This window comes from Pseudomonas atagonensis (assembly GCF_011369485.1).
Classification (GTDB): domain Bacteria; phylum Pseudomonadota; class Gammaproteobacteria; order Pseudomonadales; family Pseudomonadaceae; genus Aquipseudomonas; species Aquipseudomonas atagonensis.
The window spans coordinates 1-57,671 of sequence record NZ_VXCA01000040.1; the positions used below are offsets into that span (position 1 = coordinate 1).

The window sequence follows — 57,671 nt, forward strand, 5'->3', positions numbered from 1 at the left end:
TGTTTTGCCCGCAGGAAAGTGCCTAACGCTTCATAAGATCCCCTACCGTCGCCAGAACCGCCGTTGGGGAAATTCGTTCTGAAGTGACCGGGCAGTTTTTGGTATGGTGCAGCTCGCTTTTTAACGGACTGATGTCATGCCCACGGATCGGCACTCATTTATGTCAAAGAGTTGCTGTAGAAATGCCTGAACCAATCCCTATCAAGGATCACGAAAAAGAGACGCGTCTGGTCAACAAACGGTTGATCGCCTGCGCCTTGTTCGTCTTCGCAGTCAGCTGTGCCCTGGTGGTGCGTCTGTACATCCTGCAAGTGGTGGAGTTTGACTACCACTCGACCATCTCCGAAAACAATCGTGTCCACGTATTACCGATCCCGCCCACTCGCGGCCTGATCTACGATCGCAATGGCGTGCTGCTCGCCGATAACCGTCCCAGCTACAACTTGACGATCACCCGCGAACGCGCCACTGACGTCAATCAAGAGCTGGACGAAGTCATCAGCCTCCTGCGCCTGCCTGCCGAAGACCGCACGGTGTTCGACAAGGCCATGAAACAGTCCCGTCACCCATTCACACCGGTGACATTGTTTTACGAGCTGACGGAAGAACAAATTGCGGTGCTGGCCGTTAACGAGTTCCGCTTGCCGGGGCTTGATGTCGAGCCGCAGTTCGTCCGTCATTACCCGCTCGGTGTGCATTTCGCTCATTCAATCGGCTATGTCGGCCGGATCAACGAAAAAGAATCGAAAACCCTCGATTCGGTCGAATACCGCGGCACCCAATCCATCGGTAAAACCGGCATCGAACGTTTCTACGAAGCGCAACTGCATGGCCACGTCGGTTACGAGGAAGTCGAGACCAACGCCCAGGGCCGTGTCCTGCGAGTGCTTAAACACACCGATCCGGTGCCGGGCAAAAACATCGTTCTGAGCCTCGATGTCAAACTGCAGGAGGCGGCCGAAGCTGCATTGGGCGATCGTCGGGGGTCCGTTGTCGCGCTTGATCCGTCCACCGGCGAAGTGCTGGCAATGGTCAGTAATCCAAGTTTCGACCCGAACCTGTTCGTCACCGGCATCAGCTCCAAGGAATACTCGGCGTTGCGTGATTCCATCGACCGGCCGTTGTTCAACCGCGTGCTGCGCGGCCTGTACGCGCCGGGTTCGACCATCAAGCCAGAAGTGGCAATTGCCGGCCTCGACGCCGGCGTTGTGACGCCGCAGACCCGGGTTTTCGACCCTGGTTACTACCAGCTTCCGGATTTCGATCACAAGTACCGCAACTGGAACCACAGCGGCGACGGCTGGGTAGATATGGACGCTGCGATCATGCGTTCCAACGACACCTACTTCTATGACCTGGCGCACAAGCTTGGCATTGATCGCCTGCACGACTACATGGCGATGTTTGGTCTTGGCGAGAAAGTCTCACTGGACATGTTCGAAGAATCCCCCGGCCTGATGCCGTCACAAGCCTGGAAGCGTGCGACGCGACGTCAGGCCTGGTTCCCCGGTGAAACCGTGATTCTCGGCATTGGTCAGGGCTACATGCAGGTCACACCACTGCAACTGGCCCAAGCCACCGCGCTGATCGCCAACAAAGGTGTGTGGAACCGTCCGCATCTGGCCAAGACCGTCGATGGCGTAGCGCCGGTCGATGAGCACCCGATGCCGAATATTCTGCTCAAGGATCCGCGCGACTGGGAGCAGGTCAACCACGGTATGCAAATGGTGATGCACGATGCGCGAGGCATTGCCCGTGCAGCGGCGGCGGGTGCGCAATACCGCATAGCCGGCAAGAGCGGTACGGCGCAAGTTGTCGCGATCAAGCAGGGGGAGCGCTACAACCGCGAGAAGACGCTTGAGCGCCACCGCGACAACGCCTTGTTCGTCGGCTTCGCTCCGGCCGAACATCCGAAGATCGCTATTTCGGTGATGATCGAGAACGGCGAAGCCGGCGGTCGTGTTGCCGGTCCCGTGGTGCGGCAGATCATGGACGCCTGGCTACTCGATCAGGATGGCCATCTCAAGCCGCAATACGCGGCACCGAGCAAAGCGCCGGGTGATCCGCACGTTTGACCGACAACGGCTTCACAGCACAGGCTCACGCAAGCTGAGCATGTGCTGGAAGCTGTCGAGAAACACAGTTTCAGCCTGAGTCATTTTCTGCTCGCGATTCCACAACAACTGAATATCGAAATCCACCACACCATCCTCAGGCGGCAGGCGCCAGAGCAAGCCTTGCTCGACGTCTCGCCGCACCAGATGCGTGGGCAAACAGCCAATGCCGAAACCCGCACAGATCAGCCGGTAAATCTCTTCGAAACTGGTGGACGAGGCGACAATCTTGCCGGTAAACCCCTGCTGATCGCGGAACAGCGTCAACGGCGAAAGATTGCCGCCCAGTTGATCACTGGTGAAGCTGACAAAGTTTTCCGCCGCCAACTCCTGAAGCGTCAGATTCTGCTGCCCGAAAAGTCGATGCCGTTGCCCGCAAAAGTACGCATAAGTCTCGCGAAACAGTACCCGTTGCTCCAGTCGTGGTTGCGGTAAACGGCACAATCCAACGCCCACCGTGGCGGTTTTTTGCAGCAAGGAACTGATGATGTTCGAGCTGCCCATGACCTCGACTTCCAGTTCGATTTTCGGATGAGTCTCGTGAAAGTCGGCGAGAAACTCGTCGTAATGCCGCGCCTGTACGCCGCTGACGGTGAGGATGCGGATCTTGCCGACCACGTCATCGTGACGGTTTTCGACCACCGTGCCCAAGCGCGAAATATCGCCGTAAATGTCTGCGGCAATGCGCAGGACTTCCTCGCCGGTTTCGGTCAGATCAAAGCGCCGGCCGCTGCGCGCAATCAGCACACAATCCAATTGTTCTTCGAGGCGCTTGAGCGCCTGGCTCACTGCTGACTGCGTAATGTGCAGGCGCGCAGCAGCGCGGCTCATGCTGCCTTCCTGACCGATCACCAGATAGGTGCGCAGCAGGTTCCAGTCCAATCGATCATTGAGAAAGCGCCGACCGACCCACAAGCTGTTAGAGGAAGTCACGTCAGATCCATGTAGTAGTTTGGCTAATACTAGCGTTAAGTTTTTGAAAATTGACTAATCCTGTCACGGAAGCGATAAAGCCCACAAGCGCCACAGAGCGCGACTGTCAGCCGCCTTCACACCTGCCCAAAACTATAAATACACAGGGTTCTTGCATGCACACCACCGCTCAGCCGCGACGCGCGGCGGCCGCTGCCTTTATTGGCACGACCATCGAGTTTTACGATTTCTACATCTACGCCACCGCCGCTGCGCTGGTGCTCGGGCAAGTGTTTTTCCCCAGCAGCGATCCTGTGACCAGCACGCTGGCAGCGTTCGGTAGCTTCGCCGTCGGCTTCATCGCGCGGCCAATGGCGGGCATGGTGTTCGGCCATTTGGGCGACCGCCTCGGGCGCAAGAAAATGCTCCTGGTGACCATGGCCCTGATGGGTTTGGCGACTGCCGGTATCGGTCTGCTGCCGAGTTACGCCAGTGTCGGGATCTGGGCGCCGATCGGACTGATTGTGCTGCGTTTGATCCAGGGTATTTCTGTCGGCGGCGAGTGGGGCGGGGCGGTGCTGATGGCCAGTGAACATGCACCGGCCAGGCGCAAAACGTTTTACGCTTCGTTCGCTCAACTGGGCAGCCCGGCAGGATTGCTGCTGGCATTGATTGCTTTCCGACTGGTGACGTCGCTTGAACCAGAAGAGTTTCTCGCCTGGGGCTGGCGCCTGCCGTTTCTCGCCAGCGGCGTGCTGATGATGGTTGGTCTGATGATCCGTTCCGGCGTGCACGAGTCACCGGAGTTCGCCAAAGCCAAAGACAACAACGAAACCTCGAAATACCCGGTGAAGGACGTCATCCGTCAGTGCTGGCGGCAGATCCTGTTTGCCGCTGCGGCTGTCACCATCGGCTCGGCCGGATTCTTTTTCACCAACACGTTCATGATCACTTACGTCACCCAATATCAGGGCATTGCTCGCTCAACGATTCTCGACTGCCTGTTTCTGGTCACGGTGATTCAACTGCTCTCGCAGCCGCTCTCGGCACTGCTCGCCGAGCGTATAGGCGAAGGTCGATTCCTGATACTGGTGGCGCTGTTGTGCATGGTCACACCGTATCCGATGTTCCTGCTGGTCGGCACCCAGAACATTGTGCTGATGACCCTCGGTATCGCCGTCGCCGTGGTGATCCTTTCGGCGCTGTATGCGGTGATCGCGGGGTACATGACCCAAGCCTTCCCGGTACATCTGCGCTACTCGGGCATCTCCATCGCTTATCAACTGAGCTGCGCGCTGGCCGGTGGTACCACGCCGTTGATCGGCACGCTTTTGGCCAGCAAGTTTTCCGGGCAGTGGTTGCCACTGGCGGTGTTCTTTACCTTGCTTTCGGCCCTTTCCCTGATCGGTGTCTGTGGCCTCGCTCGCCTGCGCGCCAACCCGGTCGTCCTGCGTTCCAATAAAGAGGTGTATTCGTGAGTAAACCTGCCCACATCGACCCGATTGAATGGCAAGCCCGCTGCGAGCTCGCGGCGCTGTACCGTTTGATCGCGCACTTTCGCATGACCGACCTTATCGACACCCACATCACCTTACGCATTCCAGGGCCGGAGCATCACTTTCTGATCAACCGCTACGGGGTGATTTTCGACCGTATGCGCGCTTCCGATCTGGTGCGCATCGATCAGGACGGCAATATCGTCGATCCCGAATACGCCGGGCATCGGGTCAACGCGGCCGGGTTTGTGATTCACTCGGCGATCCACATGGCCCGCCCGGATCTGAACTGCGTGATCCACACGCACACCGCCGCCGGCATGGCGGTTGCGGCACAGAAACACGGCTTGTTGCCGATCAGTCAGCACGCGCTGAAGTTTTACGGAAAACTGGCGTATCACACCTATGAAGGCATCGCGTTGTCGCTGGACGAGCGCGAGCGTTTGATCGCCGATCTCGGCCCGCACCGCGCGATGATTTTGCGCAACCACGGCTTGCTGGTCGGCGGTTCCGGCGTGGCGCAAGCGTTCCAGGAAATCCACTTTCTTGAACGTGCCTGTCAGGCGCAGGTGCAGGCGCTGGCCGGTGGGTCGGAGCTGCATTACCCGTCCCATGAAGTCTGTGCACACACCGCCGAACAGTTCGACCGCGATGAACAGGACAACATCATCGACCTGGCCTGGCACGCCGCTTTAACCCTGATCGAATCTCAGCGTGAGTCTTATCTTTCATGAATACCGTTGCACTTCTGTCCCGCGATACATTGCTGCTCAAGCAATTACAGGAGGCGTTTGCCCGCAGCGCGCCGCAACTCACGGCGGTGCTGGCCGACGACCCGCGAGCGTTCGATGCGCAGATCGCGGCGTGCTGGTTTCCGCTGCCGGACAGCCTTGCCTCGTTGCCGAACCTGCAAGTGATTCACTCCGTGGCGGCCGGTATCGATCATCTCGAGCACGACCCGGCGTGCCCGGATCTGCCGGTATGTCGAGTAGTCGATCCCGGCCATCGTCAGGGCATGACCGAGTACGTGCGCTGGGCGGTGATTCATTATCACCGTGGCTTCGATCAGGTTCTGGCGCAGCAGAACAACCGGCATTGGGAACGACCACTGCAACGCCCGGCGAGCCAGTTCAGGATCGGTGTGATGGGCCTCGGTTCGCTCGGCAGCGCCATCGCCGAAGATCTCTGTGCGGCTGGCTACGACGTCCGTGGCTGGGCGCGCAGTGCGAAGATGTTGCGCGGTGTGCAGACGTTCGCCGGCGCCGAAGGTTTTGAAGCATTTCTCGACAATGTGGAGTTGTTGATCAACCTTTTGCCGCTGACCCACGAGACGCGAGGCATCCTCAATCAGCACACCTTCGAGCGGCTGGCCATTGGTGCAGCGCTGATCAACGTCGGACGCGGCGCACACCTGAACCTCGAAGATCTGCAACAGGCCCTCGATCGAGGAAAACTGCGCGGCGCGATGCTCGACGTGTTCGAACAGGAACCGTTGCCGGCCAGTCATCCGCTGTGGACAACGCCCGGTGTGACGATTACGCCGCACATGGCTTCGGCGGCGTCACACGACTGCATTGCCGAACAGATCGCCGAGAACTTTCGCCGACTCAATGCCGGTGAGCCGCTACTCAACAGCGCGGATCGGCTGCTTGGTTACTGATCCGCCAGACAGGCTTGTAGCCGTTCGATGAACAGGGTTTCGGCGCGGCTCATGCGTTGTTCGCGGTTCCACAGTAAATGGATGTCGACATCGGCAATGCCCTCGTGAGGCGGCAGGCGCCAGAGCAGTCCGGCCTCGACGTCCGCCGCCACCACGTGCTCAGGCAAGCAACCGATACCGAACCCGGCGATCACCAGTCGCCGCACTTCCTCCAGGCTCGGCGATGACGCAACGATGCGTCCGCTGAAGCCTTGCTGATCGCGGAAAATCGTCAGTGGCGAGAGCATGCCGCCGATCTGGTCGCTGGTGAAACTGACGAAATTCTCGCGCTGCAGATCGCCTTCGACGACGTCCTTGCGGCCGAACAACGGATGGTGTTTGCCACAGAAAAACGCATAGCGTTGACGCAGAAACAAGCGCTGTTCCAGGCGCGGCTGCGGGCGGCGATTGAGGCTCAGACCGAGGGTCGCGGTTTTTTCCTGCAAGGCACTGACGATGTCCGAACTGCGCATCACATCGACCTCCAGATCGACTCGCGGAAATTGCCTGTGGAAGTCCGCGAGGAAGTCATCGAAGCGCTCGGAAAAGATCCGGCTGATGATCAGCAAGCGTACCTTGCCGATCACTTCTTCGGCCGGTTGCTCCAGCAGGCTGCTGACTTGCGACATCTGCCCGTAGATTTCTCCGGCCAGTTCGAAGATTTGTTCGCCCACCTCCGTGAGCGCGAAACGCGGGCCGCGCCGGGCGATCAACTGGCGGCCCAGTTGTTCCTCCAGACGCTTGAGCGCCTGGCTCACCGCCGGTTGCGTCAGGTGCAGGCGCGCGGCGGCGCGGCTGATGCTCAGCTCCTGACCAATCACCCGGAAGGTGCGCAGCAGGTTCCAGTCCAGACGATCATTGAGCAGGCGTTGCACGTCGCGTTCAGCCATGGCAGTTCTCGATTATTAGTTGGCGTAATAATCGGAATAATAAATAGAAAATTGACTAATCATAGCCCCGCGACGATAAATCACCCTCAGACAGGCGCCGCCAGAGCGCCTCGGATGTACCGTTTCCCTCCTGCCAGAAAAACAATCAAAGGAGCCCGACCATGAAGCCTCCCGCTTCGAACCAGCCGCGCCGTGCGGCCGCCGCCGCCTTCATTGGCACCATGATCGAGTGGTACGACTTTTACATCTACGCCACCGCCGCCGCGCTGGTATTCGGTGCGCTGTTTTTTCCCTCCGACGATCCGCTGTTCAGCACCATGGCCGCGTTCGGCACCTTCGCCGTGGGCTTCTTCGCGCGGCCGTTGGGCGGGATCATTTTCGGTCATATCGGCGACCGTATCGGGCGCAAGAAATCGCTGATCATCACGCTGTTGATGATGGGCGTAGTCACCGTGTGCATCGGCTTGTTGCCGACCTACGCGCAGATCGGTGTCACCGCCCCGGTGCTGCTGATTCTGCTGCGTATCGTCCAGGGCATCGCCGTCGGCGGCGAGTGGGGCGGGGCGGTGTTGATGGCCGGCGAGCATGCGCCGAAAGGCCGGCGCAATTTCTTCGCGTCGTTCGCGCAACTGGGCAGCCCGGCGGGTTTGATCCTGTCGCTGCTGGCCTTCAGCGCAGTGACCCGTTTGCCGGAAGAAGACCTGATGAGCTGGGGCTGGCGTCTGCCATTCCTCGCCAGTGCGTTGTTGCTGCTGGTGGGCCTGGCGATTCGCCTCGGCGTGAACGAGTCGCCGGAATTCCTCGCCAGCCGTGAACAGGCGAGCAAACAGATCAAGAAAGAGCAGGCGCCGGTGATGGAAGTCCTGCGCACCGCGTGGCGGCCACTGCTGTTGTGCATTGGTGCCAACACACTGGGCATCGCCGGGGTGTATTTCACCAACACCTTCATGATCGCCTACACCACTCAGCAATTGGCGCTGCCGCGTTCGCTGATCCTTGAATGCCTGTTCTTCGTGGCGCTCATCCAGTTCTGCATTCAGCCGCTGGCGGCATGGCTGGCGGAGAAGATCGGTGCCACCCGTTTCCTCTGTCTGGTGTCGCTGCTGGCGATGGCCTCTCCGTATCCGATGTTCGTACTGGTCAGCTCGGCGCAGGCGCCGCTGATCATCCTCGGCATCGCGTTGGCGGTGGTGTGCATGGCCTCGTTCTACGCGGTGATCGCCGGGTATGTCAGCGGCATGTTCGAGACCCGCGTGCGTTACACCGCGATCTCCCTGGCCTATCAGGTATGCGGCGCGCTGGCCGGCGGTTTGACGCCGCTGATCGGCACCATGCTCGCGCACAAATTCACCGGCCAGTGGTGGCCGATGGCGGTGTTCTACAGCCTGATCGCCGCCATCTCGCTGATCTGCGTGCTGTCGCTTGCCCGCCGTCACGCCAGCGCTCATCGCGCCGAAATGGCCGCCGTTTAATCACCGATTCCAGGAGTACAGCATGTTGAAAATCAATGGCGACCGCCTGTGGGCGAGCCTGATGGCCATGGCCGAAATCGGCGCCACTGCGCGCGGCGGTAGCTGTCGTCTGGCGTTGAGCGATGAAGACAAGGCGGGTCGCGAACTGTTCGCCCACTGGTGCCGCGAAGCCGGCATGACTCTGAGCGTGGACGCGATCGGCAACCTGTTTGCCCGCCGTCCCGGCACCGATCCCGAAGCAGCGCCGGTGATGATGGGCAGTCACCTCGACACCCAGCCGGAGGGCGGGCGTTTCGATGGCGTTTACGGAGTGTTGGCCGGCCTCGAAGTGGTGCGCTGTCTCAACGACCAGAACATCCAGACCCGCAAGCCGCTGGAGGTGGCGGTCTGGACTAACGAGGAAGGCGCACGCTTTACCCCGGCGATGTTCGGCTCGGCGGTGTTCACCGGGATCATGAAGCTGGACGCCGCGCTGGCGGTGCGTGACGCCAACGGCATCAGCGTTGCAGAGGAATTGCAGCGGCTCAGTTACTCCGCTGATCGCCCGTTGGGCGGGGCGGTGGATGCTTATTTCGAGGCACACATCGAGCAAGGCCCGATCCTCGAAGACAACGCCAAAAGCATCGGCGTGGTCAGCGGCGGCCAAGCGATTCGCTGGCTCGACGTTCAGGTCGAAGGCATGGCCGCTCACGCTGGCACCACGCCGATGCCCCTGCGCAAGGACGCCCTGTACGGCGTGGCGCGGATGATTCAGGCGATTGAAGGGCTGGCGGCGGACTTTGCCCCTGAGGGACTGACCACCGTCGGCGAGTTGAGCATCAACAAATCGTCGCGCAACACCATTCCCGGACGCGTGAATTTCACCGTCGATTTGCGCCACCACCGTGACGACGCCATCACCGCAATGGAAGAGCAGGTCCGCGCTCGCTTGCAAGCCATCGCCGATGGCCGAGATCTGCAACTGACGATCACCCCGCACTGGATCAGCCCGGCGACGCCATTTGATGCCGAGTGTGTGGCCGCGGTGCAATCGGCGGTGGATGCGCTGGGCTACGCTCAGCAGTCGATTGTCAGTGGCGCCGGGCATGACGCGATTCTGCTGGCACGGTATTGCCCGACGGCGATGGTGTTCATCCCGTGTGTCGGTGGTTTGAGCCATAACGAAGCCGAAGATGTGTTGCCCGAGGACGTGAAGCAGGGCACCGATGTATTGCTCAACGCCGTGCTGGCCCGCGCCGGTCGAATCGAACAGGAAACCTGAACCATGCGCAGTTTTTTCCACCCCGAACAATTGCTCCACCACCCACGCAGTTACTACTCCCGTGGCCAGATGCGCACGCCGCAGGAAGTACCCGAACGTGCGCAGCGTCTGGTTCAGGCCGCGTATGACTTGGGCTTCAGCGTCGAGCAACCGGGAGATGCAGGCCTCGCACCGTTGCTGGCGGTGCATGGCGCGCCGTATCTGACATTCCTTCAGGAAGCCCACGCCCGCTGGAAGGAAATTCCCGAAGATTGGGGCGATGAAGTGATGTCGAACATTTTCGTCCGTGAGCCCAACGCCCTGCGCGGGATCCTCGCGCAAGCCGCGCGTTATCTGGCGGACGGCAGTTGCCCGGTTGGCGAGCAGACCTGGCGTTCGGCGTACTGGTCGGCGCAAAGCGCGGTAGCTGGCGCGCAGGCGTTGATTGATGGCGAGCCAGCGGCTTACGCACTGTGCCGTCCGCCGGGGCACCATGCCCGGGCCGAAGCGGCCGGCGGTTTCTGTTACGTGAACAATGCGGCGGTGGCGGCGCAGGTACTGCGTGCGCGCTTCGCCAAAGTCGCCGTGCTCGACACCGACATGCACCACGGTCAGGGCATTCAGGAAATTTTCTACGACCGCGATGATGTGCTCTACGTTTCGGTGCATGGCGATCCGACCAATTTCTATCCCGGCGTTGCCGGGTTTGCCGAGGAGCGCGGTGCCGGGGCGGGGGAGGGTTTCAACCTCAATCTACCGATGGCCCATGGTTCCAGTGAGGCGGACTTCCTCGGGCAACTGGACACCGCGTTGGCGGCGGTGCGCGAGTTCGGCGCTGAGGTGCTTGTGCTGTCGCTGGGTTTCGATATCTACGAGCTGGACCCGCAAAGCAAGGTCGCCGTCACCCGTGAAGGTTTTGCAGCATTGGGTGAGCGAATCCGCAGCCTCGGCCTGCCATGCCTGATCGTGCAGGAGGGCGGTTATCACCTGAAAAGTCTCGAAGACAACGCCCGGGCGTTTTTCGTGAATACCGAGGTTTGGCAGCGCTGAGACGATCCACCTGACGAAGCGCCCTGCGGTGCTTGCCATCGCCCTGACGTTAACGTAAACATTGGCGTCAGGGCGCTGAATTAAAAAAAGCGCAAAGCGGACCGCTCCGGAGCGCTTGATGACTCTAATAAAAACCACCGATCCCAAGTCTCACCACGAAGCCCGGCTCGCACGGGAAAAGCTTCATCTTGAAGGCCAGGTGCCCGACGGCGTGCTGCGTGCCGAGATCGATGCGTCGTGGCGGCGCAGCCTCGGTCACGGCGTGCACTTCAACGGCAAGCATGAACTGACGCTGGAATCGAGCGCCAGCCTTGATGTGCTGCTGGCCAGCAACCGCTTGCTGCTCGACGCGGCAATGCCGGCCATCGATTACCTCGCCGAGCGTCAGGGCAAGGAAGGCCTGATCATCCTCGCCAATTCCGATGCAACCATTCTTGCCGTCGAAGGGCGCGCCGACCGCCTCAAGGGCAGCGGCTTGCAGGACATCACCCTTGGCGCCTGCTGGAGCGAAGCGGCGCGTGGCACCAATGCCCTCGGTACCGCACTGGTCGAAGCACGGCCCACGCTGATCGATTGCGGTGAACATTATCTGGATCGGCTCAGCGATTTTTCTTGCACTTCAGTGCCGATTCATTGCCCTCAAGGCGAGATTCTCGGCGTACTCGACCTGACCCGCGAAGGCCCGCTCGGCCGCGTTCACGACAGCACCGCGCTGCTGAGCATGGCGGTCAGTCAGATCGAAAGCCGCGTGTTCAACAACAGTTTCCCGGATCAGATTGTTCTGGCATTTCACAGCCGCCGGCAGTACCTGGAATCGCCGTGGCAAGGCTTGCTCGCGGTCAGCCTCGGCGGGCAGATTCTGGCGGTCAGCGCCCAGGCCTGTCAGTTGCTGCGAGCCGAGCGTTCGGCGCTGGTCGGGCGCCGTTGCGAGGAGTTTCTTGGCGTCGATGGCGTGCAATTGCTTACGCGCCTGCAGCAGGGCGGCGTCGGCAGCCTGCAAACCGCCAAGGGTGAATTCTTCTACAAAACCCTGCGCGCGCCGGCGCGCTCGGTGAACCTGGGCGGGCCACCGCGCAGCGTGGCGAAAACCGTCAAGGCGCCGCCGGATCTGGACGCTTTGGCAGGCAGCAATAGCCGTTATGCCCGCGCCTTGCGCATGGCCCGTCAAGGTCTGGCCAACGAATTGCCGGTGTTGCTGCTGGGCGAAACCGGTACAGGGAAAGAAGTCATCGCCCGGGCCTTGCACATGGCCGGCAGTCGTTGCGACAAACCCTTTGTCGCGGTGAACTGCGCGGCGATTCCCGAAGGCCTGATCGAGTCCGAACTGTTCGGCTACCGTGACGGCGCGTTCACCGGATCGCGGCGCGGCGGCATGATCGGACGCCTGCAACAGGCTCACGGCGGCACGCTGTTTCTCGACGAAATCGGCGACATGCCGCTGGCCTTGCAGGCGCGTTTGCTGCGGGTGTTGCAGGATCGCAAGGTCGCGCCACTGGGCGCAGGTGAAGAACAAGACATCGACGTCGCACTGATCTGCGCGACCCACCGTGATCTGAAAATATTGGTCGCCGACAAACAGTTTCGCGAAGACCTGTTCTACCGCGTCAACGGCATCAGCGTCATGCTTCCGGCCCTGCGCGAGCGCGATGATTTTGCCGCGCTGGTCACCCGCCTGCTGGGCAAACTCGACGCGCCCGATGCACGCCTGCACGACGATCTTCAGCGCTTGCTCAGCGCCTATCACTGGCCGGGCAACATCCGTCAATTGGAGATGGTGTTGCGCACCGCGCTGGCGATGCGCGAGCCGGGCGAAACAGTGCTGACCCTCGATCACTTGCCTGACAGCATGCTCGACGAACTCAGCGCCAGCGAAAAACCTCAGCCCGGCAGCATTCGCGAGAATGAGCTGGAAATGATCCGCCAGTCCCTCGACAGCCATCAGGGCAACGTCTCGGCCGCTGCCGATGCGCTGGGTATCAGCCGCGCGACGCTGTATCGCAAACTCAAGCAGTTGCGCTCGTGATGCAGCGCCTGATAACCCGGCTGATCGACAGCCGCGACCCTGCCGCCACGCAAGCGGCGCTGCGTTGGCTGTATGGGTTCGTGCGTCCGCAGCGTCTGGCGATTGCCGGTTTGCTCGGGCTGTCGGTGTGCGCTTCGCTGCTGGTGCTGGTGCAGCCGTGGCTGGTGAAATTGCTGATCGATGATGGTCTGCTGGCGCGCAACTTCTCGATGCTGGTAATGATTGCAGTGCTGATGATCGGCGCCGGACTGCTCGGGACGGCGCTGTCGGGGATCAACCGTTATCTGCACACGCGGCTGTCCGGGCGGATTCTGTTTGCCTTGCGCGATGACCTTTATCGGCATCTGCAAACCCTGTCGCCGAGCTTCTACGGGCAGCGGCGGATTGGTGATCTGATGTCGCGCCTCGACGGCGACGTCGCGGAGATTCAGCGCTTCGCGGTCGACTCGTTGTTCTCGGCGGTGTCCAGCGTGATCGGTCTGGTAGTTGCCATCGCGATGCTGTTCACCCTGTCGTGGAAGTTGTCATTGCTGGCGCTGGTGCTGATCCCGCTCGACGTCCTCTGGCTGCGCTGGATGCGGCGCAAGGTCGAGCGCGATGTGCGGCAATTGCGCGAGCGTTCGGCGGACATGTCGTCGTTCATGGTCGAGACCTTGCCGGTGATGAAGTTTATTCAGTCGGCGGGGCAGCAGCAGCGTGAAGCGCGACGACTGGAGAGCCTGGGCCAAGGCTACATGAATCAATTGCTGCGCCTGCAAGTGACCGAGTTTTTCACCCAGGCGGTGCCGGGCACGCTGACCTCGCTGTCCCGCGCCTGCGCCTTTTTGATCGGCGGTTACTGGGTGGTGCAGGGCACCTGGCAACTGGGCGCGCTGATCGCCTTTTCCACGTATCTGGGCATGGCGGTCGGGCCGGTGCAGAGCTTGCTCGGCTTGTACGTGGCGATCCAGCGGATGACCGTCAGCCTCGGCCGGGTCATGGAGTTGCGCGGTGAAGAAGCGAGCGTGCGCTCGCCGGTGTCGCCGCAACCACTGCCGGCCTCGGGTGAATTGCGTTTTGACAACGTGCACTTCAGTCACCCCGGCCGAACGAGCACCTTGAGCGGCATCGAGGCGACGATTCCCTACGGTTTGAAAGTGGCGTTGAGCGGCGGCTCCGGCGTCGGCAAATCGACCCTGATCGATCTGCTGCAACGGCATCACGATCCGCAATCCGGACGGGTGTTGCTCGGCGAAGTCGATCTGCGTGAACTGGACTTGTTCGAATTGCGCCGACGCATCGCCGTGGTCAGTCAGGACATCGTGCTGTTTCGCGGCAGCCTCGCCGACAACCTGGCTTACGCGATGCCGGATGCCAGTCGCGACGCCATCGCCGAGGTTGCACGACTGGCGCAGCTCGACAGCCTGATCGCTTCGCTGCCCGAAGGCCTCGACAGTCCGTTGGGCGAGCGCGGTCAGCAGTTGTCCGGCGGGCAGAAACAACGCATCGCGATTGCCCGGGCGCTGTTGCAGGATCCATTGATTCTGGTGCTCGACGAAGCGACTTCGGCGGTCGATGAGGCTACCGAGCGGGAAGTGATCGAGGCCATTGACCGCTTGTTTGCCGGGCGTACGCGCATTCTCATCAGCCACCGTCCGTCGACACTGGCCGATGCCGATCTGCGCTTTGAATTGCTCGACGGTGTGCTGACTTCAAAAACGGTGCTGCATGAAGCCTGAGTTGCGCATCGGCGTGGTCGACAGTGGGCACTCGGCAGCGCAGCGCGTGCAGGTGATAGCCGGGCGACGCTTTTTCTTGCTCGAGGATGGCCTGGCGCAGAGCGATCTGCGAGACGACCCGTTGGGCCACGGCAGCGCGGTGATCGAAGCGATCAGTCGGCGCGCCCCGGCCGCGCAGATTTGCGTGGCGCAGGTGTTCGATCAACGCGGCGTGACCAGCGCCTTGCAGATCGCCACGGCGATTGACTGGCTGGTGACGCAGGACGTGCGGCTGATCAATCTGAGCCTCGGTCTGCGCCAGGATCGCAGCCTATTGCGCGAGGCGTGCGCGGCGGCGGTGGCCCATGGAGTGTTGCTGTGTGCATCGAGCCCGGCGCAGGGCGCGGCGGTGTTTCCGGCGAGTTATCCGCAGGTGTTGCGGGTCACCGGGGATGCGCGCTGCACCGATGAACATTGGTCGTGGCTCGACAGCGCGCAGGCGGATTTTGCCGCTTGCGTGCACGGCACGTATCCGGGGCAATCCGGGGCCAGTCTGGGGTGTGCGGCGTTGAGCGGGCATATCGCTGGCTATCTGCTGGAGCATCCGCAGGCGAGCAACACCGAAGTGATCGACTGGCTGAAACAGCACGCTCGTTATCGCGGCCCTGAACGGCGTTTCGGCCCATGACTGCGATCCTGATTCTGGGTGCCGGGCCGGCCGGCGCGGCTGTTGCTTTGGGACTCCGGCGACTGGGTTACCCCGTGACGCTGGTCAGCGAATGGCGCCGGTTTGCGGCGCTCGAAGGTGTGTCGCAACGGGTGCTGGAAGCCTTGCGCGGCACCGGGTTGCATCAAGCGCTGGCAGACGCGACGTTGCCGTCCCAGAGACAAGTGAACTGGAACGCGCAGGCGCATGCGCAGAACATTGAGTTCCTTTTGGATCGGCCGACTTTCGATAGCGGCTTGCGCGAGAGTCTGCGCGTGGCCGGCGTGGATGTGATTGAGCGTCGGGTGTTGAGCGTGCATTCCTCCGTGGACGGTCATCGGATCGCACTCGATGGCGGCCAAATACTGACCGCGGATTTCCTGGTCGAGGCTCGGGGGCGACAGGCGCCGGCATCCGGCAAAGGTCTGCGCGGGCCGGAGACGATCAGCCTGCTCAATCGCTGGCAAGGCGAGCCGGGCGTCACCGCCAGTGCCGTGGAAAGCCTTGAAGACGGCTGGGCCTGGATGGCCCGCCGTGACGACGGTCAGTGTTATTGGCAATGGACGGTGGATGTGGCCAGCGCCGGGTTGCCGGGCAAGGCGCAGTTGCTCGACCACTGTCGCGCGCGGCGTCATGCCTCGGATTTTGCTCAAGCGTTCTTTGCCGGCGGGCAGGAATCGGAGTTGCAACTGCACGCCCGCAGCAGCACGGCGATTCTGGCGCCTCAGGTGTGCGGCGAAAACTGGATTCGTGTGGGCGATGCCGCGATGGCCGTGGACCCGCTGTCGGGTAACGGGATTTTCCAATCGCTGTCCTCGGCATTACAGGCGCCGGTGGTGATCAACACCTTGTTGCGCAAACCCGAACGCGCGGCGTTGGCGCAACGATTTCATCAGCAGCGGGTGGAACAGTTGTTTTTGCGTTTCGCACGGATAGGTCGGGACTTTTACGCCGATGAGCAACGCTGGTGCGAGCAGCCTTTCTGGCAGGCGCGACGGCAGTGGCCGGATGCGCAGATGGCGCATGCCGAGGCGGACTTCGCGGCGTTACGGATTGCGCGGATGCCGGTGTTGCGTGACGGTTTTGTCGATGAGGCCGAGGTGGTGGTGACGGCGGATCAGCCGCTGGGCATCTGGCATGTGCAAGGGGTGGAGGTGGCGCCGGTGGTGCGGCGGTTGCGCGATGAGCCGGCGGATCAAGTGTTGGCGGGATTGAGTGAAGAGCAGGGACGGGTGATCAGGGGATGGTTGTTGAGTCAGGGATATCGGCCCTCACCCTAACCCTCTCCCGTTGGGAGAGGGGACTGATTGGGGGATATTGAAGAGTTACGCCGACGTGAACGTGCGGCATTGAATCCATAGTCGACTCGATTTTCCAGGTCGATGCATTAGGCAAGACACCTCGGTCTGCTCCCTCTCCCTCCGGGAGAGGGCTGGGGTGAGGGTCGGCTTTTGATTTTGATCTTGATCTCCTACAACTTGATCAACACCGACTTCAGCTCGGTGTAATGCTCGATCGCCGCATAACCCATTTCCCGCCCAACCCCCGACATCTTATAGCCGCCAAATGGCAATGCCGGGTCGAGTGCGCTGTGGCAATTGACCCACACCGAGCCCGACTTGATGCGCGGAATCATCCGGTGCACCGCTGCCAGATCATTCGACCAAATGCTCGCGCCCAACCCGTAAGGACTGTCATTAGCCATGCGCAATGCATCGGCTTCGTCATCGAACGGAATCGCCACCAGCACCGGGCCGAAAATCTCTTCCTGCACCAGCGAGTGCTGTTGATCGACATCGACAATCACCGTCGGTTTGACGAAGAACCCCGGCCCGAACCGTTCGCCGCCGCAGGCAATGGTCGCGCCGCTTTCGCGGCCCATCTCGATGTAGTTGTAGACGCGCTCCTGCTGGCGCGCGGAAATCAACGGGCCCATTTCCACGCTCGGGTCGAGGCCGTTGCCCATCTTCATGGCGTTGGCGATATCACTGATGTCCGCCACCACATTGTCGAAATGCTTGCGCTGCACATACAGCCTTGAACCTGCGCAGCAGACCTGGCCCTGATTGAAGAAAATCGCACTGGCCGCCCCTGCTGCGGCGGTTTTCAAGTCGGCGTCGGCCATGACGATGGTCGGCGATTTGCCGCCCAGTTCAAGGGTCACGCGGGTCATTGAGTCCATGGCGATCTTGCCGATCTGTTTGCCGACCGCGGTGGAACCGGTGAAGGTCAGTTTGTCGACCAGCGGGTTGTGCGTCAGTGCCGAGCCGGCGGTGATCCCGGTGCCGGTGACCACGTTGAACACGCCTTCCGGGTAACCGGCCTCCAGTACCAATTCCGCCAGTTTCAGCGCGGTCAGCGGGGTTTCGTCGGCAGGCTTGAGCACCACGGTGCAACCGGTGGCCAGCGCCGGGCCGAGTTTCCAGCACGCCAGCAGCAACGGGAAGTTCCAGGCGACGATGGCGCCCACCACACCGACCGCCTCGCGGCGGATGAAACTGTGGAACTGATCGCCGGGCATCAATGGCAGCGACACCTCGACGCTGGAACCTTCAATCTTGGTCGCCCAGCCGGCCATGTAGCGCAGAAAGTCGATAGCCAGTTGCACGTCCATCACCTGCGCCACCGCCGCGCTTTTGCCGTTGTTCAGGCATTCCAGTTGCGCCAGCAATTCAGCATCGCGCTGCATCAGATCCGCAAGTTTCCACAGCAGGTTCTGCCGTTCACGCGGGCGGGTGCGGCTCCACGCCGAATCATCGAAAGCCTGACGTGCCGCGAGCACCGCACGGTCGACGTCGTCCGGCGTGGCACGGGGCACCACGCAGAGCACTTCGCCGGTCGCCGGGTTGTGCAGCGGCATGGTCTGGCCGTCGGCGGCCTCGACCCAGTCGCCGCCAATGAGCATGCGCGGCGCGCGTTGAATGAATGCCGATGTGGCGGGAAGCAGGTAGGGCAGGGACATGGCGAAGCCTCTTGTTGTTCGTGAAAACAAGGCTTTCGCAATGGCTGTGCCAATTGTCCGGGAAGGCTTTAAAGCGCCGAATTGGCGGGCGCTGCATAAGTCCGGCGTCTGCCTTTGGCGCAGGGATTGTCGCAAATCGCGACGGCGACTGAGACGGCTGAATCAGCCCTGACCACCATGGAGGTCAGGGCGTGAGCGGGATCCGGTCTGGCGGTTGTCAGACCTTCTCACTGATTCTTTTGGCATCGCGTGCGGCGACGATGGCGGCATCCGACGCCGGTGTCCCCAGTTCACCTTTACGCCATAACTGGTGGGAAAACAGGCCGTCGATCGCTTCTGCGCTGGGCACGTTGCCCTTGGGTACAAACAAGGCAGCCAGATCAATGGTGTTGGCGAAGTTTTCTTTGGTCAGGTTGTACTTGCCCAGCAGGTTGCCGCCCCACCCGGCATCGGCGGCGACCAGCTCGATGGAGGTGTCGCGGTAACTGCTTGCCGCTGTTTTCAATGAGCTTGAGGCATTGAGCAGCGAGTTCAGTTGATCCATCTCTGAGGCGCTCAGCTCGTTGGCCGGGTCCAGTGCTTTGAGGTTGCCATCGGCTTCCACGGTAAAGCCGAATTTTTTGTTGGCGAGATCCGGAAAAGTGTCACTCAAGGCCGACTTGAAATCTTCGAACGCCAGTTTCAGCGACTCGTGGGCGTCCTTGTGTCGGGCCGCTACTTGCGGGAAGTCAGCAGCCTGAGGGCGGCCGATGAAGGTCTCGATGACTTCCATGTCCGGGCTGACGGTCGGGGCGTCATCGCTGGGATGGTAAACCGCTGCCGGATTGAGATTGACCGAGGTCTTCTGCAGGTCTTCGCTGAGCAACTTCGGTGTCAGCGGTTGGGCGGTTTTGTTCAGCTCGGCGACTGACGGCTGGATAAAAGCAGTATTCAAAGAGATTGCCATGTCGTCATTCCTTGATCGTTGGTTGTAAGTCTTTATCGGCGAACCAGGGTCTGGCTTAAGCCCTTGCGGGGGACTGGAAGTTACTGAATGTGTCAGAGGAGGGCGGCGGCGGGGGCAACTATGCTTGTCTCACACTGCAACAGTTGTCGCGAAATTGGACGCCGGTCGACCTCCGCGGCACCCCTGCAACGCAGTGATCTTCACGTAAATGCTTGATTGAAAAGCTTATCGGCAAGCTGGCACGCTCCGTGTATTGCTCTGCTCAGACGTTTCGCTTGCCTCCGTCGGCGCTGACCCGCTGGCGGCAGAAACCATAAAAACGATAAGCCACAACAATAAGAAAGCACCGTGCGAGGTTCGACGTTGATGAAGAGAAGACTCCGATCAGGCATGAGCGCCAGCCTGCTGGCCGTGGCCGCTTGCGTAGCCCTGCATGCGCCGCACAGCCTGGCAGCCCGCGATGCCCAGAGCATCCTGAAAGAGACCTGTCAGGGCTGTCACACCCCCGAGGCCGACAACGCCCTGAGCCGCATCAGCCACCAGCGCAAGACCCCGGAAGGCTGGCTTATGAGCATCGCCCGCATGCAAACCATGCACGGTTTGCAGATCAGCGATGACGACCGCCGCACCCTGGTCAAATACCTGGCCGACAGCCAAGGCCTGGCGCCGAGCGAAACCGATGGCGTGCGTTACGCGCTGGAACGGCGGTTGAACACGGTCGAGCAGTTCGATGAAAAAACCAGCCAGATGTGCGGCCGCTGCCACTCCGGTGCGCGGGTTGCACTGCAACGGCGTCCGGCGCAGGAGTGGGAACGCCTGGTGAACTTCCACCTCGGCCAATGGCCGTCACTGGAGTACCAGGCACTGGCACGGGATCGCGACTGGTTCGATATCGCTCGCAAGGACATGGTGCCGCTGCTCGCCAAGCGCTATCCGCTGGACAACCCGGCCTGGCAGAAGTGGCTGAAAAGCGCACCGAAAGCCGAGGCACTGGTCGGCGACTGGAGCTTCAGCGGCCACCTGCCGGGCAAGGGTGAACTGGCCGGGATCATGAGCGTGACCGCCGATGGCAATGACACCTTCAAGGTCAGCGTCAAAGGCCAATACGCCGATGGCAGCCCGTTCAATGGCGACGGCAGCGCGATCCTCTATAGCGGTTACGAATGGCGCGGCAACGTGACGGTCGATGGCGTGACCATGCGTCAGGTGTTCGCCGCGCAAGGCTCGGCAATGCAAGGGCGGATGTTCGAAGCCGAGCACGACGAGCGCGGTCTCGATTTTGTTGCGGCCAAGCAAGGTTCGCAGCGATTGCTGGCGGTGCAGCCGGGTTATGTGAAGGCCGGCAGCGAAACCGAAGTGACCCTGATCGGCAGCGGTCTGAGCGGCAAACCCGATTTCGGCAAAGGCGTAGAGGTCGTCGAAGTGCTCGAACAGAACGCCGAGCGGATCAAGGTCAAAGTCAAAGCAGCGGGCAATGCGCAACCGGGTGTGCGTGCCGTCAGCGTCGGCTCGCTGAAAGGCCCGAGTTTGTCGGTTTACAACGCGATTACTGCGGTGAAAGTGGTGCCGGAATTCTCGGTGGCACGGATCGGCGAGGGCGGTGGCTCGACGCCGAAAGTACAGGGCCGTTTCGATGCCGAAGCCTGGGGCAAGGGCGCCGACGGCAAGCCGTATCGCATCGGCGTGTTCCCGGCGCAGTGGAAAGTCGAAGCCTTCGACGAGCGCGCCAAAGAGGACGAAGACGTCAAGTTCGCCGGCACCATGCAGGCCGATGCGGGCGTGTTCACCCCGGGCGATGCCGGGCCGAATCCGGCGCGCAAGATGTCCACCAACAACGCCGGCAACCTCAAGGTGATCGCTGCCGTCGACGACGCAGGGAAATCCCTGACCGGCGAGGGCCACCTGATCGTCACTGTGCAACGCTGGAACAATCCACCCATTCCCTGATGTTGAAACGTGAGTTGGCTTGAACGCACACGCTTCAGACACTTTTCGGAATGACCGCAAGTCCCGCCAGACGGGGGCCTGCACAGGAGGTTTGCAATGGGCGCTATCTTGAATCTGGTCGAACGTAACCTGCACGAAGTGCACGTTGATGCCGACCGCATGCTGTTCCATATCCCCAGCAGTTCGTTGTTCGCCAGCGATGAACTGACCGGCACCATCATCGACACGCTGCGCGGCCCTGGCTGCTCTTCGGAAGACTTGATCGAACGCCTCGCGGCACGCTTCAACGGCGAGGAAATCCACGAGACCCTGCGCGAGCTGATCTCGCTGGAACTGGTCAGCGACGGCTCGCCGCTGACCCCGGACATCGCGGTCAAACGCGTCGAGCGCACCGCGATCAACACCGTGGTGCTCAACGTCAACACTGGCTGCAACCTGAGCTGCACCTATTGCTACAAGGAAGACCTCGACAAGCCGTCCGCCGGCAAAAAGATGGACGTTGAAACGGCTATTGCTTCGGTGGAAATGCTTCTGCGGGAATCGCCGGATGAAGAGCGTTTCACCGTGGTGTTTTTCGGCGGCGAGCCGCTGAGTAACCGCAAGCTGATCGAGTACATGGTCGACTATTGCGAGAAGCGTTTTGCCGAGGCGGGCAAGTTCGTCGAGTTCGTGATGACCACCAACGCCACGCTGCTCACCGAAGACACCGTCGATTACCTCAATGCACACCGATTCGGGTTGTCGGTCAGCATCGACGGGCCGAAAACCGTGCATGACCGCAATCGCATCACCGTAGGCGGGCAGGGCACGTATGACGTGGTGCGGCGCAAGGCCGAAATGCTGTTATCGCGCTACAACAGTCGCCCGGTCGGCGCCCGCGTGACCCTGACCACCGGGGTGACTGACGTTGAAACCATTTGGGATCACTTGTTCAATGAGCTGGGATTCGCCGAGGTCGGTTTTGCACCAGTGACGTCCGGCGACATCAGCAGCTTCAACCTCAGCAGCGACGAGCTGATCGAAGTCTTCGCCAGCATGAAGCGCCTCGGTAGGCGCTATCTGGAGGCGGCACTGGAGCACCGCAACATCGGTTTCTCCAACCTGCATCAGTTGATCACCGACATCCACGAAGGCCACAAAAAGGCTCTGCCATGTGGCGCCGGGCTGAAGATGCTGGCGGTCGATCACAAGGGCGAACTCAACCTGTGCCATCGCTTCACCGGTTCATCGCTGCCGACTTTCGGCAATGTGCACAGCGGTGTGAAGCAGGTCGAGTTGAACGACTTCCTGTCCCAGCGCCTGGATCGCACCAACACCGGTTGCCATGACTGTCAGATCCGCAACCTGTGTTCCGGCGGCTGCTACCACGAGAGTTACGCCCGCTACGGCGACCCAGCCCACCCGACGTATCACTACTGCGAACTGATGCGTGACTGGGTCGACTTCGGCATCGAGGTCTACACCCGGATCATGGCCAATAACCCTGCGTTTATCAGCAGCTACATCACTCCGCGCAAGGCCCACTGATATGAAACATCTCAAGGCAATCAATAACAAAGCGTTGAAGCTCGATCAGGCCGCGGAGGAAAACCGCATCGAAGAAGTGGTGGCGATGAGTTCGGTGGCGGGCTGCGCCTCGACCACCGACCCGGGCTGGGAAATCGATGCGTTTGGCGGGGTGTCGTCGCTGTGCCAGCCGATGGAGGCCGACCTCTACGGCTGCTCCGACCCGTGCTGGTGGCCGGCGCAGGTGCCGGACATGATGAGCACCTACCCGGACTGGAACAAGGATGCCCAGGCGTCCAACGACAACTGGCGCAACCTCGGCACTGTCTTCCCGAAAGACAAGTGATCGCCCGGACAAGAAGGATTCCAGCATGCACAGCATCAAAGCCCGCGGCCTTGCCGCACTCGTGGTTCTGAGCGCCTGTTCGCTCTCGGTTCTGGCGGAAGAAAACACCGCACTGCAAGACGGTCACGAGTACATGGTGACCACCAATTACCCGAACAACCTGCACGTCATCGACCTGGCCACTGACAGCCTGTACAAGACCTGCAAGATGCCCGACGCCTTCGGCCCCGGCACTGTGCAGTTGTCGCCGGATCGCAAGACTGCGTATGTACTGAACAATCACTACGCCGATGTTTACGGTGTCGAGCTGGACAGTTGCAAACAGGTGTTCCACGCCAGCATCACCCAGCAGCCGGGCGAGAAAGCGCGGTCGATGTTTGCCTTTACCGTCAGCCACGACGGCAAGGAGCTGTACACCATTGCCAACCCGACGCTGATGCTCAACGACCACTACGAAGTCAAACAGCCGCGTCTCGACGTCTACGCCACCGACGCCGGAATGAACGCCAAACCCGTGCGCAGCTTCCCGGCGCCACGGCAGTTGACGATCATGCAGAGCGGCGATGACGGCACGCTCTACGTTGCTGGCGCCGATGTTTACAAAGTGGATGTGAAGAGTGGCAAGTTCGACGTGCTGATCCCTAGCCGCCACTGGAAACGGCCGAACTACAGCGCACCGGACGTGCTCTACGTGTGGAACCAGCAGACGTATCGTCATGATTTTTCACTGCTCTACACCGCAGCAAAATTCAAGGACAAGAAGCAGGATCCGGCCACAGCCGAGTACCTGTACGGGCTGTTCAGCATCGACCTGAAAACCGGTAAGACCGAAACCACCGACTTCGGCCCGTTGACCGAAATCTACTTCAGCGGCATGCGCTCGCCGAAGGATCCGAACCTGATGTTCGGCGTGCTCAATCGTCTGGCCAAGTACGACATCAAGCAGAAGAAACTGATCCAGGCGACCACGCTGGAGCATTCCTACTACTGCATTTCGTTCAACAAGGACGGCAGCAAAATCTATCTTGCCGGGACGTTTAATGATGTGGCGATCTTTGATGCCGAGACGATGAAGCAGACGGGCAGCATCAAATTGCCTGGGGGGGATATGGCGATTACTACGGCGCAGATCTTTGTGCGGTAATTAGCGGCGCGAGGGATGACGCCTTCGCGAGCAAGCCCGCTCCCACATTTTGAAATGCGGTTCAACTGTGGGAGCGGGCTTGCTCGCGAAGAGGCTCTCTAAACCGCAACAAAAAATCAGGCTCCGGGCACCGGGCAACCGACATCGCCTTCCTCACACTTCAAATACTGCTTGAGCGCCTCGGTTCGATCCTTGGTCACGCGCGTGACGCATGAGCTGTAGATCATCGGGTACATGCTCCCGCCCTTCACGCCAGACGCCGAAAACCCGCATTCGGCATCGCGAAAGCCGATCCAGGCTCGCTGTGCGCTTATTAGCAGTTTCTTGCGGGCAGGCTCGTCTTTCAGCCGGGCGGTGATCTGCTGATAGACCGCGTTCAGCTCTTTGTCCGCGGCTTTGTTCTCTTGCCCGGCGCACTGATTCATCGTCGCCTGGTCGCTGGCATTGGCGCAGTCCACGGCCGCCTGGACAACAGAGGTGAAAAGAAATGGCGTCAGGGCCAGAAGCAGGCGTGGGGACATGGAGTTTCTCGCTGTAGTCATTGAAGATGCCGAACAGTTTAGGGATTTCGTGGCGCTAACAAGGTTCGCGATGCCTTGATGCGTTCAGCAACCGTTCGGCAGTTGCTGCAATTTCTTCGCCGTTATGCAACTTCTCCAGCCACCCGAACGGGATTCCCTGCACGCCGTAATGAGCGCCGGCCAATTGGCCGACGATAGCGGCCGTGGTGTCCGCGTCATCGCCCAAGTTGGCCGCTTGCAGGACCGCTGCGGCAAAACTGTCGGTGTGTTGAAAACACCACAATGCCGCTTCCAGGGACTCGACGCTGTAGCCGCAGCCGCGAATCTCCCTTTCAGACTTGTTCAGGTAATCACCCCGGGCAATCGCTGCCACCTTGGTTTGGCTGAAGACTGTTTGCGGCAGGCTGCGCAGTTCCGCCTTCGATGCACCTTCCAGGGCTTTGCCGAGCAGTTCTGCCAACAGCTGGCAGCATTCGATGGCCTCGGGCGCCGCGTGAGTGGTGCGCGAACTGTCGGCGGCGAATTGCCTGATTTGCTGAGCATCGGGGAAATAAAACAGGACAACCGGCACCAGGCGCATCAGCGATCCATTGCCGGCGCTGTAGGGATCAGTGGAGCCGGCAAACGCCTCTCCGGTGTGTTGATAGCGATCCAGTGCCTGACTCACGGTCATGCCGATGTCGAAACACTCGCCGGTCGAACTCAGATAACCCCATTTCCACCAGTTGAGGTAGCGGCCCATCTGATCGGCCGCGTCGAATCCCTTCCTGGTCAGCAGGCTTTCCGCCAGGCACAGCGCCATTGAGGTGTCATCGGTCCATTGTCCCGGCTTGAGGTGGAACGGGCCGCCACCGACCATATCGGTCAGGGGCTGGAATGATCCGCGCGGTTTGAACTCAACCGTAGTACCGACGGCATCGCCGCAAGCCAGGCCGAGCAGGGCGCCGCGATAACGTTCGGCGAGGGATGGCTGCATGGTTCGTCCTTGTCTGGTTCGATTGCGCCGCAAAAGGTAACAGTTTCGCTGCTGGGGCGGTGGCAGAATCCAGGCCTTGCGCGCCAGGAAAATGCAGCCGGATGTTTCGCTTTTGCACCGCTTTGATACAACTTCGTATTGGACATGTGGTCATACAGACCTAGTGTTCAGAACAGGAGGTGACGTATGAAACCAGTACCCAATAGTTTCGAACGCAAAATCACGCTCAAATCGCCGCGCTCCCATGTCTGGCGCGCCTTGGTCGACGCCGAGGCATTTGGACAGTGGTTTGGCGTGGCACTGGAGGGCAGGCGTTTTATTGCCGGCGAATGGACGCAAGGGCAGGTCACGTACCCGGGTTATGAACACGTGTTGTGGAATGTGCTGGTGGAGCGGGTGGAGCCGCAGCAACTGTTCTCGTTTCGCTGGCATCCGTATGCGGTCAATCCAAAGATCGACTATTCCCAGGAACCGACCACGCTGGTCAAATTCGAGCTGCAGGATTACGAGAGCGGCACGCTGCTCAAGGTCTCGGAGTCAGGTTTTGCGCACATTCCCGACGTCCGCCAGAAAGAGGCGTATTACATGGACAGCAGAGGCTGGGAAGAACAGTTGAGTCGTCTCGAACACTTTCTTGCCGAGACCGACAGGACTCGCGAGCGTGAAGGTGGCTGACAGCGAATGGTTTGATCCATGGTCGAAACGTTGGGTGCTGGTGCCCGACGGTGTTCCGATCATCACGCCGGGCAGCAAGCTGTTGCCGGTGCGTCAGGGCGATGTACCGGCGATGCTGAAAGTCGCGGTGGACGATGAGGAAAAGTACGGCAACCTGCTGATGACCTGGTGGAACGGCGACGGCGCCGCCCGGGTGCTCGCTCATCACGACGAAGGCCTGTTGCTGGAGCGAGCGATGGGCCAGCGTTCGCTGATGCACATGGCGCTCAACGGCGAAGACGACGAAGCCACGCGGATCATGTGCCGAGCGCTGGCGCGCCTACACGCACCGCGACCAACGCCGCCACCCCCGTTGGTGGAACTGGCGCCGTGGTTTGCATCATTAAGAATGGCCGCAGCCCGATACGGCGGCCAATACGCCGAATGCCTGCAAACCGCCCAGACCTTGCTCGCCGAACCGCGGGAAATCGTGGCGCTGCACGGCGACATGCACCACGACAACGTCCTCGATTTCGGCCCACGGGGCTGGCTGGCCATCGACCCCAAGCGAGTGCAGGGCGAGCGCGGTTACGACTACGCCAACCTGATCTGCAACCCGGAATTGCCAACGGCCACCGATCCTGAGCGCTTCCGGCGCCAAGTCGACGTAATCTGTGAAGCGGCAAGAATCGAGCGAAAACGCCTGCTGCAATGGGTGCTGGCTTTCGCCGCACTGTCTGCCGCGTGGTTCATGGAGGATGACGAGCAAATCGCGGCAAAAGGACAGCTGAAAGTCGCGCACCTGGCGGCTTCTGCGCTCGATGCCTGACACGTCTAGGGGTTTTCGGAAGGTGTTCTATGGCGAATGTCTTACACGCGATGGTAGCTATGTCGACTATTGCCGATTGGATCCACCCCGTAATCTACACCCATCAACTGAAGCACAGGGAGTGTTTCAGGATCACGGATGATCGACCATTTGCAAGGATCGCTGCCGACAGGGAGTCGATAATGGTCTTGGGAAAAACCCGCTTCGGCGGGTTTTTTTTCGTCCCCGGAAAACCACGGAAGAACGTGTGGCGAGGGGATTTATCCCCGTTGGCCTGCGCAGCAGGCCCGTTCTTTGAGGGAAAAACAGGGTCGCTGCGCAGACCATCGGGGATAAATCCCACCACCACAGAGGATCCAGGTTTTACGAGGCGATCAACTGCCGCAACACATAATGCAGAATCCCGCCGGACTTGAAGTACTCCACCTCATTCAACGTGTCGATCCGGCATAGCACCTCGATTTTCTCCTGACGCCCGTCCTCACGAGTGATCACTAGCGGCAGGTTCATCCGCGGTGCCAGCTCGACGCCGGTCAGACCCTGAATCTCGAAGGTTTCCTTGCCGGTCAGGTTCAGGCTCTTGCGGTTCTGATCCAGCTTGAACTGCAGCGGCAGCACACCCATGCCCACCAGGTTGGAACGGTGAATCCGTTCAAAACTCTCAGCGATCACCGCTTTCACGCCTAACAGATTGGTGCCTTTGGCCGCCCAGTCGCGGCTGGAACCGGTGCCGTATTCCTGACCTGCAACAACGACCAGCGGTGTGCCAGAAGCCTGATAGCGCATGGCCGCGTCGTAGATCGCCAGTTTCTCGCCGGTCGGAATGTAGATCGTGTTGCCACCTTCTTCGCCGCCGAGCATTTCATTGCGGATACGGATGTTGGCGAAGGTGCCACGCATCATCACTTCATGGTTGCCACGGCGTGAGCCGTAGGAGTTGAAGTCGCGCGGCTCGACACCTTTTTCCCGCAGATACCGCCCGGCCGGGCTGTCAGCCTTGATATTGCCGGCGGGGGAGATGTGGTCAGTGGTCACCGAGTCGCCGAGCAGCGCCAGTACGCGCGCGCCTTTGACATCCCTGATCTCTGGCAGCGGGCCGCCGATGTCATCGAAGAAGGGCGGATGCTGGATGTAAGTCGAGTCGTCCTGCCACACGTACGTCGCGGCCTGCGGCACCTGGATGGCTTGCCACTGCTCGTCACCGGCAAACACCTCGGCGTACTCCTTGTGGAACATCGCGGTGTTGACCTGATTCACGGCGGCGGCGATTTCCTCGCTGCTTGGCCAGATGTCGCGCAGATACACCGGACTGCCTTGTTTGTCCTCGCCCAGCGGTTCGCTGCTGATGTCAGTGCGTACGCTGCCGGCCAGCGCATAGGCGACCACCAGTGGCGGCGACGCCAGCCAGTTGGTTTTGACCAGCGGATGCACGCGGCCCTCGAAGTTACGATTACCGGACAGCACCGAAGCCACGGTCAGATCGGCTTTTTGTACGGCTTTCTCGATTGGCTCGGGCAGCGGCCCGGAGTTGCCGATGCAAGTGGTGCAGCCATAACCGACCAGCGAAAAACCGAGCTGATCGAGGTACTGCGTAAGGCCCGCAGCCTTGTAGTAATCGGTCACCACTTTCGAACCCGGCGCCAACGAAGTCTTGACCCAGGGTTTGCGGGTCAGGCCTTTCTCCACGGCTTTTTTCGCCAGCAGACCGGCCGCCATCATCACACTCGGGTTGGAAGTGTTGGTACAGGAAGTGATGGCGGCGATCACCACAGCGCCGTTTTTCAGGCGATAGGTGTGGCCTTCGTATTCATAATCAGCCTCGCCGACCAGATCGGCATTGCCCACGGCAACACCGCCACCGCCCTCGCTTTCCAGGCGTCCTTCTTCCTTGCTGGTGGGTTTGAATTGCAGATCCATGAAGTCGCTGAAAGCCTGCGCGACGTTTGGCAGGGAAACTCGATCCTGCGGGCGTTTCGGCCCGGCCAGACTGGCTTCGACGCTGCCCATGTCCAGCGCCAGACTGTCGGTGAACACCGGTTCCTGACCGGGCAGACGCCACAGCCCCTGAGCCTTGGTGTACGCCTCGACCAGTTTCACCACTGCCGGCGGGCGCCCGGACAGGCGCAGGTATTCGAGGGTGACGTCATCGACCGGGAAGAAGCCGCACGTTGCGCCATATTCCGGGGCCATGTTAGCGATGGTCGCGCGGTCGGCCAGCGGCAGGTCAGCGAGGCCGTCGCCGTAGAACTCGACGAATTTGCCGACCACGCCTTTCTTGCGCAGCATTTGCGTGACGGTCAGCACCAGGTCGGTCGCGGTAATGCCTTCCTTTAGCTTGCCGGTGAGTTTGAAACCGATCACTTCCGGAATCAGCATAGACACCGGTTGCCCGAGCATCGCCGCTTCCGCCTCGATCCCGCCGACCCCCCAGCCGAGTACGCCGAGGCCGTTGATCATGGTGGTGTGGGAGTCGGTACCGACCAAGGTGTCGGGGAACGCATAAGTGCGGCCGTCTTCCTCCTTGGTCCACACCGTGCGGCCGAGGTATTCGAGGTTGACCTGGTGGCAGATCCCGGTGCCCGGCGGCACTACGCTGAAGTTGTCGAAGGCGCTCTGGCCCCAGCGCAGGAAGGCGTAACGTTCGCCGTTGCGCTGCATTTCGATGTCGACGTTCTGTTCGAAGGCGCTGGCGGTGGCGAATTTATCGACCATCACCGAGTGGTCGATCACCAGATCCACCGGCGACAACGGGTTGATTCGCTGTGGGTCGCCGCCGGCCTTGGCCATCGCGGCGCGCATGGCGGCGAGGTCGACTACGGCGGGGACGCCGGTAAAATCCTGCATCAATACGCGTGCAGGGCGGTACTGGATTTCGCGGTCGGAGCGACGCTCTTTGAGCCACGCGGCGATTGCCTTGAGGTCAGCGCCGGTGACGGTTTTTTCATCTTCCCAGCGCAGCAGGTTTTCCAGCAGGACTTTCAGCGACATCGGCAGCGTGTCGATATTGCCAAGGGTTCTGGCGGCATCGGGCAGGCTGAAATAGTGGTAGGTCTTGTCATCGATTTGTAGAGTTTTTAAGGTCTTCAGGCTATCGAGGGACGGCATTACGATCACTCCTTTGAGTCCGCACGGCTACGGACTGAGGGGACGGGCAGAGCTATCAACGTAGCCCTGTTTTCAGTAGCTGGCTAATAACTGGACTCTATGGGCAAGTCCAAGGTTCCGACATGGGCTATCATGCGCCGGTTTTCGTGACAGGCTTTGCTTCAACGCAGGCCTGGGCATCGCGCAGGGGATGAATGATCGCCCTCTGCCCAGGAGTAAGAATGAACACCCTATTCATGCATTGCAGGCCAGGCTTCGAAGGCGAAGTCTGTTCGGAAATTTCTGACCTCGCCGCGCAACTCAACGTGGCCGGTTACGCCAAGGCCAAAGCGGCCACGGCGTACGCCGAGTTTGTCTGCACCGAAGAAGACGGTGCCGAGCGCCTGATGCGCGGTCAGCGTTTTGCCGAGCTGATCTTCCCGCGCCAATGGGCACGCGGGTTTTTCATTGCTCTGCCGGAAACCGACCGCATCAGCGTGATTCTCGCGCACATGGCCGACTTCCCGGTGTTTGGTAGCCTGTGGCTGGAGGTCGTCGACACCAATGACGGCAAAGAGCTGTCGAACTTCTGCAAGAAATTCGAAGGCCCGTTGCGCAAGGCCTTGACCGCCGCCGGCAAACTGGTGGAAGACGCCAGCAAGCCGCGCCTGTTGTTGACCTTCAAAAGCGGTCGCGAAGTGTTTCTCGGCATGGCCGATGCCGGCAACTCGGCCATGTGGCCGATGGGCATTCCGCGCCTGAAGTTTCCGCGTGAAGCGCCGAGCCGTTCGACGCTGAAGCTGGAAGAAGCCTGGCACCATTTCATCCCGCGAGATCAGTGGGAAGATCGTCTGCACAGCGACATGACCGGGGTCGACCTCGGTGCCGCACCCGGCGGCTGGACCTGGCAACTGGTCAATCGCGGCATGCTGGTGACCGCCATCGACAACGGCCCGATGGCTGAAAGCCTGATGGACACCGGGCTGGTGCAACACTTGATGGCCGACGGTTTCACCTTCAAGCCCAAGCAGCCGGTGGACTGGATGGTCTGCGACATCGTCGAGAAACCGGCGCGCAACGCCGCGATGCTGGAAGAGTGGATCGGCGAGGGGCATTGCCGCGAGGCGGTGGTGAACCTGAAGTTGCCGATGAAGCAGCGTTATGCCGAGGTGAAACGCTTGCTCGAACGCATCGCCGATGGTTTCAAGGCACGCGGGATCAAGGTCGATATCGGCTGCAAACAGCTGTATCACGACCGCGAGGAAGTGACGTGCCATTTGCGTCGCCATGATGTGAAGAAAGCCAAAGCCCGCTGAGCGCGCAACAGGTGACCGAACCCCCGGCATTGGGCGACAATGCCGGCCAGTTTCAGGAGTGAATCATGAGTGAAATGATTGATACGCCGGTCGACGGCACCCTCGACGCCACCGGTCTCAATTGCCCTGAGCCGGTGATGATGTTGCACCAGCACATCCGAGACCTGGTGCCCGGCGGTCTGCTCAAGGTGATCGCCACCGATCCCTCGACCCGTCGCGACATTCCCAAGTTCTGCGTGTTTCTCGACCATGAACTGGTGGGCCAGCACGAAGAGGCCGGTACTTATCTGTACTGGATCCGCAAGAAAAACGGCTGAGTTCAGGTAGACACAAAACCCAATGTGGGAGCGGGCTTGCTCGCGAATGAAGGGTGTCAGTCACTGTAGATATTGACTGATACACCGCATTCGCGAGCAAGCCCGCTCCCACTTTTTTGCGTCCCGCGTAAGGGTTTTAGCCCATTGAGCGGCTGATACGAATGCGTTTGCGCGCACTGCGGGTCAGGCGAATCGACAGCATCAGCGCCGCACAACTCAGGCCAACGATCAAACCCTGCCACAAGCCGCTCGGGCCGCGTGGCGCGCCGAGCCAGTCGGTCAGGCCGAGGGCGTAACCCACCGGCAAACCGATGCCCCAATAAGCGAACAGGGTCAGGATCATCGTCACCCGCGTGTCCTGATAACCGCGCAGGGCACCGGCGGCGGTGACCTGAATCGCATCGGAAAACTGGAACAGTGCCGAATACACGATCAGCATCGCCGCGATGTGAATTACGCTCGGGTCTGCGGTGTATATCGCCGCAATCGGCTCGCGCAGCACCAGCATCATGCTCGCGGACAGGCAGGCGTAAGCCAGCGCAGTGCCCATGCCGACACCCGCAGCAAAACGCGCCTCACGGGGTTCTTCACGGCCCAGCGCCTGGCCGACGCGCACCGTCACCGCCATACCCAGTGAATACGGAATCATGAACACCAGCGAGCTGACGTTCAGCGCAATCTGGTGCCCGGCCACCACCGTAGCGCCGAGGCTGCCGATCAGCAGGGCGATCACCGCAAAAATGCTCGACTCGGCAAACACCGCGATACCGATTGGCAGACCAATCGCCAGCAGACGCTTGATCACCGCCCATTGCGGCCAGTCGAAACGGCTGAAGATTTCGCTCGAACGATAGGCTGGTGCCCAACGCTCATAACCGGCCAGGCCCAGCGCCATCACCCACATCACAATCGCCGTGGCCCAACCGCAACCCACGCCGCCCATGGCCGGCACGCCGAAGTGGCCATAAATGAAGATGTAGTTCAGCGGAATGTTCAGCGCCAGGCCGCACAGGCCCAACACCATGGCCGGACGGGTACGACCGATGCCGTCACTGGTGCAGCGCAGTACGTGGTAGAACGCCACCGCCGGCAGGCCGCTGGCGATGCCATGCAGGTATTGCATGCACGGGCCGATCAACTCGGGATCGACCTTCATCAGGTGCAGCACCGGCTCGGCGGCGACCAGCATCACCGTCGCGATCAACCCGACCACCAGCGCCAGCCACAAGGCCTGACGCACAATCGGACCAATCTCGCTGTGGGTGCCGGCGCCAAAGCGCTGGGCAACCTTCGGTGTGGTCGCCAGCAGGGTGCCGGTCATCAGCAGAAACACCGGCACCCAGATCGAGTTGCCCAGCGCCACCGCTGCCAGATCCTTTGGCCCGACACGGCCGGCCATCACTGCATCGACGAAGCCCATGGCCGTGGTCGCCAGTTGCGCGATGATGATCGGCAACGCCAGGGCGAGCAGGTTCTTGAACTCCATGCGAATACGCGCGGGGCGGGTGAGGGAGACGGCGACAGGTTGGTCAGTTACAGAATTCACAGGCAAAGCGTCCACAGGTGTTGATGCGCAAGGCGCCGCATTCTACGCCGCTGACGCCCTGGTCAGGAAAAATCCTCTGTTGCGGATTTGTAAGCGTAAAGCCTGCTGGCTCAGCAACGGATCTGCACCTAAACTGCCGATCCGCCAAAGGAGCCCGCCATGCTGATTGTTGCCGACGAAAATATCCCGCTGCTCGATGCCTTTTTTCAAGGGTTCGGCGAAATCCGCCGCGTGCCGGGCCGCTCCATTGACCGCGCGACGGTCGAGCAGGCCGACGTATTGCTCGTGCGTTCAGTGACCAACGTCAACCGGGCATTGCTGGAAGGTAGCAAAGTTCGCTTTGTCGGCACTTGCACCATTGGCACAGATCATCTGGATCTCGACTACTTCAGCGAGGCCGGCATCACCTGGTCCAGCGCACCGGGTTGTAACGCCCGGGGCGTGGTCGATTACGTGCTCGGCAGCCTGATGACCCTCGCCGAAATCGAAGGTGTCGATCTGACCAAACGCACCTATGGCGTGGTCGGCGCCGGTGAAGTCGGTGGCCGACTGGTCAAGGTTCTGAAGGGCTTGGGCTGGAATGTGAAAGTCTGCGATCCGCCGCGTCAGACCGCCGAGGCGGGCGATTACGTCAGCCTTGAGCAAATCATCGAACAGTGCGATGTGATCAGCCTGCACACGCCATTGACTCGCAGCGGCGAAGGGGCGACCTGGCATTTGTTCGATCAGCAGCGCTTGCAGCAACTCAAGTCGGGCACATGGCTGATCAACGCGGCCCGCGGCCCGGTGGTGGATAACGCCGCGCTGCGCGAAGTCTTGCTGGAGCGCGAAGACCTGCAAGCGGTGCTCGATGTCTGGGAAGCCGAGCCTGAAGTCGACGTGGCGCTGGCCGAACTCTGCGTGCTGGCGACGCCGCACATTGCCGGTTACAGCCTCGATGGCAAACAGCGCGGGACGGCGCAGATTTATCAGGCTTACTGCGACTTTATCGGCCAGCCTGCCAGCATCCAGCTCGGTGACCTGCTGCCTGCGCCGTGGCTGTCGGAAGTATCCCTGCATGCCGACAGCGATCCGGCGTGGGCGCTGGCGATGTTGTGCCGTGGCGTGTACGACCCGCGCCGTGATGACGCGGATTTTCGGCGCAGCCTCGTAGGCAGTGTCGCTGAACAACGTGCGGCATTTGACGTGTTGCGCAAGCAGTATCCGGTGCGACGTGAGATCGAAGGTTTGAAGGTGCGGATTGAAGGTGATTCGCCGCCGTTGCGGCAGATTGTAGCAGCGCTGGGCGCGGTGGCGATTTAAGCGCCGGGCCTGCTCGAGACTGCCGACCTCGTCTTGAAATGAAGACAGAAAAAACCCGGCCAAAGGGGCCGGGTCAGGAAGACGGTGGCTATATCACTTTTGTTCGGCAGGCTTGACCAATCGCTTTTCCAGTTCGCGGCAAGCGTCCTGGATCATGTCTTCAGTGATCGGTACTTCACGCCCATCCTTATCGATAATCGAGCAACCCAGAGGTTGGCCGGGCTTGGTGCGGATCACTTCAATCTTGTCGTCGCTGCTGTGTTGCAAGGACATGGCCTGTCTCCTCATCAGGTTGTGCGCCTAGGGTAAAACCGCCACGTGACCGGGCTGTGACAACTCCCTGCGGTCTGTCGGCGGCGGCAACTCCACTCAAACAGAAATGACCGCTGGTCTCAACCGGGACTTTAGACCAATAGCAACTATGGCCTAGTCTTTGGGGGCATATTTAACCTGACTCATTGTGATTTACAGAGTTCCGCCCCATAGAAGGTTTAGGCTAGCCCCTTTGACCAGCACGGATGTGTACCTGAATGATCTCGTTGCTTTCCTCACGACACCGACGCGCCTTGAATCTGACCCGTCGATTTCTCGCGCCTTACCGTTGGCAAGTCTGTGGTGCGCTGCTGGCGTTGATCGTGACGGCTGCCGTCACGTTGTCGATGGGGCAGGGGATCAAATTGCTGGTCGACCGGGGGTTCATGACCCAATCGCCGCACCAGCTCAATCAGAGCATCGGCATCTTTATGTTGATGGTGCTGGGATTGGCGGTGGGCACGTTCGCGCGGTTTTACTGGGTATCGTGGATCGGCGAGCGCGTCGTGGCGGATATTCGGCGCGAGGTGTTCAACCATCTGGTGTATCTGCATCCCGGCTTTTACGAGAACAATCGCAGCTCGGAAATTCAGTCGCGGCTGACCGCCGACACGACGCTGTTGCAGTCGGTGATCGGTTCGTCGCTGTCGATGTTCCTGCGCAACTTGTTGATGGTCATCGGCGGCGTCGTCCTGCTGTTTGTGACCAACGCAAAACTTACCAGCATCGTGGTGATTGCCTTGCCGTTTGTCGTCGCGCCGATTCTGATTTTCGGCCGCCGCGTACGCAATCTCTCGCGGTTGAGTCAGGATCGGGTTGCCGACATCGGCAGCTACGTCTCCGAAACCCTCGGCCAGATCAAAACCGTGCAGGCCTACAACCACCAAGTGCAGGATGAACAGCGTTTTTCGGCAACCGTCGAGGAGGCTTTCGACACGGCGCGCAAACGCATCTTTCAGCGCTCGTGGATGATCACCATGGTGATCGTGCTGGTGCTGGGCGCCGTGGCGGTGATGCTGTGGGTGGGCGGCATGGATGTGATTGCCGGGCGAATCACCGGCGGCGAACTGGCCGCGTTTGTCTTTTACAGCTTGATCGTCGGCAGTGCGATCGGCACCTTGAGCGAAGTGATCGGCGAACTGCAGCGGGCGGCCGGTGCCGCAGAGCGAATCGCAGAGTTGCTGCGCTCGGAAAATATCATTCAACCGCCCACTACCGGTCTGGTGACCTTGCCAGAACGCGTGCGGGGCGAGTTACAGTTGCAGGAGGTACGTTTTTCCTACCCCTCGCGTCCAGAAAGCTACGCCGTCAACGGACTCAATCTGACCATCAGGGCCGGCGAAACCCTGGCGTTGGTGGGACCCTCCGGTGCTGGCAAGTCAACGGTGTATGACTTGCTCTTGCGCTTCTACGACCCGCTCGAAGGCCGGGTGCTGATTGATGGCGTGCCACTCACCAGTCTTGATCCGCTGGACTTGCGCCGCTGCTTCGCGATGGTGTCACAGAGCCCTGCGTTGTTCTTCGGCAGCGTGGAAGAGAACATCCGTTATGGCCGCCCGACGGCGACACTGGATCAAGTCAAGGAAGCGGCCAAAATCGCGCACGCCCACGACTTCATCGAAAAAATGCCCAACGGATACCAGACCCATCTGGGCGACGCCGGACTCGGATTGTCCGGCGGCCAGCGCCAGCGGCTGGCCATCGCCCGCGCGTTGCTGGTCGACGCGCCGATCCTGTTGCTGGACGAAGCCACCAGCGCCCTCGACGCCCAAAGCGAACACCTGATTCAGGAAGCGCTGCCCAGCCTGATGCATAACCGCACCACACTCGTCATCGCGCATCGACTGGCGACGGTGAAAAACGCAGACAGAATTGCCGTGATGGATCAGGGCAAGCTGGTCGCGGTGGGAACGCATCAGGAATTGATTGCGAGCAATCCGTTGTATGCGCGATTGGCGGCGTTGCAGTTCAATGAAGGAAAGCAAACGTCTAAACAACTCTGATGAGCACGGCCTGCATCGGGCATTATGGCGACCTGTGTGGAATGCCAGGATGAGGACATGAGTCGTTACCAACCGACGTTGATGCTGACCACTCGAATGATTGCTTTAATCGCCGAAGTCATCTTTCAGGACCAACTACCTTAAGCCTGCACTAGCTTCAGGAATGATTGAAATGTCTGATCCTGGTAGTCCGAATAGTCCGAATAGTCCGACTCAAAAATATCGCCTGACCCGGCTTGGCGAGTTGGCAGTTGCGCGGATCAGGCGTAAGTCGTGATTTCACCGTGAATAAAAAATGCCCGTATCTCGCGATACGGGCATTTTTCGTTAAGCGGCGTTTGCCGGACACTCACTGATCATCAAAGTACCGCTCATGCCAATCCACCAGCGGCTGTGGTGAGTTGAGCTTCTGGCCGTAGATCACCGAATAAGACAACACGTTCTGCACGTACTGACGGGTTTCGTCGAACGGGATGCTTTCCACCCACACGTCGAAGCTCAGGTGATCGGCGCCGCGCAGCCACTGGCGTACGCGACCGGGGCCGGCGTTGTAGGCGGCGGAGGCGAGGACGCGGTTGCCGTTGAACTGGCTGTGAACCTGACTCAGGTAGGCGGCGCCGAGCTGGATGTTCTTGTCCGGATCGAGCACTTGCTGCGGTGAGGCCAGCGGGATGCTGAACTTGCGCGCGGTTTCCTTGGCGGTGCCGGGCATCAGTTGCATCAGGCCGCTGGCGCCGACGCCGGAGCGAGCGTCGTCCATGAAGGCGCTTTCCTGACGGGTGATCGCGAATACCCAGCTCGAGTGCAGGCCGCGAACCTTGGCTTCACGCACGAGGGTTTCGCGGTGAGCCATCGGGAAACGGATGTCCAGATCGTCCCAGTACTGCGCCTGACTGATGGTGCGGATTGCCGGGAAATACCATTTCAGGTCATAAGCGAGTTTGGCCTGAGCGACCATTTCGTCTCGGTTGAAATGACGGCTGACGTGGTACCACTCGCGGCGCCCGTCGACGATCTGGCCACGGGCGTGGAATTCCAGAGCGCGGCGCACGCCTGGCGTGTTGCGTACCTTGTTGATGGTCGCCTGGCTGAGCACCAGCGGTTTGTTGATCAGCGAATACGGCGACTGCGACCGGTCTGCAGCGAGGAAACCGTAGAAATCACGCTCACGGGCGAGGTTTTTGTACAGGGTTTGCGCTTCCGGGTTCTGCGGTTGTGCCAGTTCCAGGCTGCGCGCCTGCCAGTAGCGCCAGCGGTTGGTGGTCGCCAGATCCTGCGGCAAGCGGCGCGTCAGCTGATAGGCATCGTCCCAGCGCGCCAGTCGCAGCAGAAGGCGCAGACGCCATTCGGACACGGTGTTGTCACGCAGTTCCGGGTCGTATTTGGTCATCACATCCAGCGCGCGGCTGTCGAAACGTCTGGCCAGGGTCAGGCCTATTTCCCGGGCGATGGCGACTTTCTCATCGCGGGAGAAATGCATGCTGCTGGCGTAACCGTCGAGCAGGGCCATGGCCTTGTCCGGATCCTGACGGGCCAGACGGCGCAGACCGAGACTGACCACATCGGACATCGGCTCATCGGCCGGGGTGAAGCGCGAAGGTTGATTAAGCAGCTCGGGTTTCTGCGCCACATCGACCAGCAAACGACCGCGCGGGGCGAGGGTGGTCAGGCCGTTGGTCAGGCTGTTGGCGAGCGGATAGTTGCGCGCCTGGGCGGCGAGTTTGGTGCGCTCCCAGCGCTTCTGTTCAGTGAGTTGGCCGTCGGCGGCCCAGATCCCGAACAGGGCGTCGCACGCCGCTGGTTGTGATTTGCCGGTCAGCCACAGTTTGTCGGCATTGGCATAGCCTTCGGCCTTGTGACCGCTGCTGATCTGATACTGCGCATTCAGGCAGTCCAGTTCAGTGAAGTTGAGTTTCGGGTCGTAATACTTGACGAAGGTCGCCCAGTCACCGCGGTCGGCCAGCCAGCGCAACCAGCGCAGCTTCATCCAGTTGGCCTGAGGCAGGTCGCCGTGTTCGGCGAGGAATTTCTCGATTTCCGCGTTGCTCGCGGACTTCAGGCGCGCGGTCAGCTCGTCGTAGGCCAGATAAGGTTCCAGCGGATAATCGGCCAGCGCCTGGCTGTAGCGGAAATACGGGCCGGTATCGCCCTTGGCCAGCGCGCGCTTGGCTTCATCGTAATACTGGCGCTGGGTGGACAGGTCCACCGCCTGGGCGGATTGAGCGGCAGCGGCGGTAAGTAGCAAACAGGACAAAACACTGAGAAGGCGACTGCGCATGAGACATCCGGGCAGAGAAATCATGACAAGTGCCGACACTCATCAGCACTGAATTGTCTGTAGCTTAGCCTTTTGCCAGCAAGCGGCGAAAGCTTTGCGGGCCTTGCAGCACAAGTTCGCAACAATTGTTGTGCAGAGTGCTTCGACAGAGAAATTGCCGGCCTGTTGAAGCCCTGATTCAGGTAGAATGCGCGCCCGGTTTTTGGAGAAGCTCATGACCCTGCTCAAATTCAGCGATGTGTCCCTTGCATTCGGCGCGATGCCGTTGTTGGACAAGGTGTCCTGGCAGATCGCCCGTGGTGAGCGGGTGTGCATCATCGGCCGCAACGGCACTGGCAAATCCAGCATGATGAAACTGGTCAAGGGCGACCAGAAGCCCGATGACGGCTCGGTGTGGCGTGCCCCCGGTCTGAAAATCGGCGAATTGCCACAAGAGTTGCCGGTGGCCGACGAGCGGACAGTTTTCGACGTGGTTGCCGAAGGCCTCGACGGCGTCGGCGCCTTGCTTGCCGAATACCATCACCTGAGCCAGAACATCGTCACCGATGCTGATCTGGACAAGCTGATGCACGTTCAGCACGACCTCGAAGCCCGTGACGGCTGGCGCTTGCAAACGCTGGTCGACAGCACTCTGAGCCGCCTGCAACTGCCGGCCGACAAGACTCTTGCCGAGCTTTCCGGTGGCTGGCGTCGTCGCGTGCTGCTGGCGCAGGCGCTGGTGTCCGAGCCGGATCTGCTGCTGCTCGACGAGCCCACCAACCACCTGGACATCGGTGCGATTGCCTGGCTCGAAGAAGCCCTGAAAGATTTCCAGGGCGCCGTGCTGTTCATCACGCACGACCGTTCTTTCCTGCAGAACCTCGCCACGCGCATCCTCGAACTGGATCGCGGTGGTCTGATCGACTGGAACGGCGACTACGCCAGTTTCCTCGTGCACAAAGAAGCCGCACTGGCTGCTGAAGAGACTGCCAACGCGCTGTTCGACAAGCGTCTGGCTCAGGAAGAAGTGTGGATCCGTCAGGGCATCAAGGCCCGTCGCACCCGCAACGAAGGTCGCGTCCGCGCTCTGAAGGCACTGCGCGTTGAGCGCAGCGAGCGTCGTGAGCGCACCGGCAAGGCCAACATTCAGCTGGAAACTGCCGACAAGTCCGGCAAGCAGGTAATGGTTCTCGAGGATGTGAGTTTCGCTCACCCGGGCGGGCCGTTCCTGATCAAGGATTTCTCCATGGTGCTGCAGCGCGGCGACCGTATCGGTCTGCTCGGCGCCAACGGTACCGGCAAGACAACTCTGCTGAAGCTGATGCTCAGCGGTTTGCAACCGACCAGCGGCAAAGTGGAAGAGGGTACGCGCATCGACGTGGCGTACTTCGACCAGTTGCGTCATCAGCTGGATCTGGAAAAAACCGTGATCGACAACGTTGCCGAAGGTCGCGACTTCATCGATATCGACGGTCAGAGCCGCCACGTGCTGAGCTACCTCGGCGACTTCCTGTTCAGCCCGCAGCGTGCCCGTACGCCGGTCAAGGCGCTGTCGGGTGGTGAGCGCGCGCGTCTGTTGCTGGCCAAACTGTTCAGCAAACCGGCGAACCTGCTGGTTCTCGACGAACCGACCAACGACCTGGACGTGGAAACCCTCGAACTGCTCGAAGAAGTGCTGCTGACGTTCAACGGCACTGTGCTGATGGTCAGCCACGACCGGGCATTCCTCGACAACGTGGTTACCAGCACATTGGTCTTTGAAGGTGAAGGCAAGGTGCGCGAATACGTCGGCGGCTATCAGGACTGGATCCGTCAGGGCGGTTCGCCGCGCCTGCTGGGCGTGACCGAAAGCAAGTCGGGCAAGGCTGACCTGAATTCGGCGGTGGTCACCGCTGAGCCTGCAGTGGTTGCGGCGCCAGCGGCGCCGACCCCTGCAGCCAAGAAGAAGTTGAGTTACAAGCTGCAGCGCGAGCTGGAAGCGTTGCCGGGCGACATTGATGCCAAGGAACAGCAGATCGCTGCAGTAGAGGCTGAAATGGCTGAAGCCGGTTTCTATCAGCGTCCGCCAGCTGAAACGGCCAAGGTGATTGCTTCGCTGGAGCAGCTGCAGGCTGAGCTGGATGCACTGGTGGAGCGTTGGGCCGAGCTGGATGCCTGATTGCTGCTGATGTAAAAAAGCCCGGTGTTCAGTGATGAACACCGGGCTTTTCATATGTAACGTGATCTGCGAGCTGATATAGATCAAATGTGGGAGCGGGCTTGCTCGCGAAGGCGTCAGGTCAGCTTATACAACTGCGACTGACACTGCGCATTCGCGAGCAGGCCCGCTTTCACAGGATGATGTGTTTCAGCGTTTGACCAGGTGCACTGCCAGCACATCACAAGGTGCGCCGTGCAGCACGTCGTTGGCGGTGGAGCCGAGCAGCAATGCCAATCCGTGACGGCCGTGACTGCCAACCACGATCAAATCGCACGTTTGTTCCTTGGCAAAATGATGGATTTCCTGGCGTGGCTGGCCGTAGGTCAAGTGGCAGTTGGCGCCTTCGAGTTCGGAATACTTGAGCTTCAAACGCTCGAGCCGCTCTTTGGCCTGATCGAACTGCTGTTGTTGCAGTTGTGACAGATCCATCGGCACGTCGCCGCCAAAGGCCATGGCCATCGGCTCGACAATATGCACCAGCGAAAGCTTGGCGCCATTGCTCACCGACAGCTCTCGGGCGCGGTGGATCACTGGATCGCACTCTTCGGTCAAGTCTACGGCGACCAAGATGTGGTGGTAGGGCATGAGGTGCTCCTCGTGACGGTTCAATATTGTTAAGTATGGCTGGTTTCAAGCGCATTGGTTCCAAAGAGACGCAATGGGCTCATCGATAAACGGTGCCGCAAAAATTGAGAGTAGAGATATGACGGTCTGGTTAGTGGTGTCAATCCTTCTGGTGGTTTTGAGTCCGCTGGCGTGGTTGCGTCCATCGCGTGCGCAGAGTGGCCGCATCGCCCTGCGCATGGAGGCCCGGCGCATGGGCCTGGCCATGCAGCTGGCGCCTCAGGAGTGGCCGCACTGGCTGGCGCAAGAGCCGCCGAACCCGTGCGCGCAGTACCATCGTCCGCGTCGTAGCAAACAACCGGAGTGCTGGACCTACTGGCAGAAATCGCCGGGGGTGTGGGTCAATCAGTGGCAGGAAGTCTGCGAAGATCGGGCGCTGCTCAATTATTTCGAAAAATTGCCAGGTAACGTTTTCAAGATCGAGGCGGACAAGCAGATGATCGCCTTGTACTGGGGCGAGAAGGGCGAGGCTGCAGTTCTGCAGGCCATCGACGCCACACTGAAAGCGCTGGCATGACGCGCGGACTTTTCGCACTGCAATGGTGTGAAACGTCCGGCAGACGCGCAATAAAAAGCCCGACATGATTCATCGGGCGGGTTGGCCAGGCAGGCCGGTAGGTTTTTCGAGACTGATCCGGGTTCGAGCGGTCAGCATTTTTCCTGTAGTCCAGCCAGCGTAGCCGTTTAAACAGGCTTCGGTGCGAATTAGGGCGACTTTTCTAACTATTGATTCTATGAATGGCTTCACATGCAGACGCGTGTTGCGGGTCTTCGTGGTACGGAAATGACCGCAAAGTCGCATTTCAACCCGTATTTTGGGCGATTGACAATTGTCGGAAATTCCGTGAAGGTGGCGTACCCAAATCAAACGGGCGTATGAATTGAGCGTTTGTCTTACTGACCGCTCCTACAGAATCCCGACTATCGCGTTGGCGGGTGTGCCGGGTGGATTGGCGTTAGCATCGACGAAAAAGCGTCCTGCCGAGCCATTCGCCTGCGTCCGACGTGTACTGTTCAGCTTCCATATCGTGGAGATCAGTTGATGATTTACGAAGGTAAAGCCATCACGGTTAAAGCTCTTGAAAGTGGCATCGTCGAATTGAAATTCGACCTCAAGGGTGAGTCCGTCAACAAGTTCAACCGTCTTACCCTGAACGAACTGCGTCAGGCCGTGGACACCATCAAGGCAGATGCTTCGATCAAGGGCGTGATCGTCAGCAGTGGCAAGGACGTATTCATCGTCGGCGCCGACATCACCGAATTTGTCGACAACTTCAAGCTGCCGGATGCCGAGCTGGTTGCTGGCAATCTCGAAGCCAACAAGATCTTCAGCGATTTCGAAGACCTCAATGTTCCGACCGTGGCCGCCATCAATGGCATCGCCTTGGGCGGCGGTCTGGAAATGTGCCTGGCGGCTGACTATCGCGTCATGTCGACCAAGGCCAAGATCGGTCTGCCGGAAGTCAAACTGGGCATCTACCCAGGTTTCGGCGGCACCGTGCGTCTGCCGCGTCTGATCGGTGTCGACAATGCCATCGAGTGGATTGCCGCCGGCAAGGAAAACCGCCCTGAAGACGCCCTGAAAGTCAGCGCCGTCGATGCCGTGGTGGCTCCAGAGAAGCTGCAGGAAGCTGCCCTTGAACTGATCAAGCGCGCCATCTCCGGCGAGTTCGATTACAAGGCCAAGCGTCAGCCGAAACTGGAAAAGCTCAAGCTGAACGCCATCGAACAAATGATGGCTTTCGAAACCGCCAAAGGTTTCGTGGCTGGCCAGGCTGGCCCGAACTACCCGGCCCCGGTTGAAGCGATCAAGACCATCCAGAAAGCCGCGAATTTCGGTCGCGACAAGGCGCTGGAAGTCGAAGCAGCAGGTTTCGTCAAACTGGCAAAAACCTCTGCAGCGCAGAGCTTGATCGGTCTGTTCCTGAACGATCAGGAACTGAAGAAAAAGGCCAAGGCCTACGACGAAATCGCCAAGGACGTGAAGCAGGCTGCCGTACTGGGCGCCGGCATCATGGGTGGCGGTATCGCCTATCAGTCGGCTTCCAAAGGCACGCCGATCCTGATGAAAGACATCAACGAACACGGTATCGAGCAGGGTCTGGCTGAAGCCGCCAAACTGCTGGTTGGCCGCGTTGATAAAGGTCGCATGACTGCTGCGAAAATGGCTGAAGTGCTCAACGGCATTCGTCCGACCCTGTCCTACGGTGACTTCGGTCACGTCGATCTGGTTGTCGAAGCTGTGGTCGAGAACCCGAAGGTCAAGCAAGCCGTACTGGCTGAAGTCGAAGCTCAGGTCAAAGAGGACACCATCCTCGCGTCCAACACCTCGACCATTTCCATCAGCCTGCTGGCCAAAGCCCTCAAGCGTCCGGAAAACTTCGTCGGCATGCACTTCTTCAACCCGGTGCACATGATGCCGCTGGTGGAAGTGATCCGTGGCGAGAAGTCCAGCGAGCTGGCGGTTGCCACCACCGTTGCCTACGCCAAGAAAATGGGCAAGAACCCGATCGTCGTCAATGACTGCCCGGGCTTCCTCGTCAACCGCGTACTGTTCCCGTACTTCGGCGGCTTCGCCAAACTGGTCAGCGCCGGAGTGGACTTCGTCCGTATCGACAAGGTCATGGAAAAATTCGGCTGGCCAATGGGCCCGGCCTACCTGATGGACGTGGTCGGCATCGACACCGGCCACCACGGTCGTGACGTAATGGCTGAAGGTTTCCCGGATCGCATGAAGGATGACCGTCGTTCGGCCATCGACGTGCTGTACGAAGCCAAGCGCCTGGGCCAGAAGAACGGCAAGGGTTTCTATGCCTACGAGGCCGACAAGAAAGGCAAGCAGAAGAAAGTCGCCGATCCGTCGGTGCTGGAAGTGCTCAAGCCTATCGTTTACGAGCAGCGCGAAGTCACTGACGAAGACATCATCAACTGGATGATGATCCCGCTGTGCCTGGAAACCGTGCGTTGCCTGGAAGACGGCATCGTTGAAACTGCCGCCGAAGCCGACATGGGTCTGGTTTACGGCATTGGTTTCCCTCCATTCCGTGGCGGTGCGCTGCGCTACATCGACTCGATCGGTGTTGCCGAGTTCGTTGCCCTGGCTGACCAGTACGCTGATTTGGGCGCGCTGTACCACCCGACCGCGAAGCTGCGCGAAATGGCCAAAAACGGCCAGAGCTTCTTCGGTTAAGCGCCCCCAACTAGAGTGAGAGTGAACTTATGAGCTTGAATCCTAGAGACGTCGTGATTGTCGACTTCGGTCGTACTCCGATGGGCCGCTCCAAGGGCGGCATGCACCGCAACACCCGCGCCGAAGACATGTCGGCGCACTTGATCAGCAAATTGCTGGAACGCAACAGCAAGGTCGATCCTGCTGAAGTGGAAGATGTGATCTGGGGCTGTGTCAACCAGACCCTGGAGCAGGGCTGGAACATCGCGCGCATGGCGTCGCTGATGACCCAAATCCCGCACACCTCGGCCGGCCAGACCGTCAGCCGTCTGTGTGGCTCGTCGATGAGCGCACTGCACACGGCTGCGCAAGCGATCATGACCGGCAACGGTGACGTGTTCGTGGTAGGCGGCGTCGAGCATATGGGCCACGTGAGCATGATGCACGGTGTCGATCCGAACCCGCACATGTCGCTGTACGCGGCGAAAGCCTCAGGCATGATGGGCCTGACCGCTGAAATGCTGGGCAAAATGCACGGCATCACTCGCGAACAACAGGACGCTTTCGGCGTGCGTTCCCACCAGTTGGCCCATAAGGCAACCGTGGAAGGCAAGTTCAAAGACGAAATCATCCCGATGCAGGGCTACGACGAGAACGGTTTCCTGAAACTGTTCGACTACGACGAAACCATTCGTCCGGAAACCACCCTGGAAAGTCTGGCGGCACTCAAGCCTGCCTTCAATCCAAAGGGCGGCACCGTGACTGCCGGTACTTCGTCGCAGATCACCGATGGTGCTTCGTGCATGATCGTGATGTCGGCGCAGCGTGCTCAGGATCTGGGTATCCAGCCAATGGCAGTGATCCGTTCGATGGCGGTGGCGGGTGTGGATCCGGCAATCATGGGCTATGGTCCAGTTCCGGCCACGCAGAAAGCGCTGAAGCGTGCGGGCCTGGGGATCAACGATATCGACTTCTTCGAGCTCAACGAAGCTTTCGCTGCGCAGGCTCTGCCCGTGCTGAAAGATCTGAAAGTGCTCGACAAGATGAACGAGAAGGTTAACCTGCACGGCGGTGCAATCGCCCTGGGTCACCCGTTTGGTTGCTCCGGTGCGCGTATTTCCGGCACTTTGCTGAACGTGATGAAGCAGAATAGCGGCACCTTCGGGGTGGCCACTATGTGCATTGGTCTCGGCCAAGGCATCTCCACCGTCTTCGAACGCGTTTAAGCGTCTCGTCGATGGAAGCCGGGGCCAAGTGCCCCGGTTTTTGTTTTTGTGGATTTATTTTGTTTTTATTTTGAAAAAATTTGAGTGAGGGCCGAAGCGTGCCGATACAACCTGGGCTCTACCAACATTACAAAGGTCCGCAGTACCGCGTATTCAGTGTTGCGCGGCATTCCGAGACCGAAGAAGAAGTGGTCTTTTACCAAGCCCTGTATGGCGATTACGGCTTTTGGGTACGTCCTCTGAGCATGTTTCTCGAGTCGGTCGAGGTTGACGGCGAGCAAGTGCCACGCTTTGCTTTGGTGCAAGCCGAACCGAGCCTTTTTTCCAAGGCATGAGGCGAGTGCGCAGTAAACCCTGTGCTTGACCTCACCTTGTATCAACTATATATAGCGGTGCCGCGTCAGGCGCCAACCGCCTTTCACTTCTAGAATTCAGGAATTTTCTGATCCATGGGCAAATCGCTGGTCATTGTGGAATCCCCGGCTAAGGCCAAGACCATCAACAAGTATCTGGGCAACCAATACGTGGTGAAGTCGAGTATCGGCCATATCCGAGACCTGCCCACCAGCGGTTCGGCTAGCGCCAGCAAAGAGCCAGCCGCCAAGCGCGGCAAGGCTGCTGCGGGCGAAGGTCCGGTGCTCTCGCCGAAAGAGAAAGCGCGTAAGCAGCTAGTATCGCGTATGGGCGTCGATCCCGATCATGGCTGGAAAGCCAAGTACGAGATCCTTCCGGGCAAAGAGAAGGTCATCGAAGAGCTGCGCCGGCTCGCCAAGGATGCTGACACCATCTATCTCGCAACCGACTTGGATCGCGAGGGGGAAGCCATTGCCTGGCACCTGCGCGAAGCCATCGGTGGTGACGACAGCCGCTACAAGCGTGTGGTATTCAACGAAATCACCAAGAAGGCGATTCAGGAAGCCTTCTCGGAACCCGGCGAACTGGACATTGATCGCGTGAATGCCCAGCAGGCGCGTCGTTTCCTCGACCGCGTTGTCGGTTACATGGTTTCGCCACTGTTGTGGGCCAAAATTGCTCGTGGTCTGTCTGCCGGTCGCGTGCAATCGGTTGCCGTGAAGCTGGTGGTTGAGCGTGAGCGTGAAATCCGCGCGTTCAACCCGGAAGAATACTGGGAAGTGCACGCCGACCTGGGCACCACCAAGGGCTCGACCGTGCGTTTCGAAGTGGCGCGCGAGAAAGGTGAAGCCTTCAAGCCGCTGAACGAAGCTCAGGCGACGGCCGCGCTGGAGAAGCTCAAATCCTCCAGCTACAGCATCGTCAAGCGTGAAGACAAACCGACCAGCAGCAAGCCGTCGGCTCCGTTCATTACCTCCACGCTGCAGCAGGCCGCGAGTAACCGCCTGGGCTTCGGCGTGAAGAAAACCATGATGATGGCCCAGCGTCTGTACGAAGCCGGCTACATCACTTATATGCGTACCGACTCGACCAACCTCTCGGCCGATGCCGTGACGATGGCGCGTGCTTACATCGAAGATGAATTCGGCAAGAAGTACCTGCCGGAAACGCCGAATGTCTACAGCAGCAAGGAAGGCGCACAAGAGGCTCACGAAGCGATTCGTCCATCTGACGCCAACACCACGCCCAGCAAGCTCGCTGGCATGGAGCGTGACGCTGAGCGCCTCTACGAGTTGATCTGGCGCCAGTTCCTCGCTTGCCAGATGCTGCCGGCGCAATACCTGTCGACCACTGTCAGCGTTGCAGCGGGGGACTTCGAGTTGCGCGCCAAGGGCCGTATTCTCAAGTTCGACGGTTACACCCGCGTTCTGCCGCAAATCGCCAAGCCTGGCGATGACGACGTTCTGCCGGACATGGCGCAGGGCGATGTGATGAAGCTGATAAAGCTTGATCCATCCCAGCACTTCACCAAGCCGCCGGCGCGTTATTCCGAAGCCAGTCTGGTGAAAGAGATGGAAAAGCGTGGCATCGGTCGTCCTTCGACGTACGCCGCGATCATCTCGACCATTCAGGATCGCGGTTACGTGACCCTGCACAACCGTCGCTTCTACTCGGAAAAAATGGGCGACATCGTTACCGAGCGTCTGTCGGAGAGCTTCTCGAACCTCATGGACTACGGCTTCACCGCCGGCATGGAAGAGAACCTCGATGATGTGGCCCAAGGCGAGCGCGACTGGAAAAACGTGCTGGACGAGTTCTACGGCGACTTCAAGAAAAAACTCGAAGTGGCGGAGAATCCGGAAAACGGCATGCGTGCCAACCAGCCGGTCATGACCGATATTCCGTGCACCACTTGCGGCCGTCCGATGCAGATCCGTACTGCGTCGACCGGCGTTTTCCTCGGTTGCTCGGGCTACAGCCTGCCGCCGAAAGAGCGCTGCAAGGCCACCGTTAATCTGGTGCCGGGCGATGAAATCGCAGCGGACGACGAAGGCGAGTCGGAATCTCTGGTACTGCGTGGCAAGCATCGCTGCCCGATCTGCAGCACAGCGATGGACGCTTACCTGCTCGACGAGAAGCGCAAGCTGCACATCTGCGGTAACAACCCGGATTGCGCCGGCTACGAAATCGAAGAGGGCAGCTATCGCATCAAGGGCTACGAAGGTCCGAGCCTGGAATGCGACAAGTGCGGCAGCGAGATGCAACTCAAGACTGGCCGTTTCGGCAAGTTCTTCGGTTGCACCAACCCGACGTGCAAAAACACCCGCAAACTGTTGAAGAGCGGTGATGCGGCGCCGCCGAAGATGGATCCGGTGAAGATGCCTGAGCTGAAATGCGAAAAGGTCAACGACACCTACATCCTGCGCGACGGCGCCTCCGGCCTGTTCCTGGCGGCCAGTCAGTTCCCGAAAAACCGCGAGACACGTGCTCCGCTGGTGATCGAGATTCTGCCGCACAAGGACGAGATCGATCCGAAGTATCACTTCCTGTGCGATGCGCCGCAGAAGGATCCTGATGGTTTGCCAGCAGTGATCCGCTACAGCCGCAAAACCAAGGAGCAGTACGTGCAGACCGAAGTCGACGGCAAGCCTACTGGCTGGAAGGCGTACTACGATGGTGGCAAATGGACCGTTGAAGACAAGCGCAGTGCGAAGGCCAAGGCCGAGTAAGCGTTAGTCCTTCAATGAAAAGGCCGCATGAGAACCTTCGGGTTTTCATGCGGCCTTTTTGTTTTGTGCTTGCGGTGGGATCGGCTGATCCATGACACTGTCGGGTCTGTGTGACGCAATTATTTCGCTGTGGAGACTGCCGGCATGGCGCACGAACTCTATACCCGCACCAATCAGAAAATCTATTTCGCCGGCCTGTCGCTGGAAGCTCTTGCTCGCGCCGAAGAGGGGCGGGCGATGAATTCGTTGGCGTTGATTCAGGCCGGGCGTGAATCGGCGTTGTTCCATCTGTACGGCGCATTGCTTGGTCTGTGCCATGAGATTGCCGGTTTCTATCGTCTGCCACAGGCCAACGCGCCTCGAACCGAGTTGTTGTTGACTCGTGAAGTGCTGGAGTCGATCACTATTCCCGAGCTGGCGGAAATGGTCGAGCTGGCATCAAATCCGGAAACCTGGCTGGCACAACTGCTGGCGGCGCACTCGGCTTTGTTTCAGCCACCACGAGTACCACACAAGCCCAAGGGTGATGTGACACAGCCATTGATTCAGGCGATTAATCTGGATGAAGAAGAGGCACCGCAAGAGTTGAGTCGTGAAGAGCTGGAGAGCTGGCGGCAGAACCTGAAAGGTCTGGCGATTCGTTTTCGCGAAGGGCTGAATGAATGCTGATGGCGATTGACACGGTGGCAATCTGAAACATGCTGCTGGTCAAGATCCCGAGCGAAGCCTGAATGATGTCTATATAATCCCTGCCTTTCGTGGAGAACAGACCTATATGCCAACGTCCTTTCTAGAAATTGTCGAGTTACCAGACGGTCGAATCGAACTGCGCAGGGCTGAGGACGAAGGTTCTCTGGTGACGCTGGATTTCTCCGAGGATGCCAAGACTTTCCTGCAGGGCCAGCACGTAGAAATCGCCAAGGCGATGTTGAGCGTCGGCGTGCAAATGGCCGGTCGAATGATTGAAGGCGAGTTTGACAAGGATGAAGGGCCGCGGGTTCTGCACTGATTCCCGCCTGCTTTTGATTTCGTCACGACCGCATCAGATCGGCTTCTCTGTCCCTGGAGAAGCCCTGCGCTTCACACAGCGCGTGTATCAATGAATCAACCCAATCGAATATTCAAACTCTGAGCGTCGCCCGTGCGTGCAGCGCTGATCAGTTGCTGCCGCGAGCTTGTGTTCAGCGGGTTCAGCCAGGTGACAACCGTGTGGCTGCGGCCCAGGCGCAATGCTTCGCACGCCAGTTGCTGAGCACTCTGAGTACCTCGCGGTTGCAGCAGTAGAATGCGTTCGCGGTTCAGGCCAGCATCGCGCAGCCACGATTGGGTAAGGCTGGCAGGTGGCGCAATCAGCGTCAGCCAGCGCGCATCCAGATCGTCGCTCAGTTCGCGCAGGATCGGAGCCAGCAGGTTCAGGCAGTTCCCGGTCGCACCACGCAGTGACAGCTCACTGAATACTTCGGGTTCGGCATTCCAGGGGCGTTCGACCACGTCTTTCAGGATCGGCGCCATCGGTTGCGCCAGAAACGCTTCGAATAAAGGCAGTTGTGTTTGCTGAGGTGTGTGTGGGAACTGCATAAAGCCTCCTTTAGCGGCGGATTACGCCGACACTCAAGCCTTCGATCACCAGTTCCTGATCTTTCAGGTCGACTTCGATTGGGGCGAACTCAGGGTTTTCAGCAATCAGCCAGACTTTGCTGCCTTCACGCTTGAAGCGTTTGACGGTGACTTCATCACCGATGCGGGCGACGACAACCTGGCCATTTCGGGCTTCGCGGGTGGTGTGTACGGCCAGCAGGTCGCCGTCGAAAATGCCGATGTCCTTCATGCTCATGCCATGCACGCGTAGCAGATAGTCAGCACGGGGATGAAAGAAGGCTGGATTGATGTTGCAGGATTCTTCGATGTGCTGCTGGGCGAGGATCGGCGCGCCGGCAGCGACCCGGCCAATGATTGGCAGGGTAGAGTCGTCGGCCTTGGCTTCGAAGCCCGGGATGCGAATACCGCGAGAAGCGCCCGGGGTCATCTCGATGGCGCCTTTGCGGGCCAGTGCCTTGAGGTGTTCTTCTGCCGCGTTGGGCGATTTGAAACCCAGTTCCTGAGCGATTTCCGCGCGGGTTGGCGGGTAGCCGTTGTCTTCGAGGCAGCGTTTGATAAAGGCCAGAATCTCGGCTTGGCGTGGCGTCAGCTTTAGCATAATGATCGCTCTGTCTTTTTATACAGTGACTGGGATTATATACAGTGAAGCGGTCTTGGCAATGCCCGTTTTTTGGCACGCCGCCGGACGGTCGGCAGAGGTGTTTATTAATGCATCGGTCTTGTGTGGTTAAATACCTGACCGACCATTCCCAAAACGAACCGGCAGGCTTGACAAGGCACAGGCTGAAACGTATGTTTCAAACAAGTGTTTGTCAGGCGGAGTAGCCATGGCCCAGTCGGAAACCGTTGAACGCATTCTTGATGCTGCCGAGCAGTTGTTCGCGGAGAAAGGTTTCGCGGAAACCTCATTGCGTTTGATCACCAGCAAGGCCGGGGTAAACCTGGCAGCGGTGAACTATCACTTCGGCTCCAAGAAAGCGTTGATTCAGGCGGTGTTCTCGCGCTTTCTGGGGCCGTTCTGCATCAGTCTCGATAAAGAGCTGGAGCGGCGTCAGGCCAAGCCGGAAAACAAGCCGACGCTCGAAGAATTGCTGGAAATCCTCGTCGAACAGGCCCTCGTAGTTCAACCACGCAGCGGCAATGACCTGTCGATCTTCATGCGCCTGCTCGGTCTCGCATTCAGCCAGAGTCAAGGCCACCTGCGCCGTTATCTGGAGGATATGTACGGCAAGGTATTCCGTCGCTACATGTTGCTGGTCAACGAAGCCGCACCGCGTATTCCGCCGATCGAGCTGTTCTGGCGCGTGCATTTCATGCTCGGCGCTGCGGCGTTCAGCATGTCCGGCATCAAGGCTCTGCGCGCAATCGCCGAGACCGATTTCGGCGTCAACACCTCCATTGAACAGGTGATGCGCCTGATGGTGCCGTTCCTCGCCGCCGGCATGCGCGCCGAGACCGGTGTCACCGACACGGCAATGGCCGCAGCGCAACTGCGCCCGCGCAGCAAAACGACACCGGTAGCTGCCAAGGTTTAACCGCACACGGGTGGGCGCCGCAGCTTGTATCCGCTAAGCTAGCCGCCCATGCCGACTCTCGTTCTGAACCCGATTCCACAAGATATCGCCGACCTGCCGGGCAATGCCCTCGGCGGCGATGTCCTGCGGATCGGGTTTTTCGTTTTCAAGGAATCTCTATGACTGCTGGCCTGCAAGGCTCGTTGATGGTGGACGTCGCCGGTACTTGGCTGACGGCTGAAGATCGCCAATTGTTGCGTCAGCCCGAAGTGGGTGGCCTGATCATTTTTGCCCGCAACATCGAGCACCCGCGTCAGGTGCGTGAGCTGAGCGCGGCAATTCGCGCGGTTCGTCCGGATCTGCTGCTGGCGGTGGATCAAGAGGGCGGTCGCGTCCAGCGCCTGCGTCAGGGCTTTGTGCGTCTGCCGGCGATGCGCGCCATTGCCGATAACCCGAATGCCGAATACCTCGCCGAGCAATGCGGCTGGATCATGGCCACCGAAGTGCTGGCCGTCGGGCTCGACCTGAGCTTCGCGCCGGTGCTGGACCTCGATTACCAGCGCAGCGCTGTCGTCGGCACCCGCTCCTTCGAAGGCGATCCGGAGCGCGCAGCGGTGCTCGCCGGGGCGTTCATCCGCGGGATGAACAGCGCTGGCATGGCCGCCACCGGCAAACACTTTCCCGGCCACGGCTGGGCGGAAGCCGATTCTCATGTAGCGATCCCGAACGACGAGCGCAGTCTCGACGAGATCCGCGCCAACGACCTCGTGCCCTTCGCCAGACTCAGCAAGCAACTGGCCGCGATCATGCCGGCACACGTTATCTATCCGCAGGTGGATTCGCAGCCCGCCGGTTTCTCTCGGCGCTGGTTGCAGGACATCCTGCGCGGTGAGTTGCAGTTCGATGGCGTGATCTTCAGCGATGACCTGTCGATGGCTGGCGCTCATGTAGTTGGTGACGCCGCCAGCCGCATCGAAGCAGCGCTGACGGCCGGTTGCGACATGGGCCTGGTGTGCAATGACCGCGCCGCCGCCGAGCTGGCGTTGAGCGCAGCACAGCGCATGAAGGTCAAACCGTCTTCACGCATCGCGCGAATGCGCGGTCAGGCATTTGCCAGCACCGACTACCGCCAGGATCCGCGCTGGCTCACCGCCATCGGCGCGCTCAAAGACGCTCAATTGATTGATTAAGGATTTTTCGCTATGACGGTTTACGCAATCATCGGTGGCACCGGCCTGACTCAACTTGAAGGCTTGAGCATTCGCCAGTCGCTGGTAGTGGACACGCCTTACGGCGCGCCATCGGCTGAGGTGCAGATTGGCGAATACGCCGGCAAGGAAGTACTGTTTCTCGCCCGTCACGGCCACCCGCATCGCTTCCCGCCGCACAAGGTCAACTACCGCGCCAACCTGTGGGCGCTGAAGCAGGCAGGCGCCGAAGCAATCATTGCGGTCAACGCTGTGGGTGGGATTCACCCGGCCATGGGCACCGGGCATTTCTGCGTGCCGCATCAGATCGTCGACTACACCAGCGGTCGCGAGCACACCTATTTCGCCGATGATCTGGAACACGTCACGCACATCGACTTCAGCTTTCCCTACAGCGAACCGCTGCGTCAGCAATTGATTGCTGCTGTGGCCGCCGAAGGCTGCGAGTACAGCGATCAGGGCGTTTATGCCTGTACCCAGGGTCCGCGTCTGGAAACGGTTGCGGAGATTGTGCGTCTGGAGCGTGATGGCTGTGACATCGTAGGCATGACCGGCATGCCGGAAGCCGCACTGGCCCGTGAACTGGATCTGGATTACGCCTGTCTGGCGCTGGTGGTGAACCCGGCGGCGGGCAAGACCACTGAAGTGATCACCATGGCCGAGATCGAGCAGGCGCTGCATGACGGCATGGGCAAGGTGAAGTCGACATTGGCGCGGGTGCTGAAAGGCTGAGTCAGGCTTTAAACCGAGTCGACTCCATCGCCGGCAAGCCAGCTCCCACAGGTTTTGTGTTGTTCACAAAATAGTGTTCAACCCTGAATCACTGTGGGAGCTAGCTTGCCAGCGATGGCTATTTATCTGAAAAAGCAGATCTCAACGCTTGTCGAGCTTATCCGGCAACGGCGCAAACAACGCTTCAATGTCGTCGTTCTGCAGCTTCCAGTCCCCAGCCTTGCGCCCATCCAGCACGCCTGCCGCCAGATCGGACTTTTCCTTCTGCAGATGCTGAATTTTCTCTTCCACCGTGCCTCGGGCAATCATCTTGTAGACGAACACCGGTTTCTCCTGGCCGATCCGGTACGCCCGATCAGTTGCCTGATTCTCCGTCGCCGGGTTCCACCACGGGTCGTAGTGGATCACCGTATCTGCTTCAGTCAGGTTCAAACCGACTCCGCCGGCCTTCAGGCTGATCAGAAAGATCTGACGTTTGCCGCTCTGGAATTCCTTCACTGGCGTGCGTCGATCACGGGTCTGGCCGGTCAATAGTGCATAGGCCACGTTGCGTTTTTTCAGCTCGTTTTCAATCAGTGACAGCATTGAGGTGAACTGCGAAAACAGCAAAATTCGCCGACCTTCCTCGAACAATTCTTCGAGCATTTCCATCAGGCTGTCGAGCTTGCCTGAAGTGCTGCCGCGAGCGGGCAGGGCGGCGTCGTTGACCAGGCGCAGATCGCAGCAGACCTGGCGCAGCTTGAGCAACGCTTCGAGAATGATGATCTGGCTGCGCGCCACGCCTTTGCGGGTGATTTCATCGCGTACCTTTTTGTCCATCGCCAGACGCATGGTTTCGTACACGTCACGTTGCGCCTCGTTCAGATCGACCCAGTGGATGATCTCGGTTTTCGGCGGCAGTTCGGTGGCGACCTGTTCCTTGGTGCGGCGCAGCAGAAACGGCTTTATCCGACCGTTGAGGTGCTGAAGTCTGACCTCGCTGCCGCGCTTTTCAATCGGCACCCGGTAATCGGCATTAAAGTCTTTCACGTCGCCGAGCCAGCCCGGCAACAAGAAGTGAAACAGCGACCACAACTCGCCCAAGTGATTTTCCAGCGGCGTACCGCTCAGGCACAGGCGCTGACGGGCATTCAGTTCACGGGCTGCCTGAGCGGCTTTGCTGTTCGGATTCTTGATGTACTGCGCTTCATCCAGCACCAACACATGCAGCGGCTGCTTGGCCAGGCGTTCAACGTCCTTGGGCAGCAGGGCATAGGTGGTGAGGATCAGGTCGAAGTCGCCGAGGTTATCGAAATGTTTTTTGCGAGTGGCACCGTACAACGCGACCACTTTGAGTTGCGGGGTGAAGTGCGCCGCTTCGTCGAGCCAGTTAGGGATCAGGCTGGTGGGCATCACCACCATGCACGGACGATCCAGTCGCCCTGCGTTCTTTTCGCTGAGAATATGCGCCAGGGTCTGTAAGGTTTTGCCCAGGCCCATGTCATCCGCGAGAATCCCGCCGACTTCCAGTTGCCGCAGCGATTGCATCCAGCTCAAGCCTTCGAGCTGGTAGGGGCGCAGCGTGGCATTCAAGCCTTCTGGCGCTTCGGTGCTGAAATCACGAATATCGCGCAGGCGTTGAGCGAATGTGCGGATCTGTTCGCCGCCCTCCCACAGCAGGGGAATGCCTTCCAGCGAGTTCAGGCGGGTGGCGTCGGCCTTGCTCAAGCGCAAAGTGGTTTCGCCTGGCTCCTGCAAATAGAACTCGCCCAGCGTCGTCAGTACCGGCTTCAACCGACCCAGCGGCAGCGCGACTTGCAGCGGCCCGTGCTCGCTGTTGCGCTGGGGAATATTGACCAGAATCAGCTCGTCATCGCGTCGGCGCGCAAGGCGTTCCGGGTTGAGGATTTCCGCGTGCGAACGCATCAGATTGAGCAGGATCGGCAGCAGACTCAAGCGCTCGCCATTGACGATGATGCCCAGTTCCAGATCAAACCAGTCACGCTCCGGCGCTTGCTCGACGGTGGCGTACCAGTCATCGACGGCGGTCAGATCGAAGCCGAACTCCTCGTCGATCTGCAATTCCCAGCCTTGCGTTCGCAGCTTCGGCAGATCGTTGAGGGTGAAGGTCAGCCAGGCGCTGTCGTTGACCATCTCGTACAGTTCGCCAGCACTTTCCGGCAGGGCCTTGCTCTGACGGGTGGCGATGCGAAAACCGAGGATTCGTAACTGTTCACGGTAGGACTGTTCGACTTCCGGATGGCGTTTTATCCGCAGCGTCTGGGATTCCTGGCGAATCAGGATGTCACTGTTTTTCTGCCCGCTGACGTACTCGTCCAGATAGCTGAAGGACAAGGCCGCGCGGTGTTGGATGTAGCGTTGCATCTTGCCGTTGCGCGGTTCAAATGCGCTGAACTCGACACTGGCCAGCCACAGGCGTGGCACCGGCTGCACATTGTCGACGAGTACTTGCGGTGGCGCTTTCGGGCCGCGATTTTCCAGCACGGCCTGTAGCTTTTCCAGCAGCTCGGCGTCTTTGGCGGCGGCGGGGTATTCGAGGGTTTCCTGTACTTGCAACAACACCGCTGCGCAGTGTTTGCAGTTGGTGCGAACCGGGCAGGTGCACGCAGCGTCGACCAGCAGCAACGTGCCTTTGGCTGACTCGCGCAGGTGAATGGTCTGACGGTAAACGTTGCCGCCAGAGCCTTCGCAACTGGCGGTGATGGTCGCATCGCCGACCTGGGCGATGCGTACCCGGTTTTCCAGGGCGTAGCGGCGGCCACGCTCCAGGCTCTGTTCCTTGAATCGGCTGACCCAAGAGGGTGCCAACGGTTTGCTGAGGGGCGGGGACATAAGGACTTCGATCAGTCCGGAATGGCTTCAGGCGCTTCCCGTGGCGCTGGCGCCGTCAGAGAAGTGATCTTGATCAGCAGGGCCAGATGGCCGTTGTCGAGGTAGTTGAGTTGACCGTTTTTGGTGTGGCTGTCCTGTTTCAGGCGCTCGCTGGCGGTGACCATGCCGTTGGCGTCGATCTGGTTGACCCAGAAATCGGCGTTCACGTCAGTGAAGC

General features: G+C 60.0%; 47 protein-coding genes and 1 pseudogene (1 of these 48 running past the window's edge). 33 read left to right on the forward strand and 15 right to left on the reverse strand.

The features are described 5' to 3' along the window. Positions 1-182: 182 nt before the first annotated feature. Positions 183-2,075, forward strand: coding sequence for a penicillin-binding protein 2 (gene mrdA, locus F2P67_RS24860; protein WP_166225047.1), 1,893 nt, complete (start codon positions 183-185; stop codon positions 2,073-2,075). A 12-nt stretch (positions 2,076-2,087) separates the two neighbouring features. On the opposite strand, the gene F2P67_RS24865 is transcribed toward mrdA, so the two are convergent. Next, complete coding sequence (locus F2P67_RS24865; RefSeq protein ID WP_166225051.1) at positions 2,088-3,047, reverse strand: LysR substrate-binding domain-containing protein; 960 nt, start codon at positions 3,045-3,047, stop codon at positions 2,088-2,090. Between the two features lie 155 nt (positions 3,048-3,202). Here F2P67_RS24865 and F2P67_RS24870 point away from each other — a divergent pair, with 155 nt between their 5' ends. The 3 genes from F2P67_RS24870 to F2P67_RS24880 are packed head-to-tail and all read left to right on the forward strand — an operon-like array spanning position 3,203 to position 6,182. Then, positions 3,203-4,504: an MFS transporter gene (locus F2P67_RS24870; protein WP_166225054.1), complete on the forward strand. Its 1,302-nt coding sequence runs from the start codon at positions 3,203-3,205 to the stop codon at positions 4,502-4,504. After that, entirely contained in the window at positions 4,501-5,256 is a 756-nt protein-coding gene (locus tag F2P67_RS24875; protein ID WP_166225057.1) for a class II aldolase/adducin family protein, read from the forward strand. The genes F2P67_RS24870 and F2P67_RS24875 overlap by 4 nt, the downstream gene beginning before the upstream one ends. After that, positions 5,253-6,182, forward strand: coding sequence for a 2-hydroxyacid dehydrogenase (locus tag F2P67_RS24880; protein WP_166225060.1), 930 nt, complete (start codon positions 5,253-5,255; stop codon positions 6,180-6,182). Before F2P67_RS24875 ends, F2P67_RS24880 begins: the two co-directional genes overlap by 4 nt. Here F2P67_RS24880 and F2P67_RS24885 read toward each other — a convergent pair. Continuing rightward, positions 6,176-7,111: a LysR family transcriptional regulator gene (locus tag F2P67_RS24885; RefSeq protein ID WP_166225063.1), complete on the reverse strand. Its 936-nt coding sequence runs from the start codon at positions 7,109-7,111 to the stop codon at positions 6,176-6,178. The two genes, F2P67_RS24880 and F2P67_RS24885, sit on opposite strands and share 7 nt — an antisense overlap. A gap of 161 nt (positions 7,112-7,272) precedes the next feature. Between F2P67_RS24885 and F2P67_RS24890 the strand changes: the two genes are divergently transcribed. The 7 genes from F2P67_RS24890 (at position 7,273) to qhpG (ending at position 16,579) form a co-directional block, all read left to right on the forward strand. Beyond that, positions 7,273-8,583 carry an MFS transporter gene (locus F2P67_RS24890; protein ID WP_166225065.1) on the forward strand — a complete coding sequence of 437 codons (1,311 nt, stop codon included), beginning with the start codon at positions 7,273-7,275 and terminating at the stop codon, positions 8,581-8,583. Between the two features lie 22 nt (positions 8,584-8,605). Next, complete coding sequence (locus tag F2P67_RS24895) at positions 8,606-9,844, forward strand: Zn-dependent hydrolase (protein ID WP_166225068.1); 1,239 nt, start codon at positions 8,606-8,608, stop codon at positions 9,842-9,844. Positions 9,845-9,847: 3 nt separating this feature from the next. Further along, positions 9,848-10,873 carry a histone deacetylase family protein gene (locus F2P67_RS24900; RefSeq protein WP_166225071.1) on the forward strand — a complete coding sequence of 342 codons (1,026 nt, stop codon included), beginning with the start codon at positions 9,848-9,850 and terminating at the stop codon, positions 10,871-10,873. Between the two features lie 118 nt (positions 10,874-10,991). Beyond that, positions 10,992-12,896, forward strand: a complete 1,905-nt coding sequence (locus tag F2P67_RS24905) for a sigma-54-dependent Fis family transcriptional regulator (protein WP_166225074.1) — start codon at positions 10,992-10,994, stop codon at positions 12,894-12,896. Next, positions 12,896-14,614: an ABC transporter ATP-binding protein gene (locus F2P67_RS24910; protein ID WP_166225077.1), complete on the forward strand. Its 1,719-nt coding sequence runs from the start codon at positions 12,896-12,898 to the stop codon at positions 14,612-14,614. Before F2P67_RS24905 ends, F2P67_RS24910 begins: the two co-directional genes overlap by 1 nt. Continuing rightward, the gene (gene qhpE, locus F2P67_RS24915; protein WP_166225080.1) at positions 14,604-15,281 is read left to right on the forward strand and encodes a subtilisin-like serine protease QhpE; all 678 of its coding nucleotides are present in this window, start codon (positions 14,604-14,606) and stop codon (positions 15,279-15,281) included. Before F2P67_RS24910 ends, qhpE begins: the two co-directional genes overlap by 11 nt. Continuing rightward, entirely contained in the window at positions 15,278-16,579 is a 1,302-nt protein-coding gene (gene qhpG / locus F2P67_RS24920; RefSeq protein ID WP_166225083.1) for a flavin-dependent monooxygenase QhpG, read from the forward strand. The genes qhpE and qhpG overlap by 4 nt, the downstream gene beginning before the upstream one ends. A 191-nt stretch (positions 16,580-16,770) precedes the next feature. On the opposite strand, the gene F2P67_RS24925 is transcribed toward qhpG, so the two are convergent. Both F2P67_RS24925 and F2P67_RS24930 read right to left on the reverse strand, forming a co-directional pair. After that, positions 16,771-18,261 carry an aldehyde dehydrogenase family protein gene (locus tag F2P67_RS24925; protein ID WP_166225086.1) on the reverse strand — a complete coding sequence of 497 codons (1,491 nt, stop codon included), beginning with the start codon at positions 18,259-18,261 and terminating at the stop codon, positions 16,771-16,773. A 217-nt stretch (positions 18,262-18,478) separates the two neighbouring features. Further along, positions 18,479-19,207: a hypothetical protein gene (locus tag F2P67_RS24930; protein WP_166225089.1), complete on the reverse strand. Its 729-nt coding sequence runs from the start codon at positions 19,205-19,207 to the stop codon at positions 18,479-18,481. Between the two features lie 366 nt (positions 19,208-19,573). On the opposite strand from F2P67_RS24930, the gene peaA reads away from it, so the two are divergent. The 4 genes from peaA to peaD all read left to right on the forward strand — a co-directional run bounded on the left by peaA (position 19,574) and on the right by peaD (position 24,150). Beyond that, positions 19,574-21,154 (forward strand): quinohemoprotein amine dehydrogenase subunit alpha, encoded by a 1,581-nt coding sequence (gene peaA / locus F2P67_RS24935; protein ID WP_166225092.1) that lies wholly within the window; start codon positions 19,574-19,576, stop codon positions 21,152-21,154. A gap of 96 nt (positions 21,155-21,250) precedes the next feature. Then, positions 21,251-22,681: a quinohemoprotein amine dehydrogenase maturation protein gene (gene peaB, locus F2P67_RS24940; protein ID WP_166225095.1), complete on the forward strand. Its 1,431-nt coding sequence runs from the start codon at positions 21,251-21,253 to the stop codon at positions 22,679-22,681. Between the two features lies 1 nt (position 22,682). Then, positions 22,683-23,006 carry a quinohemoprotein amine dehydrogenase subunit gamma gene (gene qhpC, locus F2P67_RS24945; protein ID WP_064117830.1) on the forward strand — a complete coding sequence of 108 codons (324 nt, stop codon included), beginning with the start codon at positions 22,683-22,685 and terminating at the stop codon, positions 23,004-23,006. A 25-nt stretch (positions 23,007-23,031) separates the two neighbouring features. Beyond that, entirely contained in the window at positions 23,032-24,150 is a 1,119-nt protein-coding gene (gene peaD, locus F2P67_RS24950; protein WP_166225099.1) for a quinohemoprotein amine dehydrogenase subunit beta, read from the forward strand. Positions 24,151-24,266: 116 nt separating this feature from the next. On the opposite strand, the gene F2P67_RS24955 is transcribed toward peaD, so the two are convergent. Next, on the reverse strand, positions 24,267-24,671 hold the full coding sequence (locus tag F2P67_RS24955; RefSeq protein WP_166225102.1) for a lysozyme inhibitor LprI family protein: 405 nt from the start codon (positions 24,669-24,671) through the stop codon (positions 24,267-24,269). A gap of 55 nt (positions 24,672-24,726) precedes the next feature. Further along, positions 24,727-25,647: an ADP-ribosylglycohydrolase family protein gene (locus F2P67_RS24960; protein WP_166225105.1), complete on the reverse strand. Its 921-nt coding sequence runs from the start codon at positions 25,645-25,647 to the stop codon at positions 24,727-24,729. Positions 25,648-25,833: 186 nt separating this feature from the next. Here F2P67_RS24960 and F2P67_RS24965 point away from each other — a divergent pair, with 186 nt between their 5' ends. Together F2P67_RS24965 and F2P67_RS24970 are read left to right on the forward strand one after the other, a co-directional pair. Then, complete coding sequence (locus F2P67_RS24965) at positions 25,834-26,322, forward strand: SRPBCC family protein (RefSeq protein WP_166225108.1); 489 nt, start codon at positions 25,834-25,836, stop codon at positions 26,320-26,322. Beyond that, positions 26,315-27,130: an aminoglycoside phosphotransferase family protein gene (locus F2P67_RS24970; protein ID WP_166225266.1), complete on the forward strand. Its 816-nt coding sequence runs from the start codon at positions 26,315-26,317 to the stop codon at positions 27,128-27,130. Before F2P67_RS24965 ends, F2P67_RS24970 begins: the two co-directional genes overlap by 8 nt. A 363-nt stretch (positions 27,131-27,493) precedes the next feature. Here F2P67_RS24970 and acnA read toward each other — a convergent pair whose 3' ends face one another. Next, the gene (gene acnA / locus F2P67_RS24975; RefSeq protein ID WP_166225111.1) at positions 27,494-30,235 is read right to left on the reverse strand and encodes an aconitate hydratase AcnA; all 2,742 of its coding nucleotides are present in this window, start codon (positions 30,233-30,235) and stop codon (positions 27,494-27,496) included. Positions 30,236-30,456: 221 nt separating this feature from the next. On the opposite strand from acnA, the gene rlmM reads away from it, so the two are divergent. Further along, on the forward strand, positions 30,457-31,530 hold the full coding sequence (gene rlmM / locus F2P67_RS24980) for a 23S rRNA (cytidine(2498)-2'-O)-methyltransferase RlmM (RefSeq protein ID WP_166225114.1): 1,074 nt from the start codon (positions 30,457-30,459) through the stop codon (positions 31,528-31,530). 65 nt (positions 31,531-31,595) lie between these two features. Then, entirely contained in the window at positions 31,596-31,847 is a 252-nt protein-coding gene (gene tusA, locus F2P67_RS24985; RefSeq protein WP_166225117.1) for a sulfurtransferase TusA, read from the forward strand. 136 nt (positions 31,848-31,983) lie between these two features. Here the strand turns inward: tusA and F2P67_RS24990 are convergent, their stop codons facing one another. Beyond that, entirely contained in the window at positions 31,984-33,393 is a 1,410-nt protein-coding gene (locus F2P67_RS24990) for an MATE family efflux transporter (RefSeq protein ID WP_166225120.1), read from the reverse strand. 159 nt (positions 33,394-33,552) lie between these two features. Between F2P67_RS24990 and pdxB the strand changes: the two genes are divergently transcribed. Continuing rightward, entirely contained in the window at positions 33,553-34,695 is a 1,143-nt protein-coding gene (gene pdxB, locus F2P67_RS24995; protein ID WP_166225123.1) for a 4-phosphoerythronate dehydrogenase PdxB, read from the forward strand. A gap of 93 nt (positions 34,696-34,788) precedes the next feature. On the opposite strand, the gene F2P67_RS25000 is transcribed toward pdxB, so the two are convergent. Next, on the reverse strand, positions 34,789-34,968 hold the full coding sequence (locus F2P67_RS25000) for a PA1571 family protein (RefSeq protein ID WP_064598133.1): 180 nt from the start codon (positions 34,966-34,968) through the stop codon (positions 34,789-34,791). A gap of 257 nt (positions 34,969-35,225) precedes the next feature. Between F2P67_RS25000 and F2P67_RS25005 the strand changes: the two genes are divergently transcribed. Continuing rightward, entirely contained in the window at positions 35,226-37,010 is a 1,785-nt protein-coding gene (locus F2P67_RS25005) for an ABC transporter transmembrane domain-containing protein (RefSeq protein ID WP_166225126.1), read from the forward strand. A gap of 127 nt (positions 37,011-37,137) precedes the next feature. Further along, positions 37,138-37,287: pseudogene (locus F2P67_RS27995) on the forward strand (Fic family protein); the annotation flags it as partial. Positions 37,288-37,359: 72 nt separating this feature from the next. On the opposite strand, the gene F2P67_RS25010 reads toward F2P67_RS27995, so the two are convergent. After that, on the reverse strand, positions 37,360-39,288 hold the full coding sequence (locus F2P67_RS25010) for a transglycosylase SLT domain-containing protein (RefSeq protein WP_166225129.1): 1,929 nt from the start codon (positions 39,286-39,288) through the stop codon (positions 37,360-37,362). Positions 39,289-39,502: 214 nt separating this feature from the next. On the opposite strand from F2P67_RS25010, the gene F2P67_RS25015 reads away from it, so the two are divergent. Further along, entirely contained in the window at positions 39,503-41,425 is a 1,923-nt protein-coding gene (locus F2P67_RS25015; protein WP_166225132.1) for an ATP-binding cassette domain-containing protein, read from the forward strand. A 189-nt stretch (positions 41,426-41,614) separates the two neighbouring features. Here the strand turns inward: F2P67_RS25015 and F2P67_RS25020 are convergent, their stop codons facing one another. Then, positions 41,615-42,052, reverse strand: coding sequence for a universal stress protein (locus tag F2P67_RS25020; RefSeq protein ID WP_122595418.1), 438 nt, complete (start codon positions 42,050-42,052; stop codon positions 41,615-41,617). 118 nt (positions 42,053-42,170) lie between these two features. Here F2P67_RS25020 and F2P67_RS25025 point away from each other — a divergent pair, with 118 nt between their 5' ends. The 7 genes from F2P67_RS25025 (at position 42,171) to F2P67_RS25055 (ending at position 50,578) form a co-directional block, all read left to right on the forward strand. Next, positions 42,171-42,608 (forward strand): hypothetical protein, encoded by a 438-nt coding sequence (locus F2P67_RS25025; protein WP_166225135.1) that lies wholly within the window; start codon positions 42,171-42,173, stop codon positions 42,606-42,608. A 525-nt stretch (positions 42,609-43,133) separates the two neighbouring features. After that, positions 43,134-45,281 (forward strand): fatty acid oxidation complex subunit alpha FadB, encoded by a 2,148-nt coding sequence (gene fadB, locus F2P67_RS25030; protein ID WP_166225138.1) that lies wholly within the window; start codon positions 43,134-43,136, stop codon positions 45,279-45,281. Between the two features lie 29 nt (positions 45,282-45,310). Continuing rightward, entirely contained in the window at positions 45,311-46,486 is a 1,176-nt protein-coding gene (gene fadA, locus F2P67_RS25035) for an acetyl-CoA C-acyltransferase FadA (protein ID WP_102356365.1), read from the forward strand. Positions 46,487-46,584: 98 nt separating this feature from the next. Continuing rightward, positions 46,585-46,821 (forward strand): DUF1653 domain-containing protein, encoded by a 237-nt coding sequence (locus F2P67_RS25040; RefSeq protein ID WP_007910467.1) that lies wholly within the window; start codon positions 46,585-46,587, stop codon positions 46,819-46,821. 114 nt (positions 46,822-46,935) lie between these two features. After that, the gene (gene topA, locus F2P67_RS25045; RefSeq protein ID WP_166225141.1) at positions 46,936-49,569 is read left to right on the forward strand and encodes a type I DNA topoisomerase; all 2,634 of its coding nucleotides are present in this window, start codon (positions 46,936-46,938) and stop codon (positions 49,567-49,569) included. A gap of 144 nt (positions 49,570-49,713) precedes the next feature. Next, positions 49,714-50,238 (forward strand): DUF6586 family protein, encoded by a 525-nt coding sequence (locus F2P67_RS25050; RefSeq protein ID WP_166225144.1) that lies wholly within the window; start codon positions 49,714-49,716, stop codon positions 50,236-50,238. Between the two features lie 106 nt (positions 50,239-50,344). Next, positions 50,345-50,578 carry a hypothetical protein gene (locus tag F2P67_RS25055; protein WP_064392830.1) on the forward strand — a complete coding sequence of 78 codons (234 nt, stop codon included), beginning with the start codon at positions 50,345-50,347 and terminating at the stop codon, positions 50,576-50,578. A gap of 95 nt (positions 50,579-50,673) precedes the next feature. On the opposite strand, the gene sulA is transcribed toward F2P67_RS25055, so the two are convergent. Continuing rightward, a complete protein-coding gene (gene sulA / locus F2P67_RS25060; protein ID WP_166225146.1) occupies positions 50,674-51,147 on the reverse strand; it encodes an SOS-induced cell division inhibitor SulA in 474 nt (157 codons plus the stop codon). Between the two features lie 10 nt (positions 51,148-51,157). Then, complete coding sequence (lexA, locus tag F2P67_RS25065; protein WP_003226590.1) at positions 51,158-51,766, reverse strand: transcriptional repressor LexA; 609 nt, start codon at positions 51,764-51,766, stop codon at positions 51,158-51,160. A 229-nt stretch (positions 51,767-51,995) separates the two neighbouring features. Between lexA and F2P67_RS25070 the strand changes: the two genes are divergently transcribed. The 3 genes from F2P67_RS25070 (at position 51,996) to F2P67_RS25080 (ending at position 54,622) form a co-directional block, all read left to right on the forward strand. Continuing rightward, positions 51,996-52,703: a TetR/AcrR family transcriptional regulator gene (locus tag F2P67_RS25070; RefSeq protein ID WP_166225149.1), complete on the forward strand. Its 708-nt coding sequence runs from the start codon at positions 51,996-51,998 to the stop codon at positions 52,701-52,703. A 158-nt stretch (positions 52,704-52,861) separates the two neighbouring features. Then, positions 52,862-53,872 carry a beta-N-acetylhexosaminidase gene (gene nagZ / locus F2P67_RS25075; RefSeq protein ID WP_166225152.1) on the forward strand — a complete coding sequence of 337 codons (1,011 nt, stop codon included), beginning with the start codon at positions 52,862-52,864 and terminating at the stop codon, positions 53,870-53,872. 12 nt (positions 53,873-53,884) lie between these two features. After that, positions 53,885-54,622 carry an S-methyl-5'-thioinosine phosphorylase gene (locus F2P67_RS25080; protein WP_166225155.1) on the forward strand — a complete coding sequence of 246 codons (738 nt, stop codon included), beginning with the start codon at positions 53,885-53,887 and terminating at the stop codon, positions 54,620-54,622. A gap of 141 nt (positions 54,623-54,763) precedes the next feature. Here the strand turns inward: F2P67_RS25080 and F2P67_RS25085 are convergent, their stop codons facing one another. After that, on the reverse strand, positions 54,764-57,454 hold the full coding sequence (locus tag F2P67_RS25085; RefSeq protein ID WP_166225158.1) for a DEAD/DEAH box helicase: 2,691 nt from the start codon (positions 57,452-57,454) through the stop codon (positions 54,764-54,766). Between the two features lie 11 nt (positions 57,455-57,465). Next, on the reverse strand, positions 57,466-57,671 hold the 3' end of the coding sequence (locus F2P67_RS25090; RefSeq protein WP_166225161.1) for a CsiV family protein. 361 nt of this gene lie beyond the right edge of the window; the window shows 206 of its 567 coding nt (coding positions 362-567); its start codon lies off the right edge, out of view — the gene reads right to left on this strand; its stop codon occupies positions 57,466-57,468.

Coding starts and splice junctions, on each gene's coding strand:
- mrdA (WP_166225047.1), top strand. CDS start 183: ATGCCTGAACCAATCCCTATCAAGGATCACGAAAAAGAGACGCGTCTG.
- F2P67_RS24870 (WP_166225054.1), top strand. CDS start 3,203: ATGCACACCACCGCTCAGCCGCGACGCGCGGCGGCCGCTGCCTTTATT.
- F2P67_RS24880 (WP_166225060.1), top strand. CDS start 5,253: ATGAATACCGTTGCACTTCTGTCCCGCGATACATTGCTGCTCAAGCAA.
- F2P67_RS24885 (WP_166225063.1), bottom strand. CDS start 7,111: ATGGCTGAACGCGACGTGCAACGCCTGCTCAATGATCGTCTGGACTGG.
- F2P67_RS24890 (WP_166225065.1), top strand. CDS start 7,273: ATGAAGCCTCCCGCTTCGAACCAGCCGCGCCGTGCGGCCGCCGCCGCC.
- F2P67_RS24895 (WP_166225068.1), top strand. CDS start 8,606: ATGTTGAAAATCAATGGCGACCGCCTGTGGGCGAGCCTGATGGCCATG.
- F2P67_RS24900 (WP_166225071.1), top strand. CDS start 9,848: ATGCGCAGTTTTTTCCACCCCGAACAATTGCTCCACCACCCACGCAGT.
- F2P67_RS24905 (WP_166225074.1), top strand. CDS start 10,992: ATGACTCTAATAAAAACCACCGATCCCAAGTCTCACCACGAAGCCCGG.
- F2P67_RS24910 (WP_166225077.1), top strand. CDS start 12,896: ATGCAGCGCCTGATAACCCGGCTGATCGACAGCCGCGACCCTGCCGCC.
- qhpE (WP_166225080.1), top strand. CDS start 14,604: ATGAAGCCTGAGTTGCGCATCGGCGTGGTCGACAGTGGGCACTCGGCA.
- qhpG (WP_166225083.1), top strand. CDS start 15,278: ATGACTGCGATCCTGATTCTGGGTGCCGGGCCGGCCGGCGCGGCTGTT.
- F2P67_RS24925 (WP_166225086.1), bottom strand. CDS start 18,261: ATGTCCCTGCCCTACCTGCTTCCCGCCACATCGGCATTCATTCAACGC.
- F2P67_RS24930 (WP_166225089.1), bottom strand. CDS start 19,207: ATGGCAATCTCTTTGAATACTGCTTTTATCCAGCCGTCAGTCGCCGAG.
- peaA (WP_166225092.1), top strand. CDS start 19,574: ATGAAGAGAAGACTCCGATCAGGCATGAGCGCCAGCCTGCTGGCCGTG.
- peaB (WP_166225095.1), top strand. CDS start 21,251: ATGGGCGCTATCTTGAATCTGGTCGAACGTAACCTGCACGAAGTGCAC.
- qhpC (WP_064117830.1), top strand. CDS start 22,683: ATGAAACATCTCAAGGCAATCAATAACAAAGCGTTGAAGCTCGATCAG.
- peaD (WP_166225099.1), top strand. CDS start 23,032: ATGCACAGCATCAAAGCCCGCGGCCTTGCCGCACTCGTGGTTCTGAGC.
- F2P67_RS24955 (WP_166225102.1), bottom strand. CDS start 24,671: ATGTCCCCACGCCTGCTTCTGGCCCTGACGCCATTTCTTTTCACCTCT.
- F2P67_RS24960 (WP_166225105.1), bottom strand. CDS start 25,647: ATGCAGCCATCCCTCGCCGAACGTTATCGCGGCGCCCTGCTCGGCCTG.
- F2P67_RS24965 (WP_166225108.1), top strand. CDS start 25,834: ATGAAACCAGTACCCAATAGTTTCGAACGCAAAATCACGCTCAAATCG.
- acnA (WP_166225111.1), bottom strand. CDS start 30,235: ATGCCGTCCCTCGATAGCCTGAAGACCTTAAAAACTCTACAAATCGAT.
- rlmM (WP_166225114.1), top strand. CDS start 30,457: ATGAACACCCTATTCATGCATTGCAGGCCAGGCTTCGAAGGCGAAGTC.
- tusA (WP_166225117.1), top strand. CDS start 31,596: ATGAGTGAAATGATTGATACGCCGGTCGACGGCACCCTCGACGCCACC.
- pdxB (WP_166225123.1), top strand. CDS start 33,553: ATGCTGATTGTTGCCGACGAAAATATCCCGCTGCTCGATGCCTTTTTT.
- F2P67_RS25000 (WP_064598133.1), bottom strand. CDS start 34,968: ATGTCCTTGCAACACAGCAGCGACGACAAGATTGAAGTGATCCGCACC.
- F2P67_RS25005 (WP_166225126.1), top strand. CDS start 35,226: ATGATCTCGTTGCTTTCCTCACGACACCGACGCGCCTTGAATCTGACC.
- F2P67_RS25010 (WP_166225129.1), bottom strand. CDS start 39,288: ATGCGCAGTCGCCTTCTCAGTGTTTTGTCCTGTTTGCTACTTACCGCC.
- F2P67_RS25015 (WP_166225132.1), top strand. CDS start 39,503: ATGACCCTGCTCAAATTCAGCGATGTGTCCCTTGCATTCGGCGCGATG.
- F2P67_RS25020 (WP_122595418.1), bottom strand. CDS start 42,052: ATGCCCTACCACCACATCTTGGTCGCCGTAGACTTGACCGAAGAGTGC.
- F2P67_RS25025 (WP_166225135.1), top strand. CDS start 42,171: ATGACGGTCTGGTTAGTGGTGTCAATCCTTCTGGTGGTTTTGAGTCCG.
- fadB (WP_166225138.1), top strand. CDS start 43,134: ATGATTTACGAAGGTAAAGCCATCACGGTTAAAGCTCTTGAAAGTGGC.
- fadA (WP_102356365.1), top strand. CDS start 45,311: ATGAGCTTGAATCCTAGAGACGTCGTGATTGTCGACTTCGGTCGTACT.
- topA (WP_166225141.1), top strand. CDS start 46,936: ATGGGCAAATCGCTGGTCATTGTGGAATCCCCGGCTAAGGCCAAGACC.
- F2P67_RS25050 (WP_166225144.1), top strand. CDS start 49,714: ATGGCGCACGAACTCTATACCCGCACCAATCAGAAAATCTATTTCGCC.
- F2P67_RS25055 (WP_064392830.1), top strand. CDS start 50,345: ATGCCAACGTCCTTTCTAGAAATTGTCGAGTTACCAGACGGTCGAATC.
- sulA (WP_166225146.1), bottom strand. CDS start 51,147: ATGCAGTTCCCACACACACCTCAGCAAACACAACTGCCTTTATTCGAA.
- lexA (WP_003226590.1), bottom strand. CDS start 51,766: ATGCTAAAGCTGACGCCACGCCAAGCCGAGATTCTGGCCTTTATCAAA.
- F2P67_RS25070 (WP_166225149.1), top strand. CDS start 51,996: ATGGCCCAGTCGGAAACCGTTGAACGCATTCTTGATGCTGCCGAGCAG.
- nagZ (WP_166225152.1), top strand. CDS start 52,862: ATGACTGCTGGCCTGCAAGGCTCGTTGATGGTGGACGTCGCCGGTACT.
- F2P67_RS25080 (WP_166225155.1), top strand. CDS start 53,885: ATGACGGTTTACGCAATCATCGGTGGCACCGGCCTGACTCAACTTGAA.
- F2P67_RS25085 (WP_166225158.1), bottom strand. CDS start 57,454: ATGTCCCCGCCCCTCAGCAAACCGTTGGCACCCTCTTGGGTCAGCCGA.